Genomic DNA, 57,313 nt, shown 5'->3' on the forward strand with positions numbered 1-57,313 from the left:
AGGTAAAATTTATTCGTTTTAGCTAAATCATAAGCTTTTTTAAATACTTTTCCATCTTCTACCCGCCACCTGCACTACTATACCATTATGGAAGATAAAGGTACAGCTCTCATAGATATTTACTCGATTTATTTTAATTTCATCCGATACTTTACGACGAAAAAATTTCAAAATTTAGCTTTAAATTTATCGTCATTTTGCTATGATTAGCGAAAAATAACGAAAGCGTAAATCCATAAATGATAATCTCTGCCGGACGAAATGAAATTTTTGATTTTGCCCTGCCTATGGGTGTAGGGCTAGTGGATATGAGTATAAATTTGACTAAATTTTTATGCGAAAATAGGCAAAGCTTGCCGAGTGAAATCATTTTCGTGGGTTCTGCAGGGCTATATAAAGAAGGTAAAATTCTAAAAATTTATGAAAGCAGATCGGCTGCAAACTGTGAGATATCGGCGCTTTATGAGCTTTCATACTCTCCAATTAACTATGAAATTCTAGCTAGGAATTCTGCCAATGTTTCATATGAAACAATAACTAATAGCTCAAATTTTATCACGACCGATAAAAAATCCGCGTTAAAATTCTTTGAGCGAGGTTATTTTTTAGAAAATATGGAATTTTTTGCGGTTCTCAAGGTAGCACAAAAATTTGAAATTCCCGCTTACGGAATTTTTTGTGCGACGAATTTCTGCAATTCAAATGCTCACACGGATTTTTTAAAAAATCACGCCGCTGCAAAAGAAAATTTAACTAAATATCTAAAAACTAAGGCATTAATTTGAAAAATATCTTTGATTTTACGATGAAAGAGCTTGAAAATTTCGTCGAACCAAAATTTAGAGCCAAGCAAATTTACGAATGGATTTACAAAAAGAATGTGGATGACTTCACACAAATGCTAAATCTACCAAAAGAGATCCGTCAAAGTTTAGCTCAAAATTTTTATTTAGATCCGCTTGAATGCGTCAGATCCGAAACAAGTAGCGATGGCAGTATCAAATATCTTTTCGCTCTCAAAGACGGCAAGACGATAGAAAGTGTCCTGCTACCGATGAAGGATGAGCTGCGAGATGAACACGAAAAAGTTGTAAGACATGCGCGCTACTCAATCTGCGTAAGTTCGCAAGTGGGTTGCAAAATTGGCTGTAGCTTCTGCTTGACAGCAAAAGGTGGCTTCGTACGGAATTTAACTCCAGGCGAGATCGTGGCTCAAATTTGGCTCATCAAGAAAATGAACGCGATCCCGTACGAGCGGCGCGTCAATGTCGTATATATGGGGATGGGCGAACCGCTTAATAACCTAGACAACGTTGCCAAAGCCGTGCAAATTTTAAAAGAAAACGACGGACTCGCAATAGCGCCGCGTCGCCAAACGATAAGTACAAGCGGACTTTCTACGCAGATAAAAAAGCTTGGCGAAATGGATCTTGGCGTGCTACTCGCGATCTCACTGCATGCAGTGGATGACGAACTGCGTGAAAAACTAATGCCGATAAATCGTGCCTACAATATTGCATCGATCATGCAGGCGGTGCGCGAGTTCCCAATCGATCTGCGAAAACGCGTGATGTTTGAATATCTAATGATCGATGGGATAAATGACCGCTCAAGCGATGCCAAAACGTTAGTGAAGCTTCTGCACGGCATTCGCGCAAAAGTAAATCTGATCTATTTTAATCCGCACGAAGGCTCGAGCTTTGGCAGACCAAGCCCCGAAAATATGGTGAAATTCCAAGACTATCTCTGCGCGCACGGCATTACTTGCACGATCCGCCAGAGCAAGGGGCTAGATATCAGTGCAGCGTGCGGACAACTCAAACAAAGAAACGAGCAGGGTAAAATTTTAGATCAAAATGGCGTCAATATGGATAAAATTTAAAAAGATAGAAAAAATTCGGCTAATATTTCCAGATCATAAGGCAGATCAGTAAAAAATTTATAACGGAGTAGCAATGGACGCGCAAAAAATAATGGATGAGAACAGCATCTTCTTAGACAGATCGCTGCTTAAAAAATCCAAGATTACAAACGCTGAAATCATCCGCGAATTCCTTCTTATCTACCCTTAACATTTCGAATTTTCATAGAAATTAACAATTACAATCCAAGTCTCATGCCAATATCTTGCGATATTTCTATTGTTTGTTTTTGTTCTATGCTACGGTCTATGCCCAAACCAAGTACCCTCTTGCAATATTCCCCAAAAGAAGCAACTACCGTTTTGCTCCCCATACTTGCTATCAATGCCGAGCTTTCTAAATTAACAGAGCTTCCCGCCCCGCCCTTTTGCTTAAATAGAAAATTAGCGTATTCGTCAAATTCTCTTTTAAATATTCCATGTTCTTGATTGTATTTTTTAAAAGAATCAACATCGGGTTTAAAATCTTTTATACTACCACCTAACTTATCTTGAAGCATCCAATATTTATGCGCTCTAAGCTCAAATTTATCGTCATCTTCGCTACCGAAAATAAATATATGAAACCCACCGTCTAGCCAAGCTGAATTATATGCTTTTATAGCCATAGCGCTTTGTCCCCAATCTGCATATTTTTTCTTTTCTGAGGATAAATTCTCGAATGCCCTTTTAAACTCTATAAGTAAAAACTTCCCATTGTTGTGTGTTAAGGCATCACCTATTTTTTCTACATCACCATCAAGTGGAGCTATATCGATTCCAACAAACACTGCTTTACAAAATAATACTCCACTGTTTTTTCCCACCACAACATTTTCATCCTTTATTCAAAATTACTAATATTCTAATTATGAATTATAGCTATCGCAAAATAAAATCGTCTTAAAATTTTCAAATAACTACAGATGAGAAATTAATAAATTAATGCCATTGTAAGCACAAAATTTTATAAAAACCAGCAAAAACAAAATCCTAGTCATCAAAATAATCGCCGCCGCTTTAAAATTTTATTAAGTTGCTTGAATTTTACCGATTTTCGCGAGATTATAAAACTCTCTTGCGGCGTCAAATTCGCTTTTTATCTCGTATCGTTCGCCGCCTAGTTCGAAGCAAATTGTATTCGCGTGTAGCAACAATCTCGGCGCCCCTGTCGTTCTGATCCGCTCCGTCTCATCCATCTTTTTATCCAATATCCGCTCCGCTTGCTCTCGCGAAAGCCCATACAGCGGTTCTCCCAATATCGGCGTATCCGCGGCAAATAGATGCAGCCTGATCTGATGCTGCCTACCCGTCAGTGGATAGCACTCAATCAGGCTAGCGTCCATGTCCTCAAAATATCGCAGCGAGCGTATCAGCGTGATTGCCTCCTTGCCATCGCGCGATATTTTCATACGAATTTTAAGATCGGCAAACTCGTCGCTAGGGGCGATCGGAGCATCAATCACAAACCCCTCAAAATCCTTTAAAAATTTCAGTTTTTCGCTAAATTTTGCGTATTTTGCAGGCTCAAATTTTTTAAAATTTACGTAGCCCGTAGAAGTAGCCGGCATAGATTTGACCGCAGATAAGGCGCAAGGTTTATGCCCGTTATCCGCGCTACTCATCGCGATAGCGGATTTAAGCTTATCACTCACGCCGCAGGATAAGGCATCAAATTCAGATCCGCTACCAACATCGCCAGTAGGAGCGCCGGAATTAAATTTAACCTGCGCGCCGCCAGATAGAATGCTGCGCCATAATCCCCTACTCACATTACCAGACAAGGTATTAAATCCAAATTTATCGCCTACTCCTTTTAGAGCTAGTGTATCGCGCAGATCCGATATGCTACTTGGCAAACTCACAGCATCGCCCGCAAATTTTGATCCGCAAATTTCATCAAAGCCTAGAGCATAGCAACTCTCTATCTCTCCATTGCAAGCAGCACTTTGCAAATCACCTCGCAAGCCCTCCCTCAAATCTCCTTGCACGAGCGCTAGATAGCTTTTCATCACTCTACGCTGTTCGAAGCACTCTTTGAGCTCGCGCGCCGCGTCTTTATCTTTAGCGACGATCAAAACGCCGCTGGTTTCGAGATCGAGCCTGTGCGCCACGCACGCGTCCTGCCCGTATAGCGACCAGATCTCGTCATACATATTATAAGGCGAGTTGCGCCCGCTCGGATGGCTAAGAATTCCGCTTGGTTTGTCAAATGCCGCAAACGCATCGCACTCAAAGATCGGCTTCAGTCCGCGCGGCTTGCATTTGTAATCGATCAAAAAAATTTCTCCGTGCGCGACAGAGTTTTTATGTAAATTTTGATCCTCCGCATCGGTTACGCGATGCTTGTCACAGATGCGCTGCGCGGATTTCATATCGTATCCGAGGCTAAGCAGAATTTCGTAAATTTTGCGTCCCTCAAAGCTTCCCAAGCTTCTTTTCTCATAACCCATATTAAACTTTCAGCCCCATTTTTATATAATTATTGCCATCATTATACAAGAAATTCTAACCGAAAGGCTACTAAAATGGTCGAAAGATACGCAAGAAAAGAGATGTCTGAAAAATGGAGCTTGCAAGCCAAATACGACGCGTGGCTAAAAGTCGAGCTCGCAGCAGTTAAGGCGTGGAATAAACTAGGTCTAATAAGCGACTGCGATAAAGATAAAATTCTACAAAACGCAAGCTTTAGGATCGAGCGGATAGATGAGATCGAAAAGACCACCAAGCACGACGTGATTGCATTTCTAACGAGCGTGAGTGAGAGCCTTGGGCAGGAGAGCCGCTTCGTGCATTACGGCATGACTAGCAGCGATTGCATCGATACCGCCGTCGCGCTACAAATCAAAGAAAGCATGGAGCTTATCATTGAGGATGTGCAAAATTTAAAAGCCGCGATAAAATCTCAAGCCATGAAGCATAAAATGACACTGATGGTCGGGCGCAGCCACGGTATCCACGGCGAGCCGATCACTTTCGGACTCGTGCTTGCGGTCTGGTATGATGAGATAAATCGCGCGCTAGAGCTTTTGCAACACGCAAAAAGCGTTATCAGCTACGGCAAAATAAGCGGTGCGATGGGGAATTTCGCCCACGCTCCACTAGAGCTGGAAGAGCTAGTGTGCGAATATCTGGGGCTAAAGCCCGCTCCCGCATCCAATCAAGTCATCCAGCGCGATCGCTACGCGCAGGTAATGAGCGCACTTGCGATCCTGGCTTCCAGCTGCGAAAAGATCGCTATCGCAATCCGCCACTATCAACGCACCGAGGTTTATGAGGCAGAGGAATTTTTTAGCCCAGGTCAAAAGGGCAGCTCCGCGATGCCGCACAAACGAAATCCTGTGCTTAGCGAAAACGTAACTGGACTATGTCGTATGATTCGTAGCTTCGCAATACCCGCGATGGAGGACGTAGCGCTATGGCACGAACGCGACATCAGCCATAGCTCGGTCGAGCGATTTATCCTCCCCGACGGCTTTATAACTGCTGATTTTATGTTAAATCGCTTGACAAGCTTGATCGAAAAACTGCTCGTATATCCTGAAAATATGATGAGAAATCTAAATTTAACCGGTGGGCTCGTGTTTTCGCAGCGCGTGCTGCTAGAGCTGCCTAAACGAGGAGTTAGCAGAGAGGATGCCTATAAAATCGTGCAGCGTAATGCGATGAAGGTCTGGGCGGATCTGCAAGAGGGCAAAAAAGCTATAGATGAGCAAGGGCTTAGCTTGTTTTTACAAAATCTGCTCGCAGATACAAAGCTACGAGAAAAACTAAGCGAAAGCGAGATTAAAGAGTGCTTCGACTACGGATATTACACCAAAAACGTAGACGCGATTTTCGATAGGGTTTTTGGCAAATAGCAAGTACGGTAGCCTTGATATTTTAAAGCTCCGAGCAAGCCTATAAAATATAGCGAAGCGGCTAGAAATTTATGTTTGCGCCGAAGTACTTTAAAAAGAGCGATTGAAATTTTAAAATTTTTACAAAGATAAAATTTTAGTAAAAGCGTAGCGCTTGCGGATAAATCTGGCATCTAAATCCGCACGACAGGCATCTACCGCTTTTACCGCGAATTTATAAAGGTAAAATTCTGTGCTTTCGACCAACCTTAAAATCGTAAAATTTAATGCTTTAAAACGGTAAAATTCTAAAATTCTTAGACGCAGTAGTTTTAGAATTCTACCGCAAAATTTAGCGCTAATCTCAAAAAAGTTATAAATGCGAGATTTCCATAAAGCAAACAGGCGAATCCATCTCTAGATCGGCCAGCATTAAGACGCAATCCTTTTACGTGCTCGCTTAGAATTTTGCCTATGGCAACCAACCAAATTTTAATGATTTTATGGCATTTCTGCGTCGGACTCAAGCTAGGAGTCGTGAGATATACGAAGCAATTATGAAACAAATTTAAAATGGCAAATGGAGACATTGATAAAATTCCGCTTTTTCAACTTGAAATTATAACGATTCTTAGAAAAAAGCGGATTGAGTAAAATTTCATAAATTCCATCAATTTAAGCGCTTAACAGATAACACTAAAAATAGGAAATTAAGCTTGCGTAATAATATTTTTAAAAATTTTAAATTTTATACGCGTAAGCGGGTAAAATTTGATGTCTAGTACCGGCAGCACCCTTGATTATCATATAATTACGTCTGAATTGCTAGCAAATTTCGGATTAAACAATCCTGCGATTTGACGTCTAATAATTATTTGGAATTTAAAACGGATGGGGCGGGAGTTCGTTCGCCCCATCCTGCGCTAGTACGTTAGAATTTTTAAAATTTAAAGTTATACCCTAGATAGAGCCCATGGTTGGTCTCATATACCTTGTCTACCCCTTCTCCAAGCTTACTAGCCTTGTATCTAGTGTAGTCCGCCTTGTAGCCAAACTCGATCTCGTTATGCTCGTCAAAGCTATATAGCCCGCCCAGTCTTGCGCCGATTACCCAGCCAGGCAGAGTCTTTGAGAGCGAATCGCTGCTTCCGTCAGATTCGTCATATGAATAAATTTTATATTTCAAAAATGAAACTCCTGTATATGCGCCCGCTACGAGTTTAAAGCCGTTTGTAATCTCAGGCGTAAAATCCCCGCCTACGAGCAAGCTATGCTTATTCCACTCGTGTTTAAATATGATGTCCTCCTCGTCAGTGCCAGTTTTCGAAGCTTTGAAATCATACAAGTACTCGCCGTACGCCCTAGCTATACCAAAATCATAGCCGCCTTTAAAGCCGAGAGCAGCCTGCCCCTTATTATCTTTATTCGTGCCAGAATCTTCCTCATCAGACCATTTAGTAGTGATGCTGGATTTAAAAGAATAATCTCCCTCGATACCTAAAAATATCCCCTCGCCGAAGCTTGAGCTCGCGCACACCGCAGCGGTAAACGCCGCGATTAAAATTTTATTTTTCACATTTTCTCCTTACAATTTATAATTTCGGGCTTCCGCCGCCGCCGCTTTGCCATTTTACCGCTTGCTATCTTTAAGCGCCTTCCGCCAAGCTCGCTCATAAGCGCGTTTAAAATTTGTTGATTATAATATCCTTTTTTTGAAATTTTGATGAATTTCGCGACAAGACTTGGAATTTTATCTCACTCGCCTTGGATAAAATTCTATCTCGATTGCCAGCACGGAATTCGACGAAATTCTACGTCGCCGCCCCGTGAGCAGTTAGCAAATTTAAATGCCGGGTGTCATTAAAAAATAATCTGTGATGAAATTTAAAGCGCTTATTTAGTTGTTCGTTTTTATGTATAATTTAAAATTTACACACGAGATAAGTGCCGTGTTACCGATAGTAACTGCACTTTTAAAAATTTAAGACGATTTGATTTGGAATTTATAAAATTCCCGCCTCATTTTTGTATCATAAGCCAAATCCAAAAAAGGAGTATCTATGGAAGAACACAAAGTGGAATTACGCAACTCCCGCTTACAAGGACCACTGGACTCAGACGTAGACGAGCTGGGTTTAGACAGGCTCACCGACACCGTGCCGTTTCCTAAGCGCGGCGTCATCATTATGGCGATTGCCGCTGCTGTGGGCTTTGCGCTATATGCCGCGTTACCGTTTGAGCCCAATGTCAAAAAAGGCCTTGCACTGCTTGCTTTCATCGCGATTATGTGGCTTACAGAGGCCGTGCATATCACGGTAACCGCGCTTATGGTGCCGGTGCTTGCGGTAGCTATCGGACTTGGCAAATTCGCTAAAGATGGCACTTTCACAGCTGCCACCATCAAAAGTACGCTTGCAAATTTTGCAAACCCTACGATCTTTACCTTTTTCGGCGGTTTTGCTCTGGCAACGGCTCTGCATATGCAAAAGCTCGATAAAAAGATCGCGATGTGGCTAATCGCCCGCGCAGGCGGTCGCTTGGGTGTAGCTGCGATTTTAATCTGCCTTGCTACGGCGATCCTTTCGATGTGGGTTTCAAACACCGCAACTGCTGCGATGATGCTTCCGATCGCGCTTGGAATTTGCGCCAACATGGACGAGAGCAAAGATCGCGGCACGCTCGTGTTTTTGCTTTTAGGCATCGCGTATTCTGCAAGCATCGGAGGTTTGGGCACGCTCGTGGGATCTCCGCCAAATTTAATCGTGGCTCAAGCCTTGCACTACAGCTTCGCGGACTGGATGAAGGTAGGTTTGCCGCTAATGTGCGTGATGCTACCGATAATGCTTGTGGTGCTTTATATAATTTTCAAGCCGAATTTAAGTCATAAAATAGAGATGGATCTGGAGCATATCCCTTGGACGCGCGAGCGCATTATTACTATCGTCGTATTTGCTCTAACAGCGCTTGGCTGGATATTTTCAAAGCAAATTTCAGCCCTTGTGGGCTTTAAAGTGGATGATGCTTACGTCGCTATCTGCTCGGCAGTCGTAATCGTCGTGCTAGGGCTTGCCAAATGGCACGACATCGCCGAAAACACCGAGTGGGGCGTGCTGTTGCTTTTCGGCGGCGGACTTACGCTAAGTGCGGTTTTAGGCGATTCCGGAGCTTCTAAGGTGCTTGGCGATCTAGTCGCGCATACTTTCGGCGGAGCGCCTACTTACATCGTACTTTTAGTAACCGCAGTTTTTATCATCTGCCTTACGGAATTTACGAGCAATACCGCCTCGGCGGCGCTTTTAGTACCAGTATTTGCGGGAGTAGCAGCGCAAATGGGGCTGCCAAAAGAAACTCTTACTATAGTAATCGGTGTGGGCGCAAGCTGCGCTTTCATAATGCCGGTAGCGACGCCGCCGAATGCTTTGGTTTTCGGCACGGGACGCATTCGCCAGGCGGAAATGGTACGAAGTGGCGGAATTCTAGCGATATTCTCCGCGTTTTTGGTTTCGGGATACGCGTATATTTTTTACTCGTAAAATTCCGTCAAAATTCTATAGTCCGGGTATCTGCTCGGACTAAATATATTTATAAGATATATTTTTAAACTCCTAAATTTTCGGAATTTTTATAAAAAGATTCTAATTTAATACTATTTTAATCAGTTATTTGTATAATACGCATATTTTATGGAAAGAAGAATTTATGGATTTTGATTTTATAGCTAAATTTAGCCCTATGTTCGTAAAGGCGGGAATTTTAACGCTAAAGCTCGCATTTTACGGGATTTTACTATCCATCATCATCGGCTTTATCTGCACGCTAATAAAATATAAAAGAGTACCTCTGCTAAGTCCGCTTGTAAACGCATATATCGAGCTATCTCGCAATACCCCGCTTTTAATTCAGCTATTTTTTCTATACTACGGCCTGCCGAAGCTAGGCGTTCAAATTTCGGGCTTTACCTGCGCGATCGTAGGTCTTGCATTTTTAGGCGGAAGCTATATGAGCGAGAGCTTTAGGCTCGGTTTTGAGGCGATAAAAAAATCCCAGATTGAAAGCGCGATGAGCCTGGGGCTAAGCGAAGCACAGATAGTGTTTTACGTCGTGCTGCCGCGCGCTTTTGCGATCGCCCTGCCCTCCATCAGCGCAAACATAATCTTTCTGCTTAAAGAAACTTCGATCGTTAGCATCGTAGCACTCGCCGATCTCGTTTATGCCGCAAAGGATGTGATCGGGCTGTATTACAAGACGAACGAGGCGCTGTTTATGTTAAGCGTTTCGTATCTGATCATAATCCTGCCGCTTTCACTAGCGCTTACGCTGCTTGAAAAGCGCCTTGCGTATATGAGAGGCTAGCGATGGAACTCTTAAGCGGCGAAAATTTAATCAGGCTTCTTGGCGGGCTTGGGGTCACGCTGCAAATCGCGCTCATCTCGATCGCGGTTTCGCTCGCTCTAGGCTTAGTGCTTGGAATTTTAATGGCCTCCGGGCGCAGAGCCTTATACATCCCGCTTAAAATTTGCCTGGAGATTGTGCGCATAATGCCGCCTATCGTTTGGCTATTTATCGTATATTTCGGCGCGAGTAAGGCATTTGGCATCCACATCTCAAATATCGCGGCTTCGATCATCGTCTTTAGCATCTGGGGCGTTTTTGAGATGATGGATCTGGTGCGCGGCGCCGTGCTTAGCATACCCAAGCATCAGTTCGAAAGCGCCGAAGCGCTCGCATTTAGCAGATCTCAAATTTATCTCTATGTCATCCTGCCGCTTGCGATGAGGCGCCTAGTGCCCGCGACGATAAATTTATTCAGCAGGATGATAAAAACAACCTCGATCGCCGTGCTAATCGGCGTTATCGAGCTCGTCAAGGTCGGACAGCAGATCATCGAGGTGAACGTCTTTCGCGATAATTATGCGCCGTTAATCATCTATGGAGCGATATTCTTCGTATATTTTTTGATCTGCTATCCGATCTCGGCGCTTTCGAAAAAATTAGAAAACAGGTGGAGCTGATGGAAATTTTAAAAATCGATAAAGTCAATAAATTTTATGGCGAGCTGCACGCACTAAAGGACGTCAGTCTTAGTGTCGCGCAGGGCGAGGTCGTGGTGATCCTGGGTCCTAGCGGCTGTGGCAAAAGCACCCTGCTTCGCACGATCAACGGGTTAGAGCCGGTACAAAGCGGAAATTTTATAATCGAAGGCGAGCGGATCGATCAAAATTTCACAGACTGGCGCAGGATCAGACAAAAGATCGGCATGGTCTTTCAAAGCTACGAGCTCTTCGATCACTTAAATGTATTAAATAACATCATCCTAGGTCCCGTGAAAGTTCAAGGCGTATCGCGCGAGCAAGCTGTAGAGCTAGCCAGGCATTGGCTCAAAGTCGTAGGACTAGAAAATAAAGAGCGGGCCTACCCCAAAGAGCTTAGCGGCGGGCAGAAGCAGCGCATCGCGATCGTACGAAGCCTTGTGATGAAGCCCAAGATCATGCTTTTTGACGAGGTTACCGCGGCGCTTGATCCCGAGATCGTGCGCGAGGTGCTAGACGTAATGCTAAATCTCGCCAAAGAGGGGCAGACGATGCTAATCGTAACGCATGAGATGGGCTTTGCGCGCGCCGTAGCCGATCGCATAGTTTTTATGGATGAGGGAAGCATCGTGGAGATTAACGAACCGGAGGCGTTCTTTACTGCTCCGAAGAGCGAGCGCGCGAAGAAATTCTTAAATATGTTCGAATTTAAAAAATAAATTTTAATAAAGGAGAAAAGATGAAAAAAACACTAAGCACGCTTTTTATCTTAGGTGCGTTATTTTTCGCAGGTTGCAACGACGAGGGCAAAGGCTCCTCAAATTCCGCGCAAGGTTCCGCCGCGCCGCAAAGCTATATAGACGGAGTTAAAAAGCGCGGCGTAGTAAGGATCGCGGTTTTCGGCGACAAGCCGCCGTTTGGTTATATCGACGAGACGGGTAAAAACGCAGGATATGACGTGTATTTTGCAAAACGTATCGCAAAGGAGCTTTTAGGCGATGAGAGCAAGGTTCAGTTCGTGCTCGTAGAGGCCGCCAATCGCGCGGAATTTTTGGCGTCGGATAAGGTCGATATCACGCTTGCAAATTTTACCGTCACACCGGAGCGCAAAGAGGTCGTGGATTTCGCGCTGCCGTATATGAAGGTAGCCCTCGGCGTCGCAAGCAAGGACGGCGATATCACCGACGTTTCGCAGCTTAAGGACAAAACGCTTTTAATCAACAAAGGCACGACCGCGGATCTGTATTTTACGAAAAACCATCCCGAGATCAAGCTTTTAAAATTTGACCAAAATACCGAGACTTTTGGTGCGATGCTGGATGGCAGGGGCGACGCAATCGCGCATGATAATACGCTTTTGTTTGCGTGGACGAAGTCAAACCCTGGCTTTAAGGTAGGTATCCGCTCGCTCGGCGATCAGGACGTCATCGCACCTGCGGTCAAAAAGGGCAACGACGAGCTTCGCAAATGGCTTGACGATCTAATCGTAAAGCTCGCGGACGAGAAATTTTTCCACGCCGACTACGATGCGACGCTAGCGCCGGTATACGGCGACGACATCAAAGCTGACGACGTCGTAATCGAGGGCGGGAAGCTATAAATTTAGATTTGCCGTCTAGTTTAGCAGGGCAATTGAGCCCTGCGACTTTGCAGCGACTAGCCGCCGTATCTTCACTGAACGGCGGCTGTAAACGCCCATAGGCGACGAGCGCTTTTATAAGATAACTAAATTTATCGATCTTACGGTAGAGTTTTGCTTCCGCACGGCAAATTTGCCGCCGAGTAAATTTTAGCTGAACCGAAACGCAGCCTAGCGCGGATCGTCGCGGCAAAATTTAAGTCGCGCGCGGCGGCGTAAAATTTCAAGCGATAGTAGAATTCTAATGCAAACTGCTCGCGCGATAAAAATTTATGCCGCACAAGCAGTAATAAATCGCAAGTGCTCGATTGTTAAACGGAGCGAGGATTTATAAAATTTATCGGCTCAAAGTAGCTTGCAAAGTCTTATACGAACACTGCCGCGCGTGCGCTCCATCTTTCGATCGGCTCGCGCGAAGGAGCGATCACATGTCCGCCCAAGCGCATAAGCCGCGCAACGCATCCATTTCCATGTTCAGTTACACGGCATATCTGTGCCGCTGCCACCAAAGCCTGCAATCCCGCGCGCTATGTCTTATCTGTGCGCCGTCGCGGCTGTATGTAGCTTGCCGCCCCTGCCATACTCTACTGCGCCGCCGCTCACCTCATTCGCTCCAAATTTTGCGGTTCAAATTTAGCTCACTCACGATACCCACAAGCGCGCCGATCTCATCTACGTAGAGCGCTATCGTGGCGTCCTGCTTTAGCGAGCAGTCGATTCTAGGCTCGAAATTATCGCGCCAGGTCTCGATCGCCACGTAAATTTTGTCCTCCCTTAGCACCGCGTTTATCTGCGAGCCCAGCCTTAGATAAACCTCAGTCAGTCGCTGCATCAAAAGCGGCGTCAGAGCGTATCTGGCGCCCACCTGATCGGTCGTATAGACGTCAAAAAACTCCTCAAATTTCATGTCATCCATATTCGCTCGCTGTCCGCATCTGCGCAGATTTCGCGAGTTTTTGTGACATACCCGCACCTCGCAGTTAAGCCTTTTGTGAAAGTCCGCGACGAAAAGCACTCCTTGAAATTTTACATCGGTGCGAGTGCCGTTTTTGGTGCGCACCTTTTCGGCGGCGTAAAAGTCGCTAAATCTCACGCGCACGCCCTGCACCTCCCCGCTCATCATATCCTCGCTCGATTGCTCGTTTATGTAGCAGTCGTAAATTTCAAAAAACTCATCTGCTGTAAGCCCGCCGCTTTCATCGTAGCTAAGCCCGAAGCTTTTTGCGATGCTCGAGACGATCCTGCTTTTAAAATTTGATCTGAAATTCCGTCTTTTGCTCGCCGTCAAAAGAGCGCCTACTATGCCGTAAACGGAGATGCCGAAAAATACGCCGGGCGCCACTTCGTCCCAAAAATGCGCCACGAGCACGCCCACGCAGGTCCCTACGACAGCGGCGATGAGACTAGCCTTTTTCACCGCTTTTTGCAGCGCCGCGCGCTCATCCTCTAGGCTCTGTAGATCCGCTAGAAAGTTAAATTTTGACTGGGTTGCGCCGTCTTTCTCGCCCCTGCCTTCTCTTTCGGCGGCTTTGGGCTCAAACCTTCCGTAAGTAGCGCTCATGCGGCTATCGCTGCTTTCAGAGCTATCGCCCTCGCCTATTTCAGCTTTTAATACCCGCCCCTCTTTCGCATCGGCGCTTAAAATTTGCCCATCTTGCGCCGCGCCCTGCCCTAGCGCGCCTGTATTTTGCGCCGTGTCGAAGTCGTTAAATTTATCAAAATTTGCGCGGTGCGTGCCGCCGTTTTTGCCAAAGTTTAAGCTGTAAAATAGGCGGTAGAGCAGTCCGTTTAAGAGGGGGAAGATGATGAAAAGCGCGATTATAAGCCAGTTTGTATCAAACGAGACGGGCTCCGCCCCGGTATTCAAAAACAGGTAAAGTCCGAGCAGCAGCAGGGTTATCAAAAATGAGACGAGCTTGCTAATGCGCGCGAGCTTTTCGCGCCGTTTTTCAAGCAGGTAAAGCTCCTCTAAATCGCCGTTTCTATCCATAATCCGCCTTTTGTAGCGCATTTAAGCGCTAGTTTTTGCCGCGCGTAAATTTAAACGTTCGCGTACCGCAAGTTTGATCGCCGCTAAATTTAGCGCAAAGCCGTGCCCTACTGCGATAAATTTTAAAATTTGCTCCGCCGCTTTAAATTTAGCCGTTATAAAATTTTAAATTTCGTCTTTGTTGCGCCGCAGTTCGTTTAATGCGGGCAAATCTTTAGCGCCTCTTTCAGCCGCCCTAGCCCGTCTTTTAGCAGCGCTCTAGATGTCGCGATATTTAGGCGCAAAAATTTCTCGCCGCCCTTGCCGTATTGCGCGCCGCAGGAGAGATACAGCCCCGTTTTTTCGCGGATGAAGCGCGCAAGCTCCGCGCTATCCTGCGTATAAGCGCCCGCATCGAGCCACATCAGATAGGTCGCGTCTTGCGGCACAACATGCACCTGCGGAAGCTCACGCGCGATAAATTCCGCCGCGAATTTGCGATTCTCGCTGAGGTATTCACGCAGCGCGTCCAGCCACGGCGCACCCTTCGTAAATGCGGCAATCGCCCCTTGGACACCGAAAAAATTCGGCTCGGCGATGTCGTCGGAATTTAATGCCTTTGAAATTTTATGACGCAAGCGTTTATCCGCGGCAAAGACCGCCGCACTTTGCAGCCCTGCGATGTTAAACGCCTTCGTAGGAGCGATTATGGAGGCTGAAATTTTCTCGCACGTCTCGCTCGCGGCAGCAAATGGCACGTAGCGCACGCCCGGCTCGGTCAGATCGCAATGCACTTCGTCGCTAAGCACCGTCACACCGTGCTTCTCGCACAGCTCACCGATACGGGCAAGGTCATCCCTGCTAAAGGTGCGGCCGACCGGATTGTGCGGGTTGCAAAGGATAAAAAGCGTCGTTTGCGGATCGGCGAGCTTAGCCTGTAGATCCTCCCAATTGATGCTATAATCGCCGTTAGCGTAGGCAAGCTCATTCTCCACAGGCACGCGGGCGGCGTTTTTGATGCAGTAGTAGAAGCAGTTGTAAACGGGGCTCATCAGCAGCACGTTTTCGGCGGGCGAGGTGAGCTTACGGATGATCGAATCGATCGCAGGCAGCGTGCCATTTGCGTAGATCAGCCACTCCTTTTGGATTTTATAATCGTGGCGCGCGAGCCACCAGCCTTGATACGCGCTGCGCCACTCATCATCTACAAGCGAATAGCCTAAAACTCGCTCGTTCAGCCGCTTTTGCAGAGCCTCGATGATCTCGGGCGCTACGGCAAAGTCCATATCGGCAACCCACATCGGAAGCTCATTCTCGCCTACGTCCCATTTAAGCGACTTCGTGCCGCGTCGGTTCGGCAGAGTGTCGAAGTCGTATTTCTCCTTGCCGAAGGTAAAATCAAAAAGTCCCATCTTACGCCCTTAACTCAGTGATGATCTCTATTTTAGACGCGTCGGTCGAGCCGTCTAGAATCAGCTCGCCGATGCTTTCTGCGCGAATTAGCCCGCTGCTTGGATTTTTGACGCTATCGATCGCGCCTTTTACCTCGGCATGCACGTCGCTGTATTCAAACGCTAGCGTCGTATTTATGAGCTCACAATCTTGCAAGCGTAAATTTTGCATATAGCAAAAGCCCTGCAGGCTCTCGATCTTACAATTTTTAAGCGTTACGTTTCTAGAATTCCAGCCGAAGTACTCGCCCGCGATGAAGCAGTCCTCGATGAGGATATTTTCGCAGTTCCAAAACGCGTCCTTGGAGAGGAGTTTGGAATTTTTGATCGTTACGTTTTTGCAACCGTCAAAGCAGTAATCCCCGAAGAGCGATAGATTTTCGATGCTTAAGCTTTCGCAATCAAGCCCGAAATACGCGCCCTTTGCGGTGACGTTTTTTAGCGTGACATCGCTGCAGTGCCACAAGGTCTCCTGCGCGTCGTGGAATTCTACGTTTTGCAGCGCGGCGTCTTTTACGCGGCGAAGCCCCTTGGGCGCGCCGTAGAGGCAGTCTTTTAGCACCACGCCGCGGCTATACCAGATCCCTGCGCGCGCAATCTCGTCGAAGAAGCAGTCCTGCACGCGGATATTTTCGGCGTACCAAAACGGATATTTCCACTCAAATTTACAGTTTTGCACGACGATATTTGTGCTGTGCTTTAGCGGCGACTCGCCCTCGCCAAAGACGGAATTTTCGATCCGCAGATCCTTTGCGCCGAACAGCGCGCGCTCGCCGCTAAAGTGCTTTTGTCTTAATATTTGCATGGCTTTCCTTAGATTTAAAATTTGCTTCAGATTATACAAGGAATTTTAAAATTCCGCGTAGCTTGGGCGTATGAAACGCAAGCGAATCTTAAAAATTTTAAAATTTAAAGGCGGCGAGGAGCTAAATTTGACGCGCCTCGGTAGCGGTTACGAAACACATACAGCGAACGCGCGAAAAATCGCCGCACGCTTATAATGACGCGTTTGCAAACGCCTATGAAGCGCGCTTCGGTCGCTACGGCGAGCCGCGCAGGCGCCCATATCCGCTCGCGACGTGCGCCGCTCGAAAGATACATAAAAATTTATCGCAAGCGGCACCTTATAAAATTTGTAAAATTTTCTACAATCAACGTGCAAGTTTCCCTAAAGCGTCGTGTCTGAAAAAGCGCAAATTTTACCCCGCACACAAACTGGGCGCGTCTAATGCTCGTGGTGATGCAAGTGGATGTCTTCGCCGCGGTCTCGATCTGTAGCGCGCTTTCGCAGATCAAAATACACAAAAAGCCCACTAGGCTCGCCATCCTCGTAAATTTCAAGCTTGTAGCGCATTACGGCGTGCGTGCATACTGCAACGTCAAGCGTCGCTTCATAGCCGTCTGCGCTGCGCTTTAGCGGGAATTCCGCATTGCCCATATTCATACTCACGCCCGAAATTTTAACGCTCGGATTTTTCAGCTCACGCGAAATTCCGCTTATTTTTAGCTCATTTGCTCCCGCTTCGATCGGATGGCGCGCTACGCTAAAGAGCGCCTTCTGCCCGCCCGCGTTAGTCTCGCAGTCCTGTGCGGCTAGATTGCAGCCCAGACGCGTCCTTATATCCTTAAATAATGCATCGCTCTCATCCGCGCCAAATCCTAAAGTAGCGGCGAGAATCAAGCTAAAACGTAGAGCCTTTATCATTATGATCCTTTGTAAATGAAATTTGTGCGCAATTTTAGCAGAAAATTCCGCGCCTATTAAAAATATTTATTAAAATTTTAGCTAAAATAACGATATCTTTTACGAAAGGATGAAAAATGGCTGAGTTTTTAATCAAAGACGCCAAGGACGGCTGCAAATTCGATCTACTTTATGACGGGCACGTACTGTGCACCTCCGAGGTTTACACGAGCAAGGCCGCTTGCAAAAACGGCATCGAAAGCGTCGCAAAAAACGCCGCACTAAATAAGATCGAGGATCAAATCGCGAGCGGAGAAAAGCTAAACAATCCGAAATTTGAGCTTTACACCGATAAAGCAGGCAAGGTTCGCTTCCGCTTAACGGCTAGTAACGGACAGATCATCGCCGTCAGCAAGGATTTTGAAGCCAAAGCGGACGCTCTAAAAGTAATAGAACTTATTGTAAAACAGGCTCCGAAAGCCAAGATCAAGGAGGCATAAATGGACATAAATGGACTTGTAAATATGGTCTCTGCGCTCAAAAGCGACGATAAAAATTTAAGAGAATTTCAAAGCGGTCCGGTCGCTTTTATCGAAAAATTTCTAGGCGTGGACCTGCCCGACGATCAGATAAATGCGATAATTGCGGGCATCAGCTCAAATTTTTTAAGCAAAAACGAAAGCGGCAGATCTAGCTCGCTAGGCTCGATGCTGGGTGGACTTTTGGGCGGCGGCGAGGACGTGCAAGCAAACGCCGTCGATAGCAAAGGTGTGGATTTTAGTGCGCTGATCGGCAAAATCGCAAGCGCCAAGCTCGACCTCAACGGCGACGGCAAAATCGATATCAACGACGCAAGTAGCTTTTTGGGCGATCTCTTAGGAGGAGGCGCAAACGGCGAAGATAAGGGGTTAAATTTAGGCGGCCTGCTAAAAACGTTTAAAATTTAAACGAGGCTAAATTTCAAACGCAGGTCGGATTTTGCGCGACGATGTTTAAATTTGCGCGCGCTATTTTAATCCGCGCCTGCGTCGTTTAACGCTCGCGTGAAGGGTTAAATTTACGCTGCATTGCGCGCGAGCCCTTGAGTTTAAGCAAAACGAGCTTAAATTTAAACGCCGTCTTGCTCTAGATTTAAGCTCGTTTTTTGCGGCGTCTTATTTATACTGCCTCGGCAGAGCGCCCTGCTCCGCTCTTTTGATCGTCCATATTGAGCCAAAATAACCACACACTCTGCTTTAAATTTTATCTTTGCTCTTTAATGTCCGCTTTAAATTTAATCACTCTTTGGCTCGATTTTATTTCGCTACCCATTCAAATTCCCGCGCAGCGCGTCAAAGCATATAGTCAAATTTCATCAAAATTTTAAAAACGGCTATAAATTAAGCGTGAAAGAGTTCGCCTAAAAAGGATATATTTTATTTCTATTTACTGTTTAGGTAGTATAATCGTTCTTGTCCGACAAGATAAAACCTCCTTTTTGTATGAAGCCCGAGTTTAAAAGCTCGGGCTTTTTTTATGCCCGAAATTCTGCTATAATCCCGCCAAAAAATGCAAGGAATTTTATGCTTACACATATAGACGAAAACAATATGCCGCGCATGGTAGATGTCGGCGCCAAGGACGAGAGCGAGCGTGTAGCCACCGCTAGCGGCATCATCCGCATGAGCGCGGAGGCGTTTGCCGCCGTTAAGCAAAACACGGCCAAAAAAGGCCCCGTGCTTCAAACTGCCGTAGTTGCCGCGATAATGGGCGCTAAAAAGACGAGTGAGCTAATACCCATGACTCATCCGCTTACGATTACTTCGATTAAAACCGATATTGAGGAGCTTACGAGCGAGTGCGCGTTTAAGCTTTTTGTAACTGTAAAAATCACGGGCAAAACGGGCGTTGAGATGGAGGCGCTAACGGGCGTAAGCGTGGGGCTGCTGACGATTTACGATATGCTAAAAGCGATAAATAAATCGATGCAGATTACCGACATCGTGCTGCAACGCAAAGAGGGGGGCAAGAGTGGCGTGTATATTAGGGGCTGAAAAGCCAAAAATCGACTATCCGCTCTTTTGGGAATACAAAATCATCCTAGACGCAAGCACCCAAAAGCGCGAGCAGATCGATGAAATTTTAAAGGGCGAAAATTACAAAATAGACTTTTCACGCTTTTCAAACGGCGGCAAATACATGAGCTTCAACGCAAGCGTCTTCGTAAATAGCGATACGCACAGAAATGAAATTTTCGAGCGATTAAAGGCTCATTTTAAATACATACTGTAGGAGAGGTTATGAAAGAAAAACTGATAGAAAAATTCGGCGCCGATCTCGCGCAAATTTCACAAGCCGAGCTAGCCTCATATGTGCAAGAGCTCGCCTTGCAAAAAGCCACGAAGGCTTTGTGTGAGCTTGACGACGAGAGTAAAAGCGCCAAAAGCACGCAATTAATCCTAGACTTCGCAGCCGAGTTAAAAGACGCGGGCGCGCTTAGCGATGAGACGGCAGAAGCCCTACTTAACGGCGTTAAAAAGGCGCTGTGCGACGAGGACGAGCAGGCTCTTTACAAACTCATCTACGATTACGACGATCTGCGCAAAAAGATCGCTTGTAAACAAAAGGCGATTAAAACCCTAGTTCTGCGCAGCTACGACGATCTGGATACCGCGCTGCAAAACGCAAGCGAAACAGAAGCAAAAGAGCGCATAGGCGCGGCGCTACAGCGAGCGATTGCGAGTAAACTTCCGCTTGCGGACGTGCTGAAAGAAGCGAGCGAACTGGCTTTCATAAGCGTGCTCGAAAGCGGCACCGACATCGAGGATACCGCGCACGAGACGGCGAAAAACATCGCATTTTCGGCTATAGGCGACGGGGAATTTACGAAATTCCGTACAAAAGAAATTTCAAAAATCATCATAAACCGCGCGATTTTCGTTGCAAACGAGAGTAAAAATACAGCCTCTGCGCTGATTAGAGGCGCGATTTTAGGCTGCTACGACGGCATAAATAAAGCCGCCGAGAGATACCGCGACGAGCTAAGTTTCTCGCCAGCAAGCGACGCACAGAGCTTAGAGAACGAAAGGCTTCAAATTTCGCAGATGAGCGAGCTATTTAGCGCGGTTTTAAGCGATGCGGTCGCAAGCTCGGAGGAGCCCGCTAAAAGCGAAATCGCCAAGATCGCCGATGAAGAATTCGGAGGCTATTTGGCTAAATTTAGAAAAATTTCAAGCGATCTTGCCGAGCAACTAAGCTCTAAAATCGGCGAGATCGAGCTTGGCGAACGCGCGAAAAAGGCAAGCGCCAAGGCACGCGAAATCACTCAAGAGCTAAGCCAAAAAAGCGCCAAAATCATCGAAAACCTCGATCTGGACGAGAAGCTGGACGCAATCAAAAAAGAGCTTAGCGAGTTTGAAAAGAAGATGAGCCAAAAATTTGCCGAGCTAAAAAGCTCCGAAGTCGCCAAAAACGTAAGCGAAAGGGCGCGCGAGATGAGCGCTAAGGCTTACGAGGCCGCAAAAGAAACGATCGCCAAGCTAAAGTCCAAAAAGGACTAAATGGGCGCCGCGGGCGCGAAATCCTAGCATCAAGTATGGCGCCCACGGCTTTACGTTGCATAATTTACTCGCTTGCCTTAAAGTCCGCACGCTCCAAATAATGGAGCTTTCGTTAGAGTTTGCGAGGCCTGCGCAGAATTCTTTATGCGCTTTAACGGCGCTGTAAAATTCCATGCTGATAAAGAATTTTAGGAATTTTGCATAGCTAAATTTAGATGCGCGCTGCAAAATTCCGTGCCGCCAAAAATCCTACGGCGATGCGAGACCCCGGTCCAACCAAATCTTGCTGCAGCGATAAAATTCTAAGTGTAAAATTTTATAGCTGACGCGGCACATATAAAATTCCAAAGCCGGCGCGGATTTTTAAGCTTAAAATTTCATCGCATAGATTTGCGTAGCAAAATTTTAAAATTCTAAACGCGTAAAATTCTAAAATTCTACCCAAAATGATACGGTACGGCTTTCAGTTTAAAATTTTATCCCGACGCGTGCAAATGAAATTTCGCGAGATAAATTCTATGAAAAGGCGTCTGTGGTGTTTGGCATTTCTGCGATCATTTTCACTGCAGCGTAAGATGCGGCGCATTGGCTTTTACCAAATTAGTAATTAAAAATTCATGTACCACAAAAGATTAGTGCGACTCACCTCAAATCATAGCGACATCCGAGCCCATTTTATCGCACGATTTGATCGCATAAATTTTAAACCGATCTTGCTGCGCCCGGGTCGAGCGCCTGGTGTAAATAAAATTCTACCGGATTTATCGTTGCGTAAATTTAAAACCGCACCCCGCTCTATTTAGACGTAGAGGCACCTTGTTTATGCAACGCCGCGTTTAGATAAAATCACTGCTTTCACACAGCAATGCCTCGTTTACGCCACGATAAAATTCTGCGAAATCACCGCTAAATTTTATCGTTAAATTACAAAGCCCAATCCTATTTTAAAGGCGACGGGTGTTCTTAAATTTCACGACAAATTACAAATAGATCGCGCCTGCAAAATACAGCAATTCAAAATAAAATTCTAAAAATTTAATCAAATTTCGCTAAAATCGCCGCAAAATTTTAAGGAGAAAAGATGAAAAAAATAGCTCTTTTAATATCCTTTGCTGCGATGATGATTTTTACCGGCTGCGCGAGCACCACGCAAGGCGGCGCCGTAGGCATCGACCGCTCGCAATTCATCACCGTAAGCGAAGCTGAAATGGATCAAAGTGCCGCGCTTGCCTACAAGCAGATTACCGCCCAAGCAAACGCCAAACATGTCCTAAATACTGATAAAAAGCTAACTGATCGCGTTAGAGGCATCTCGAAGCGCCTAATCGCTCAAGTCGGCGCATTTCGCAAAGACGCACTGAAATGGAACTGGCAGGTAAACGTCATCAACGACCCTACGATCAATGCTTGGTGTATGCCTGGCGGCCGTATCGTCGTATATACTGGCATCATCGAAAAACTAAAGCTTACCGATGCCGAGCTGGCTGCTATTTTGGGGCACGAGATGTCTCACGCACTGCGCGAACACAGCCGCGAGCGAGCCTCGACTGAACAGATGAAAGATGTCGGTATCGCCGTAGCAAGCTCCGCAGCAGGGCTTGGAGATCTGGGCTCAGCGGCTTTGAATATGGCGGCGCAGTACACATTCACGCTGCCGTTTTCGCGCACGCATGAAACGGAAGCCGATCTGATGGGCGTTGAGCTGATGGCGCGCGCAGGATACGATCCGAGGGCGGCGATAAACGTCTGGGAGAAGATGAATAAGCTAAATGAGAGCCATCCGCTTAAATTTATGTCCACGCACCCTTCAAACGACGATCGCATCGCCGATCTAAAAGAGGTGATGCCAAAAGTCTTGCCTCTTTACGAGGCTGCCACAAGAAATAGATAGTCTTGCGATTTAAAATTTCGCAAGAGTTTGCGCGCTGAGGTTTTTTTAAGTAGCGGGTTTTATCGTAGCATTTAAATTTCTTAATGGACTTGCGCGCGGCGCTAGGATTATCCGCCGCGCTAGAGCTCTATCGCGATAAAATCTCGCCGCGACAAAGGCCTGCCGCAGCGCGAAATTTTAAATTACCGCAAAATTCCATTAACACGCGCGATAAACATAATCCGCGCCGAGACAAAATTTCATTTTAAAATGCAAGTGCTGGGCGAAATTCCGTCGCATAGAAAGCCGAAACGTCCGTCGCTACAGAATTCTACGGCGCGAAATTTTACGATTTTAAGCGCGACGAAATTTGGAGTAAAATTTTGCCCCTTCGGGCGCAGATGGAATTTCGCTACGGCCGTATACAAATGAAATTTTGCAGCCGCAGCCCAGTATGAAAATAAAATTTATTCGGCTGGGTAGCAGAATTTAGCGCTATTTTGCGCGGCGACAAGTCTCGCGTGGGCAGATGAAATTTCGCGCGATAAAAGAAGCAAAATTTCAACTCCGTAAAATTCTACGCACGGGCGCGAGGCATTTTCCACGCCTTTTGGATTTTAAAGCGTTTTTAGATATAATCATAAATATTTATTTTTAAATTTCAAAGGATAAGAAATTTGGACACGGACAGTTCGGTTTTAATGTTAGTTTTAGCTTTTGTATTCATCTTTATGAATGCTTTTTTCGTTCTTTCGGAATTCTCAATCGTCAAAGTAAGAAAGTCTCGCCTCGAAGAGCTTATCAAGGATAAAATTCCAAACGCAAAGCTCGCTTTTAAAATTTCAAACTCCCTAGACACCTACCTCAGCGCCACTCAGCTAGGCATTACGATAAGTTCGCTAGCCCTCGGCTGGATCGGTGAGCCCGCGGTATCGAGACTGATCGAGCTGCCGCTAAGATCCATCGGCATAGGCGGCGGAGCGGCGGCACATACGATCGCCTTCGTCATATCTTTTACGCTCGTTACGCTATTTCACGTCGTGCTCGGCGAGCTGGTGCCAAAATCCATCGCTATTGCCAAAACCGAGAAGATCGTACTTTTCATCTCTAGACCGCTTCATATTTTTTGGATTATGTTTTTTCCGATCATAAAGGCATTTGACTTCATCGCTGCCGTATCGCTTAAAATCATCGGCGTAAAGCCCGCCAAAGAGAGCGAGCTTGCGCTTTCGGACGAAGAGATCAAAATCATCGCGAGCGAGAGCCTAAAGGGCGGTGTGCTCGATAGCCTAGAGACCGAGATCATCAAAAATGCCGTCGATTTTAGCGACACGGTCGCTAAAGAGATAATGACGCCGAGGCGCGATCTAGTTTGCCTAAATAAGCAAAAAAGTTACGACGAAAACTATGCAACCGTCTTGCAGTCGAAATTTACGCGCTTCCCATATATCGACGGCAGCAAGGATAACGTCCTAGGCCTCATCCACATCCGCGACATCATCCAGCAAAAGGGAGATAAAAGCTTCGATAAAATCGTGCGCAAGCTCATCATCGTGCCTGAAAACAGCCCGATCTCTAAAATTTTACCGATGATGAATAAGCAGCGCATTTTTGCCGCGCTCGTCATCGACGAATACGGCGGCACGGCGGGATTTTTGACGATGGAAGATATAATAGAAGAAATTTTTGGCGACATCAACGACGAGCACGACGCGAATGCACAAAATTTTAAATGTATCGACGAGAACACCTTTGAGTTTAGAGGCCGCTTCGAGATCGAAGGCGTCGAGGAGGTGATGGGCATCGACTTCGACGAGGAGACCGAGCAGCTAACGATCGGCGGCTACGTCTTTAACCTCTTCGGCAGCCTACCTGAAATCGGCGATAAAATAAGCGATGAAAACTGCGACTATGAAGTGCTGCGAATGGATGGCACAAGAGTTTCGCTCGTAAAAGCGATCAAAAAAGCAGTCGCGCAGCCGCAAGAAAATGAAGAAGCGGAGAAAAATAACTAAGCCAAAGTGTGAGTTAATAAAATTCGCTCTGTGATGCTGCGTGCCGGAAATTTCAAGCACGCTGCCACTTGCGACGCTCTCAATCCCCATCCCCATATAGGGCAAAAATTTATTCGCTGCTCCCGCATAGATGCCCTAATAGCGGGCACAGGAATGCCACTCGCCTTGTAGAGCGCCATAAAAGTGCTATTTATAAGTCCTCTTCATATTACAAACAAAAGGCGAAATTCTACCGCGAAAATTCTGCCAGAGCGACGCTAGATAAAATTTCTTGATAAGCCTGTTTTCAAATTTTGCGAGATCGTAAATTTTAAAATTTCGCAGAATTTTAAAATTCTAATTGATCTAAATTTCTCGCCTAATTTAAATAGCAAGCCACACTACAAGCCCAGGCCAAGCGAATTTTAAATCCAAAGCCTAAGCGTAAAATTCTAAAATTATTAAAGATAAAATTTTGCCGCGCAATATCGCAGAATTAACTCTATCGATTTTGATCATAAAATTTCGCCAATCTTGCTTTAAAACTTCGCAATTTTAAATTCTAAAAATTTCTAAGTAATCAAATCGGCACGCCTTAAAATTCCGCATAAATAAATCTTAAATTCCTTTTTGCTACCATAACGAAAATTTTTTGCACGGATGGCTTTATGACAAAACACAAATTCTCATCGCGCTGGGCTTTTATCATCGCTTGCGTGGGCTCCGCCGTAGGTATGGCAAATGTCTGGGGCTTCCCTTATAAACTCGGCACGAACGGCGGCGGCGCATTTTTGCTAATTTACGTTTTTTTCGTAGCGCTGTTTTCATACATAGGCCTAAGCGCCGAATACGCGATCGGTCGCCGCGCCAAAACAGGCACGCTAGGCTCATACGAATACGCGTGGAAAAGCCGCGGACTGGGCGCTATCGGTAAGGTTATCGGCTGGCTACCGCTTGCCGGTTCGATGTGTATCGCAGTGGGCTATGCCGTCATCATCGCCTACGTTCTAAAAGCGCTAGTCCAAGCCATAGACGGCTCGCTAATGAGTGAAAATACCGATACGTGGTTCAACTCTTTTGCCCTGATGCCCTACTCCGTGGTACCTTATCACTGTATAATCGTCGCAGGCACGTTGTTGACGCTGTTTTTCGGCGCCAAAAGCATCGAAAAAACGAATAAAATTATGATGCCGCTATTTTTCGTGCTATTTGCAATTTTGGCAATTAGGGTTGCGACACTGCAAGGCGCTGCGGGCGGATATGCGTTTCTTTTCGGCGCCGATTTTACTAAGCTAGCAGATCCGATGGTTTGGATTTCTGCGATGGGACAGGCATTTTTCTCGCTATCGATTACGGGCTCAGGGATGATCGTCTATGGCGCGTATCTATCCAAGGACGAAGACATCGTATCTGCGGCGAAAAATACCGCGCTATTTGACACGCTAGCCGCGATGGTAGCTGCGCTAGTGATGATCCCTGCAGTATTTGCTTACGGAATGGATCCTGCGGCGGGGCCTAAGCTACTTTTCGTAACTCTGCCTAAAATTTTGCAAGATATGGCAGGCGGTAGAATTTTTGCAGTGATTTTATTTACCGCCGTGATTTTTGGTGGAATTTCATCGCTTCAAAATATGTTCGAAGTAGTTGCCGAATCGCTAATGCATAAGTTTCCAAGGCTAAGCCGCGCATTCACGCTTGCGCTATTGTGCGCGATTTGCCTGGGCGCAGGCCTTGGTATGGAAGCCATAAGCTCATGGGGTCCGTGGATGGATTTCGTATCGATTTATATCATTCCGATCGGAGCGGTAATCGGCGCGATATCGTGGTTTTGGGTGATTAAGCGGAATGAAATTTTAGATGAGATCAATCTAGGCGCAGATATGGCTCGCGGCAAGCTCTGGTATGATATCGGGCGCTTTGTCTATGTCCCACTGGCGCTACTTTTATGCATAATCGCGCTTAGTATGCATATTTCGTTTTGAATTAAAATCTTGCTAGATTTAGAATTAATAGTGTTCTCTAGTAATGGAATTTTAGCAAAGCACATTTATAAATCATTGCATTATCCATATAAATAATGTATAATGCAATCAAAAAGGAGACAATATGACGCGATCTATAAACGTAAATTTTAGAATGGATGCCGAGCTTAAAAAAGGGTTGGAGGAAGTATGCTCTGAAATGGGGCTAAATTTAACTACTGCTTTTACAATATTTGCTAAAAAAGTATTGCAAGAACGCAAAATTCCTTTCGAGCTGACGGCAGATCCCTTTTACAGCCACGAAAATTTATCTCATCTTAAGCGCTCTTTTGACGAATTAAAGGAAAATAGCGGGATTGAGCACGATTTGTTAGAAGCGGATCAATGAAAAAAATCTGGTCGCAAGAAGCTTGGAAAGATTATCTGTATTGGCAGGAAAATGATAAAAATATCCTAAAGCGCATAAATAAGTTAATCCTAGATATAGAGCGTAACGGCTACGATTGTATAGGCAAACCCGAAGCGCTAAAGGGCAATTTATCGGGGCTTTATAGTGTTAGAATAGATGGAAAAAATCGGCTCGTATTTAGAATATCTAATGGCGCCATAGAAATAGCTCAGTGTAAAACTCACTATGGAGATAAGTAAAATACGCACAAAAGCATCAATATCAAAGCGGTAGTATTTGTCCCAAAATAAAAACTTTCACACCCAAAAAAGGCGTAGAATTTTAAAATTTTATCTTATTTTATGGCTTAAAATTTTGAAATTCAGTGCAGATTTAAAGTAGTAAATTTCAAAATTTTACCTTGGCTGCTAAAAAGAAATTTCGTCGTCAAATTTAACAACAGAAATTTCTTTTTAGTAAATGCGGTGTCTGCAAAAGAGTATCATGAGCTGCTGCAATATTTCAAGGCGCTAAACGTAAAAATAGAAGATCGGACCGACTTTATACCGCAGGCTCAAAACAACGACTATTTCACCGATAAAAACGAAATTTACAGCGACGATTTTAGCGATACGCAAATTCCGAAGAAAAATTTTAAATGGAAGCTTAGGCGGTTTTTTAGTTTGGATTGAAATTTTAGTCCAAACGGTAAGTTCTTAAATTTAGCGAGAATTTCACGAGCAAATAGAGGGTAGGACGGCGAGGCAAATACTCGCTCGCCGCTCCTCTAGCTTGCCACATTCACAAACCTATGGCAGGTAAAATTCACTCAGCCCGTCGCCGCAGCAAATCCTCGACGATCCAGGGATAGAGCCTCGCCCCAAAACCCCAGACCGCTCCTAATCCTTACTTCGCCCCTTTAGGCGGCATAAACGCGGTTAGCTTGATATCCTCGCCCGCCTTGTGTTTATAAAGCTCGATATTTACTAACGCCGTGTGGGAGATGTTGCCGTTGGCAAGCTCGCTCGTAGGCAGGTCAATCGTAAGCACGTTCGGATTTCCGTTTTTGCAAAGCCCATCGGCGTTAGGATCGTACCACGCGCCTTCAAAGATCTGCACCACGCCGCGCATTATGTCGCTGCTTACGTTGGCTCCCGCCAAAATTTCGCCGCGAGCGTTAAACACGCGCACCAGATCGCCCTGCTTAATGCCGAGCTCCTTAGCGTCCTCGGTATTGATCAGCACCGGCTCGCGATCCGCGACGGCGTATCTCTTGCGATTTGAGGTGTTGCTCTGCTGTGAATGCAAGCGGTCATACGGATGAATGCTAAGCAGATGAAATTTCGCGGGCTTATCCTTCATCCCGAGCCATTCGACGGGCTCGAACCACATCGGATGCGCGCCGCAGTCTTTGTAATTCATAGCGGCGATCGTATCGGAGTAAATTTCGATCAGCCCGCTAGGCGTTCCCAAAGCCTCCAAAACAGGATCATTTCTAAAATCTTCAAACGTCACGTACACAGCACTCTCTGGCGTCTCGTAAAATTCCGTCGGCTCGTTTTTCTCCCACCACTGCTCGAAGCTAGGCATCTGAATGCCTAAAGCGGTGTTTGCGTTCACAGCGCCAGCCGCCCCTTCGTAAAATTCCTTGATCCAGTCCATCTCTGTTTTGCCGCCGTCTGTATAAACCTCGGCAAGCCCGTCTGCGTAAGCCTTGCAAAGGTCGGTAAAAATTTGATAATCGTCCTTCGCGCCGTACTGCTTGGCGACGACCTGCTTCATCGGGATTATATGCATATTGGAGTAGTCTCCGCTCATCGTGATGTCGTTGCGCTCATACTCCGTCGTGGTCGGGAACACGATGTCCGCCATCTTCGCAGTCGGCGTCCAGTAAATTTCATTCACTACGATGGTGCGCGGCTTGCGCCAAGCCTTTATGTTGGTGTTGGTGTCTTGATGGTGCACGATCGGATTTCCGCCGACCCAGTAGATAAAATCGATCTTCGGATAGGTGATCTTTGCGCCATTCGCGTCGATCGTCTTTCCCGGATTTAGCAGCACGTCCGCGATACGAGCTAAAGGAAAGGCAACCTTCGCCGTATTTACCAGCCACGCTTGAGTGGCTTCGCCGCCTTGCTTCTGATCCTGCGCAAGCCCTAGGAATTTGCCGTCCTTAACGACGCCGACGCTTGCGGCGTTCATTCCGCCGATCACGCCGCCCGCGCAGGTAGGCGCGCCGCCGTTAGCGTAGTGGTAGCTAAAGCCAAAGCCCCCTCCTGCAAGTCCGATCTGCCCCAGCATCGCGCACAAAGTCACGATCATCCAGTGCGCCTGCTCGCCGTGATGAGCGCGCTGGATACCCCAGCCGGCCATTATCATCGTGCGGTTTTCGTAAAATTTTATCGCAAGCTCTTTGATCACGTCTGCGCTAATGCCGCAAATTTCGCTAGCCCACTCCGGCGTCTTGGCTACGCCGTCGCTCTGCCCCGTAAGGTACGGGACGAATTTTTCAAAGCCCACGGTGTAGTTTTGTAAAAATTCCTTATCGTACTTGCCCTGCGAGTAGAGGTGCTGCGCCATGCCTAGCATCATCGCTACGTCGGTGTTCGGGCGAGGGGTGATCCATCGCGCCTTGCCCTCGAAATACTTGCCGCTTACGGTCTTGATCGGATCGATGATAATGATCTCTTTATCGCTATTTTTTAGCTGCTCAAAATACTTAAATCCCTGCTCGTCCGAGCTTGTCCACGCCACGCGAAGCGTGGAGATCGGATTGAGCCCCCAAAAGACCACGACTTTGGAATTTTCAAGTACCACGGGCCACGAGGTTTGCTGCTCATAGACCTGATTTGAGCCCGTTACGTGCGGCATTATGACCTGCGCCGCGCCCGTGGAGTAATCGCCCGTGACGCCCGTAAAGCCGCCGGTTAAATTCATAAATCTATGAAGCAGCGTCCTTGAGACATGCACGTTGCCCGTGCTCTGCCAGCCGTAGCTGCCCGCAAACACCGAGCTCGCACCCTTTTGCTCGCGCGTCTTTTTAAGCTCGCGTGCGACGAGTTTGATCGCGTCCTCATATTTTACCTCGACCCATTCGTCAAGCCCGCGAAGCTCAGGCTTTGGATTATCGGGATCGGCGAGGTATGATTTTCGCACCATCGGCGCCTTGATACGCGTATTATAAACGAGATCCGCCATCGTATTTTGAAGAGTATTTGGAATTTTAGAGGTGATCTTCCACGGCGCTGATTTTACGATCTTGCCGTTTTTAACGCTCGCTTTTAAAATTCCCCATCGCGCCGCAGTTAAAATTTCGCCGTTTTTCTTAAGCGCTGTAAGTTTATCCGCCGCGAGCATCGAGCTTGGGATGAGCGGAAGCGCCGAAACCGCCGCGCCGAGCTTTAAAAAATTTCGTCTTTTCATTTCATATCCTTTAAATTTACGTCCTTGGAGTGCTTTTGCAGATACTGCACCACCGTCCAGCTCTCATCCTTGCTAATAGGCGTGCGCGAAAGCATCGATTTGATGTAGCCCGGCCATCTGTTGGCTTCGTAGCTGACGGGTTGGTGCAGAGCGTGACAGACGCTACACGAGGCTTCAAATTTCTCCTTAGCGCCAGCGAAAATTTTATCCACGTCGCCGCTTAGCGCGCTCTCGTCGGTGTAGGCGGTTATTTTAACCTTATTAAAGCCGTCCTCTTCGCCTAAGCTCTCGCTTTGAAATTTAGCCTGCTTCGAAAACGCCACTGCGATTATGCGCGCTTTAGGCGTGAAATAAATAACATTGGGCGCCTTTGGATTTTGATAGCCGATGAGCGAAAATTTCACCGCTCCGTCCTTGACCTCCAAGACCTCTATGGCATTCGTAGGCAGCAGCCTGCCGTCCTTGTGCGATAAATCGCCGCTTACGCTTACCTGCTTTAGCACCGTGCCGTAAAGCGTCTCGCCCGCCTTAACCTCGGCGTTTGCACAGCTTGCGATCACAGCCGCAAGAGCCGCCGCAGCCGCAATAGAATTTAAAAACTTCATGCTTATCCTTTCTTAAAATTTTAAAAACTTCTCGTAAATCTGCCGTATAAAAAACTCGCAAATATCACGGTCAAAACAGCCGCGAATGCCGCAAACGCTATCTGCGCGCACTGCGCCGCGTCTGCAAATTTAATGCTCGGCACCAGATAAAATCCCTCGCCGTAAAATCCGCCGAAAAAACTCTGCACTTCGCTAAGTGCGGTGCCTGCGGGGAAGGACGGGGTGCCCGTGCAGCTTGCGGGGCGAAATAGCTCCGGTAGCAGGCTATCAAGCGGCGCTGCGAAAGGGAAAGCGGGTGCCGCGAGGCAATTTGCGGTATCTGCGACAGGGCTCGGCGCGGAGCTTTGTAAATAGCCGTATATCGCGCCCGCAAATCCGAGCGCGTAAGCAATGAGCCTTGTTATGAAGCCAAACGGCAGCAGCAAGCCGATGAGCGCGCCCACGCCCGCCACGGCAAAGCCCAAACGCACGAGGGCGCCCATCTGCGTAGGCGACATAAAAAGGTAGCGCTGAAAGAAAAAATACGATACCGCAAGATAGCCTGCGCTTATCACAAAGAGCCAAAACCACGGCGTAGCGGTATTTTGCCACGCGTAAATCTTCAAAATCAATCTATTCAAGATCTCCTCCGTCTTATAAAATTCTTAAGAATACTTTTTAATCTTAAGATTTAAATTTATAAGGGAATTATAGCAATAAAAGATAAAAATTCGAGTCTGCATTGCCCTAAATATCGGAGTTTTATAAGCTTTAAGCTTAACGTATAAAATTTCAATTTTAAAATTTGTCGCTCCTTGCGCGGCGGCAAAACGTTTTTGAGATATGAAATTAAAATGATAGATTTTATAAAATTTTATCTTTGTCAGAGCCTGCTTTGAGGAAAAATATACCGATTTTAAAACCCCAGGCAACTCCGACGCTCAATAAATATTATGAAGATGATATAATGAGCCAAAATTTTGAATAACATCACTTTATAATTTAAGGACGAGGTGCCGTGTGAAATTTAACATAAATGCCGTTATCGGCGGGGCGGATGATGTGCCGATCTATATACCGGATATTATAAGAGCGGCAAGAAAAGAGATTAAAAGGATTTTTAGCGATTTTGAAATGCGCTCGCTGCAAAAGATCGATATTTGCCTTTGTTTGAGCGGGGAAGTATCGAGATATTTTCCGAAATCGGGAATTTACCAGCCGAAATATTATCTTAAAAGCAAAAAAATTATCGCGTATATTCATTTTAGCTCAGATGAGTGGGGCTCCGATAAAAGGGCGAACGTAGATAAATTTTTAGAAAAGTTCAAGCAGTATCTTATGGAGCTTGGAGATATTACCGGACGGAAAATTACGAATAATAATTTAGAATTTGACGATAAGCAGTACAAAGATAATATAGACCTAGTTTTTGAAAATTTAGTAGTAGATTGTTGAAATAAAATTTGAAAAGAATATCTATCTGAAGCGGCAAAATTCCGCTTCAGATAAGGCAGACGCTAGCCCGGGCTAGTGAAATTCCAAACGCCTTTAAGACGCAAATAGCGATGAGGCGAGTTTGGAATTTTATCATCAACGATAATTTAAAATTTTGCCCGAAAGCTTATTGGCGAGCTTAAAGCGCCTTGGTTGGCGCCCCGTAGAATTTCAACGCGCCGTTAAGCAAGCGATGAGCGAGCAGAGCAAGGCGAGTCTTGCGTGAGCGCATAGGGGTGCGCGCAGTGTTATTTCGCAGTAGAATTTTACGGATTTGATCTCGCGCGTAAAGGGCGAGATCAAGCCTAAATGCCCGCGCAAGGGCAAATTTTACGCAAGCCGCGCAAAACAAGCCTTGCGCTAGCGCTAAATCGCGGCTTTTAGCGCTTCAAATTTCGCGTCTTGCTCGGCTAGAAGCTGTCCTTTCTCATCGCGCGAGACGTAAATTTTAAAGATATTCTCGCCCGCCTTGTCGTAAAAGCCCACGAATTTCGAGAGCATCCCCATGAAAGTCTGCGTCACGAGGATGATCTTATCGATCTCATCCGTCTTTAGATGACCCGCCAAAATGCCCAGCCCGTGCGCCTCATCGCCGTTTGCGCCCATGCCGAAATTATAATATCCGCGCGCGCTCTTGCCGCTTGGGATCTTGGTTTTAAACTCGATGATGAAGCTCGGCGTATTTTTTACGAAAAGAACCTCGCCCCAGCTCTCAAGCTCCCTAATGACCTCGCCGAATTTATCGCCGCCCGCACTCTTTCCGAAGCGCTCGGGCAGGTTTAGCAGCACGTCGATCTCCTTGGCGCCGAGCTCTTTGCAGATCTGCGCGATCGAAATTTTAGGGTTTTGCGCGAACAGCGCCTCGATTCTCTCTTTCATTTTCATCCTTTCTAAAATAAAATTTTAAGCGCCATTATAATATAAAAATTCTAAGTTACAGATAATGGCAATCAATTAAAGAGGATTTGAAAAGCTTATTCTAAGAAAAATTTAGCGCTACAAAGTGCTTATGCATAGAATTTTAAGTGATAATACAAAGAATTTTATCTGCACAGAATTTTATAATTCTAAAATTCCGCAAATCTTTAGAGCTTTATCATAGCGGATCGTATCCGAAGCGATTGGACCCGCTATCGCCGCGCTGCACGAAAAACACAAGCAGCACTATCCAACCCACAAATGATACCAAAAGCCCGATATCGCCGAAAAAAGCACCCACGATCGGCGTTAAAATAAGCAGAAAAAACCAGCCGCTTCTATCGGTGTCATGTAGTCGCCTGACCGATACGGCAATGGCTGGCACGAGCATAGCTAGCTGAAAAAGCGCATCTATAATGCCGATTTCTTGATGGACGATTTTGCCGGCTATTATTTGATTATATCCTATCGTAGTGCCTAAAACGCCATCTATCAAACTCAAAACAATCCCGCCAAGCACGGTAAATAGAAAAAACCACCAGTACTCCGACCTTGATGCTCGCCCGCTAAATGCGGCGTATTTTTGCTTGACGCAAGTTTGCACGGACTCCATAAAAGTCATTTTAAACTCCTTTTTTAAAATAATATAGGATTATACTAATCGCCCTTAAATACCTAAAACTCCCGCCCGTTCATCTGCCTTATGTGATACGCCAGATGCACTAGGCCGTAGCCGCCTTTTGAAGCGGTAACCTCCCTAGTACCATAAACCGCCGAAACATTTAAAACTACCGAAGCTAACCACCCTATGGCAAATACTAAAGCGAAAAGCTGCGAGTCAAGCGCTATCAAGACTAGAGTTACTATCTCCGTAGCTGCAATAACATAAAACGCTCTTAGATAGTTTTTCTCTCCGCTGCAATCGTAAAGCTCTTTACTAACTAGCAGCTGATAGATCAGATATACCGCTGTGCATACGCAATAAATGCTTATCATAAAAACCGATGGTTTAAACAATTCAAATCCTACAAATATAGTGCTTACTGCGCTTATAGCCGAGGAAACCCCGACTAACACGGCGTTTGATAGCAGATCGGTGCTGCGTATTGCCCGCGCTAAAAAATATAGCCCCACAGCTAGGCATATCATCGATATAAGTCCGACGCCTTCCAACGCACCCACTTTATCTACATTCTTGATATATCTGCCTACCGCATTTAACGCCTCAAGCCCAAACGCTATGTAAAGGGTAGTTTTGGCAGTAGATAGATTTTCGCTCTGCTCTTTAGCGTCATCCGTATAAACATACAGGATTGCTCCCGCGCCTACGGATACATTTAGCTTTCGCACCATATCAGGCAACCTAAAAAAGTCGCTAATAAGCCAGATTAAAAATAAAACATTAGGCACCGAGAAAATAACCATAAAATGAAAAAAGCCCTGTTCTATATCCTTTAGGTCTGATGCTTGCACGCCTAAATCCGGACGAGATGAGTTTACAAGCGCCAACAGCTCGTTACCTTCTATACTCGTCCACATGACAGCAACCACTACTAAAAAAAGCCAGATGAGAAATGGCAGCCCGCCTAAAAGCTGAAAAATCGCAGAGATTATACGCCCAAGATAAAATCTATGCGCGCCGAAAGGTCCGAGAAACATATAAAATACGTAGGCTTTATTTAAATCATAAGCCTTAGCCGCTGAGATCTGCCTTGCTGAGCTTTGTGTAGAGCTAATTCTATCGGAATTTGAGGAAGCTGAATTTTGCCAAGTGGAATTCTGCTCTACAAAATTCTGCGAGTTCGTAGCATCTTCGGTAGAATTCAAACTTTTAGCGTTAGAATCTTGCTCGCTAGAGCCTGTCGCGGCAGAATCTCGTAAAATAGAATTTTCTTCATCCGAGCCTTGAGCTGCAAAAGCTAAATTTTGCTCTATAGAATTCTGGGCCGCGAAATTTTGCTCGCTAGTATCATCCGCCGCAAGAGCTTCTTGCGCTAAATCTAAATTCTCAGATTGCTCCTGTGGTTTCTCGTCCAGGGGCTTTTTCTCTTCGCCACTTTTACGTCTTATACTGGTTAGCGATGCAGGATTACTGCTGCCGCCCCAAATATCTTCGCCCATCTGCTCTCCTTGATTTTTAAAGCAATTTTACCTGAAATTTAAGGAATTTTTGTATATTCGCCGCTACAAATTCAAAACAAAGGACAAAAATGTCAAAAGTAACATTTCAAGGAAAGCCTGTAGAGCTAAGCGGGCAAGAGATAAATCTAGGCGATCGCGCGCCGCAAGTGCGCTTAGTAGCTCAAGATCTAAGCGAAATTGAGATCGCTAGCGGCAAGCACGTGCAAATCATCGTCGCTGTGCCATCGCTAGATACGCCCGTCTGCGCGACGGAGGCACGTAAGTTCAACGAGCGCGCCGCATCGCTTCCTAACACTGAAGTAATCGTCGTTTCGATGGATTTACCGTTTGCGATGGGGAGGTTTTGTACGACTGAGGGGATCAAAAATCTACGCGTTGCAAGCGATTTCCGCGATAAGGAATTTTGCCGCCGCTACGGCACTCTCATCGCCAGCGGCGCATTAGCAGGTCTCAGCGCCAGAGCAATCTTCGTCATAGATACCGCAGGCGTTGTGGTTTATAAAGAGCTCGTAAGCGACATAGCCTCTGAGCCCGACTACGACGCAGCGCTGGATTTTGCAGAGCTCGTCGCTCGCAACAGCTGCTCTAACTGAGCAAGATAATAGATCCAAGGTTTGGATAATTTTCGCCTTGCTTTAGTTCACTACTTTAAGCAAATTCGCCCTACTGCAAGTAAAAAACGAAGTAGGGCGCTTAAAATTCTACTTCAATTTTAAATTTTGATTTTACGCTTTGATTTGCGCTTCGGTGCACGCAAAGCTATTAACGCACTGCGATAGTAAGCAGATGAGAACAAAATTTATAGGATCGCCTGCTGCTAAATTTTAAATTTAGCCATAGCGGGAGTTGAAATTTTAAATTTGCCCGCTTAGCCACTCCGCGCGATAAACTCGCTAAAAGAGATCTCCTGTGCGTAAAATTTAACTCCGAGCGAGGCGAGTTTGTCTTGCAGCGGTAGTGCCAGCTCCTCTATGCCGCTAAATACGCAAAGCGGCAAATTTTGCGCCCTCTCTTTAGTCGCCGCAAAGCTCTCGTCATCAAAAATTTTCTTTAAAAACACGAGCGTTTTTACCTTGTCCGTGCCCAGATCCTCGATAAAAACGCTGAAATATTTATATCCCAGCTCCTCGCGCGCTTCATCTTTCATTGCGTAGTCGTCTGCTAGTTCGCGGTAAAATTCGTTGTTTAAATCCGCAAACGGCGCGATCGCTTCAAGCGAGCAAGGCGCCTCAAGTGCGGCAAGTGCGGTTAAAATTTCTTCAAATTTAACGATGTCGTCCGCGACTTTAATCGGCTCCCAAGAGCCGGCGCCGTGATAGGCAAAATACACGGGCGAGGCGTCCCCGAGGGCAAAATCGACGAAAAACGGATCGTCCATGCCGTTACGCGCGATGACCCGCCAGCTCTTGCGCCACTGGCCCGGTGCGTCGTCTGCTAGCTCCTCGCCAGTTTTGCGGCTAGCGAGCCTATATCCCTCCTGAAAGCTCTCAAACTCGCCCTCATCAGGATAGAAAAAAGGTAGCAAAACAGACTCTGAAACGATACGTTTGCGGATAAAATTTCGGATCAAACTTGAGATTTGCACGGCGCGGCCTTTGGGTTAAATTTGAGCGAATTCTAGCAGAGTTTTTAGTTCGCGCAAAATTTACGCCCAAATTCAACAAATTGCAAATTTAAGCGCGAAAAGACAAGCGGAAGTATCGCGAGATGATTTTGAGAGTTGTGCAGAAATTTTAAGTTAAGGCTAGACAAGTAGTCTGCCGCAGTCCAAAATTTTCAAACTCATTTAAAGACGCTCGCGAGACGATGCGCCGCCAAAAAGACAAGCGGAAGTATTTTACAGAAACATTTTGCTTTGCAAAAACGCTACGCTTGTTTTGAGATGATTTTTGTGGTTGCGACGTAAAATTTCGGCGTAGATAGAACGTATAGTTCATCGAGCCGAAATTTTACTAGCTCCGCAAAAAGCACTCACGAGACAACGCGCTACAAAGATTGTAAGATTTTAGGTTTACTAAACGCCTGTATCGGCTTAATCTCTCCCTTAAATTTCTCAATTTGAGCAAGCACGGTGTGAGCCGAGTTGCTTTGCGCAAGACTTGACGTGCCTTTATCGAACGTAAGCACGTTTACGCAGCCGTGCTGGCAGAGGCTCTTTTCGCCCCAAACCTCGGGATCGTACCACGCGCCCTCGCAAATCGCTGCGACGCGCTCAGGCACGATGTCGGTAACGAGCACGCCTGCCAAAATTTCGCCGCGATCGTTGAAAACGCGCACGATGTCGCCGTTCGCAAGCCCGCGAGCTTCGGCGTCTTTTGGATTCATTAACACCGGCTCTCTGCCGCTAACCTCGGCAAAATTCCTGATGATCGAGTTGTTTAGCTGGCTGTGCAGGCGGTAGCGAGAGTGCGGACTTACGACGTGGATCGGATACTTCGCCGTCTTTTTCGCATCGCCTAGCCACTCTTTTGGCTCGATCCAAGTAGGCATCGGCGGGCAGTCGGCATAGCCCATCTTAGCGATTACGGGTGAGTAAAGCTCGATCTTACCCGACGGCGTGCCGAGGCGGTTTTTGGCGGGATTTTCGCGGAATGCCGCAAGGCGCGTATATAGCGCGCTGCTCTCGTCGTCCTTTTCAAAGCGCACGAAGCCTTTGTCGTAAAATTCCTCAAAGCTAGGCATCGTTATATTTAGGCCTTTGGCTTGCTCTACGGCATCGGCGTAGAATTCTTTCATCCAGCCTAGCTCGTCCTTGCCCTCGCTAAAGACCTCGCCATATCCCCAGCGCTTGCAGATCTGCTCGCAGATCCAAAAGTCGCTCTTACTCTCGCCCATCGGCTCGATTGCAGGTCTGTAAGCGACTATATATTCGCCCGTAGCGCCCGTTTGGTTGATGTCGTTGCGCTCGACCTCGATCGCGACGGGAAGCACGATGTCGCTAAGCTTCGCCGTGCTCGTCCAGTAAGGCTCGGCGGTGATGACGGTATCAAATTTACGCCACTGCCTCACAATATTATTCACGTCTTGATGGCGCGTAAACATCGATCCACACGCCATATAAGCGACTCTCATATGCGGCAGCTTGATCTTAGTGCCGTCGTAGTCGATCTGCTTGCCCGGATGCTCCAGCGCCTCAATGCTGCGAGAAGACGGGATGGTAATGTTTTTCGCACTTTTCCAAGGCGCAGAGCCCGTGTTTTCGTATTTTTCATCTATACGAGTGCTAAGCCCCTTTAAAATCGGAGCCACTTTATTCGTAGCGCCCGCAGAGCCGTAGCCTAGGCTAAATTCAAAGCCGAGCCCCTCCTTGCCGATATGCCCTAGCATCGCATTAAGCGCCACTAGCGCCCAGAAAGGCTGCTCGCCGTGATCTGCGCGCTGCAAACCGCGACCGATCAGGATCGTGCTCGGCTCCTTTGCAAGCGCCGTAGCAAATTTCGCAATAGCCTCCTCGCTAAGCCCGCAAATTTTGCTCGCCCAAGCTGCGTCCTTTACGATTTTATCGCTCTCGCCTAGAAAATACGCTTTAAATTTATTAAATCCGACGGTGTATTTTTTGATAAATTCCTCGTCGTAAAGGTTGTTCGTAAACAGATAGTGGCACATGCCGATGATGAGCGCGGTGTCGGTATTCGGGCGCACGATGATATCTTCGCTGCCGAAGTAGCGCGCGGTGTCGTTTCTCATCACGTTTACGCTGTAGGTTTTGATGCCTGATTTTTTAAGCTCTTGCATGCCGATGTAGCCGTCATGCGTAGGCGGAATGGATGAAATTTGATTGGTTACTGCAGGATCAGTCGCCCAAAATACGACGTTTTTAGCGTTTTTGACGATCGCTTTCCACGTAGTAGGCGCGTCGTAAACGGCGCTTGAGCCCAGCACGTGAGGCATGATAACGAGCCCCGCGCCGGTCGAATAATCACCGCTTTCCTCTACGTAGCCGCCTAAAATTTTAAGCATTCGGTGCGCTACGGTGCGTCCCCAGCCGATCTTACCGCTGCCGCCCCACCAGTAGCACTCGCCGTAGATCGCCTCGGCGCCGTATTTGTCGAAATTTTCTTTCAAAGCCTTCGCCGCTAGATCAAGGGCCGTGTCCCAGCTAACGCGCACGAACTCCTCTTTGCCGCGTAGTTCGCTCTTTGCCGCGCCTTTTGCCTTCAGATAGCTTTTGCGTACCATCGGATAGAGCACGCGGTTTTCGTTTTGAATATTATCGGGCAAGCTATAATTCATCGTATTTGGAAATTTATCGCCTTCGAAATCGCTTACCGAAACGATCTGCGATGAGTTTAAATTTAGCCAAAAAGTGCCGAATCTATTCGCGCCGAATACCTTTTTGTTATCAAAAATCGTCTGCGTAACACCCTCGATCCTGCTAGCGCTTGCCGCGCTTGCGCCTAAAATCCCTGCCTTTAAAAAGTCTCGCCTTTTCATCTGATCTCCTTTATCATTCAGGTTTTTTTGCGTTGTGTTGTAGATATTTTACGATCAAATTTAAATCATCGCCCTCAAGCGCTACGTAGTTTGCGTTGATCATCTCTTGCAGATTCGCAGGCCATTGATTTGCCGTGAAGCTCTTTGGCTCATGCAAGCGGTGACACGCCGAGCAGATCTGCTCGTAGTTCGTCTTTGCCTCCGCATAAAGCGCCTTAGCGTCCTTAGCTACGGCATCCGAACTGATCTCGTAAATCCCCTCCGCCTCATACCAAATCTCGCCGTAATCGTCCTCGAGCTTTTTGCCCTTTTTAAAATTTGCTTCGGCTTCGTTCGTAAAAATCGCGTAAATTTCAGCCTCTTTCATATTTTTTTGGATTTGAAGCTGATAGTTTTCGCTCACGACGCCTTTAATTTTAATCTTGGTAACGCCGCCATCGCTGGATATCACCTCGATCGGCGTTAAAATTTGAACCTCGCCGATAGTTTTTCCCTCCTGCGAGATCGCCGTGGTTTTGGAGATCACCTCGCCGCCAAAAAGCGAACACGCACAGATAAATGAGATAAAAATTTTCCTCATAAAGTATCCTTTCTAGGTTGTCTTTAACGCGAATTATAAATCAAAGATAAATTTAAATTTGTCGCGATTGCGACGAATTTATCCTTTTTATGTAAAATTTACGTGAAATTTTATGCAAAGAGCTGCTATGATAGATAGACTAAATAACGATTACAGCGAGAAATTCGACTTTTTAAGCAGGGAGCAGATTGCTAAATTTAGGCGCGAAAGCTACGCTCGCGGCGACGTGATCTACGCGCAGAAGTTTAAATTTATCATTCTGCTGCGTGGCAGGGCGAAGCTAAACTGCTACGAAAACGGCAAGGAATTTATCTTTAGCTTCGTAAAAAGCGGCGCCTACGTCTGCTTGGATAAAAACACGAGCCTTGAAATTTTAAGCGACTGCGAGACGCTGCAGATCAATATCTCGGAGCTTTTCGAGCTACTCGGAGACGAGTTTGCAAGCTCGATCATAAACGCGCTTATCAAAAATATCTACTCACAACGGATTTTAATTAAAGAGATCGTCTTTGCGAAAATCCAGACGCGGATTTTAAATTTTCTAAATCGCATCGCAAACGCCGATAAGATCGTGGAGCTTCCCTTTAATATAATGACGCTGGCAAGCCTGCTCGGAGCGCCTCGCCAAAACGTCTCCTCGGCGATTACGAGGCTCGTAAACGACAAAAAAATAGTGAAATTAAAGGGCAATAGGATTAAAATTTTATAGTCTGAATCTGCGCAGGGGATCTAAATTTAGACGAAAAGGATTATTTTAAGCGAAACCGCCTCATAAGACAAAGGGCTAAAACCAAAATGGGATTAGCCCTAAATTTAGCTTATTTGCAAAGCTTATGTGTGCTACAAAGCTACGTTTAAAAAATCGAGCCTCTGCTTGCGGGTCGCAACGGATCGTCTCCAAAGCGGTTGCCTCCGTTAGTGCCTTGCTGGATAAAAAATACGATCAATACTATCGAGCCTATTATCGGGACAAAAATTAACAGATAAAACCAGCTGCTTCTATCGGTATCGTGCAGACGCCTTACCGCTACGGCAATAGAAGGTAAAAGTATTGCCAATAAAAAGATTGAGTTAATGAAACCGATCATTCTACCGGAACTCGTAACGGCATAGGTGCCTAAAAAGCCATCCAATACTAACGTTATAATTCCTAAAAGTGCCGCAAATAATGCAAACCACCAGTACTCTGAACGTGGTGCACGCCCCTCAAAGTTGCAATAATTCTCTTTGAGACAAGTGCGAACAGACTCTATAAAAGTCATCTCAAACTCCTTTTTAAAAATAAGATAAATTATATAACAATGGCACTTAAATTTATCCTTTATATTGATTAAATTTTAAAATTTACCTTCGCCGCCACGCTGTCTGGCAAATACATTAAAATTTATCTCGAATGAACTTAATAGCGAGCTGTTTGATAAGTGAAGTAGGGTAGGTTGGCGGAACAAATTTTGCTTTTTCGCTCGCGTTAAATGACAAAGTAGGGCGGCTGCGACTAGCACAATTATAATAGCGATTTTATCTGCTTTGCCATGCCATAGCCGTATGAATTTTAAAATTTAGCCCTTTTGACGGCTTAAAATTTTAGAAATTTTTGCGGCGTCGTAAGTTTTCGCCTGCGCTTTTAGAAACTCGCAAAGCTCTTTCTGCTTACAAAGACCGTGAGCGAGCAAAAACTCCGCCGTCATCTCGTCATCCAGCACCACAGCTACTTTGATAAGCGTTTCGATCTCCTTTTTATCGATGCTCGCAAAGCTTTGAAATTTTAAAATTTCGTCCAAATAGCATAATCTCCCATCGCGGAATTCTTTAAATTTGGCGCCCGCGGCAAACTCCCTCGCGGCAAGCGGCAGCGCCTCCTTATATCCGAGAATGGAAACGTTGTTGTCGCTTAGAAATATTAATTCGCTGCCCGCAACCGAGCCGACCACATCTTTCGTATCTCGCGCGCCGTTTGCAATCAAAAACTTAAATGCCTCGAAATTATCGTTTGCCGCGGCATCTCGCAGCAGCCCGCTAGCCTTGACGTCCGCGCCGTTTCGTACCAAAAGCTCTAAAAGCCGCATCGCATCGGCTTTATCAAAATGGTAAAGCTTCGCTATCTCACCGCTAAATTTTGAGCCGAAAAAGATCGCGAGCTTTAGCGGCGAGAAATAACCGCCGTCTCCGCCGTAATTGAGATTTGGTTTGAATTTAAGGATTTTTTCTATCCGCTCGAAGTCAAATTTTGAATTTCGCAGCACCTTTGGATTAAAAATGAAAGCGGTGAAAATTCTATCTTTAAACTCCCCGAAATCCTCGTCGATCCTGCCCCTGTTTTGCGCCGCGAAGGCTAAAAGTGCGTCCAAGCCCGCATCTATCTGCGCATCGCTAGCATTTTCATCGTAAAAAATTTCAAAATTTGGCTGCGATAAATTTGACTCTGCTTGCTGTGAAGCAGAAACTCTCGCGTCATCCTTAGCGGCGCCGAAAGCGCAACTCGCAAGCAAAAGCCACAAAAAGATAAAATTTTTCATATCGTCCTCGCTTAAATTTTGCCCGATTATATCAAATCTAAGGCTAAATTTAACGGCATCTTGAAATTTCATAAAAAGCAAACGGCAAATAAATTTAGCCCAAAAAAGCGCCTTTTGATTTTAATTTCGCTAGAATTAGCCGTAAATAACCTAAACAAAGGAGCGGCAAATGAAACTACTTTTTACTTTGATCTTGCTTTGTGCAGGGCTTTTTGCAAACACGCTGCAAGAGATTAGAAATAGCGGCGTCATCAGAGTCGGCGTCAGAGATGGCAGACCGCCTTTTAGCGAGATTAGCGGTGGTAAATTTGAAGGCTTTGAGATCGAGCTTGCCAATGCGATCGCAAAGGCGATTTTTGGCGCCAAACAAGGCGAAGTGCAGTTTGTCTCTCTAAGCGCCGCCGATCGCGTCTCGTATCTAGTCAATAATAAAGTCGATATAGTTGCAGCTACCTTCGTCATCGATTCGGCGCGCAAAAATCATGTAGACTTCTCGATGCCGTATTTTTCGACCAATCTCGGCGTACTAACTCGCAAAGCGGACGCCATCAAAGATATATCGCGTTTGCGCGATATGAGGCTCATAACCGAAGAGGGCACGACCGTAGACAATTACCTCAAAAAAGAGAAATTTAGCAACGTAAGCTACTGCAAAAACACAAGCGAATGCTACGCGATGATCCGAGACGGCAAAGCCGACGGATACGTCAATCTAAATATCACGGTGCTAGCCTACGCCGTCGTGGACGATACGCTCGAAGTGCCGTTTCAAAACTTCGGCAAGCCCGATTTCATCGGTATTGGCGTGCAAAAGGGCAACAAAGAGCTGCTTGATTTCATCAACGCAGAGCTTGTCAAGCTAAGCAAAGAGGGCTTTTTCAAAAAGGCTTATCAGGACACCTTTGAGCCTTTTTACCGCGGCACGGCGGATAAAAAATACTTCCTGCTAGATGGAATTTATGATTTGCTATAAAAGCGTAGAGCTAGGAATTAAAATATAAAATTTATCGAAGGTAGTTTGCATAACTAATAAATCTTGGGATTTAAAATTTTTCAAATTCATTAAATTTTAAATCCCCACTTCGCCCCTAAATTTCAAACTTGCATACGCGCGGTGATTGAATTTTAAACCGCTTGCATTTATTTTCTCTAAAATATATAGTGCTATAATTAGTTCAAAACTAAAAAGTAGGGGGCTTTTTATGAGATTACTTTTTATTTTAGCCTTATTTTGCGCTAGCATTTTTGCAAATACACTAGATGAAATCAGGCAGGCAGGTGTTATCAGAGTGGGCGTGCGCGAAGGTCGTCCGCCGCTAAGCGAGTCTAATAACGGCAAGTTTGAGGGCTTTGAAATCGAGCTTGCTAGCTCAATCGCCAAAGATATTTTCGGCGATAAAAAGGGCGAAGTGCAGTTCGTAGCCGTAACCGCAGGCGAGAGAATCCCGTTTTTGAAAAATAACAAGGTCGATATGGTTATCGGCACCTTTATGATTACGCAAGAGCGTAAGAAGCAGGTGGATTTCTCACTGCCGTATTTATCGGTAAATTTTGGCATTGTAACGCGTAAAGAGGATCAAGTGAAGGACTTCGCACAGGTTCGTGATATGAGAATTTCAATCGAAAAGAACCCAAACGGCTCGATGACCGAGCGATATCTGCGAAAAGAGAAATTTAGCAATTTAGTTTACTGCAAAAATACCTCCGAGTGCTATGCGATGATGAAGGACGGCAGAGCCGACGGCTACGCCAATGACAACATCATCGTCCTAGCCTACGCCGTAGTAGACGATACGCTCGAAGTGCCGTTTAAAAACCTAGGCGCGGCGGAATTCTTAGGCGTCGGCGTGCAAAAAGGCAATCAAAGCTTGCTTGATTTCATCAATGCCGATCTAATCAAACTAAGCAAAGAGGGCTTTTTTAAAAAGGCTTATGAGGACACTTTCGAGCCGTTTTACCGCGGCACTGCGGATAAAAAATACTTCCTGCTAGACGGAATTTATAATATGCTTTAGACCTTAGAATTCTAAGGCGCGGGGTTTTAAAATTTTAAAATTCCGCCGCGCGCGAGGCGAGTGGAATTTTACGATATGCAAATTTTGAAATTTTTGTAGCTGCAAAATTTCGTAAAATTCTAAAATTTAAAATTTTATCTCACGCCCGCTCGGTTTTAAAATATCTATTCCATTTAAAGCAAAATTCTACGCTACGAACAGAATTTTACCCGCACTGCGAATTTCAAAATCCGTACTGCAACAAAATCCCCCCAGATAAGCGCGATAAAATTTAAAAGGATAAAATTCTGCGTGAGCTAAATTCTGACTCACGGCAAAAGCGCAGTCGCCGCAGATGCTATCGTTTAAGCTTTGTGGTCGCAGAAATTTACTCAAACGCCTTGTAGTGCGCCTCGTCTGCGAATTCTAACATCTCGCGATCGCCCCTGCTGTCGCCGTAAGCGATGATGCGATCGAAAGCCTGCACGTCGTATGCTGCGCGCACGCGAGCGACCTTTTGCGCGCCGTAGCAGTTCTGCCCCTCGATCTCGCCCGTGATGATGCCGCCTTTGCGCCGTATTTTAGTGCCTAAGAGCTCCAAGCCCTGCGCTTCGCACCACGGGCGCAGCCAGTCTTCGAGGGAGGCGGTGACGATGACGACCCTATCGCCCGCGGCTTTGTAGCTTGCGATCTTGTCCATCGCGCTTTGTTTTAGGATATCTTCGATGTGGGTGGTGGAGTATTTTTTGCAAATTTTATCGAATTTATCGGCGCTCATGCCCGCAAAAAAGTAGCCCAGAAGCTTTCTGCGCGTAAAATTATTGCTCGCAAGACCTAGCTTATACGCCGCCAAAATCGGCGATAGCACCAAAATCCCGCGAAAAAATTTCTTAAATCCGACTACGTAGGCGACGAACTCGAGCAGCGAATCATCGCGCGTGATCGTGCCGTCAAAGTCGAATAAAACAAGATTCATTGCCTCTCCTAGCAAAATTTTAGCAGCGTAAATTTTAAAATTTGCCTATAAAAAAGGCGTGAAATTTAAAAGCTAAATTTCACGCCAAATTTTAAAATTTCATTTTGAAATTCTATTTTTTCGCCATTCGTCTGCGCGTCGTAGGATCAAGGTATCGCTTGCGCACGCGGATATTTACGGGCGTAACCTCCACGAGCTCGTCCTCCTCGATCCACTCCAGCGCGCGCTCTAAATTTAGCGCACGCGGCGGCACGAGCTTGATCGCGTCGTCGCTGCCGCTGGCGCGGACGTTGGTTAAATTTTTACCCTTGATCGGATTGACGTCCAGATCGTTCGGACGGCTGTGCTCGCCGATGATCATACCTAGATAGACCTTCGCCTGCGGAGCGATAAAAAGCACGCCGCGATCTTGCAGGTTCCACAGGCTGTATCCTAGCGCCACTCCGTTTTCCATACTCACGAGCGCGCCGTTTTGTCGCTTCTCGACCGCGCCGATAAATGGGCGAAATTCCAAAAAGCTATGGTTCATCACACCTTCGCCGCGAGTATCAGTCAAAAACTGCGAGCGAAAGCCGATAAGACCGCGCGCCGGGATCTCAAACTCCATACGCGTCTGCCCGTCGCCGGTAGGATTCATCACCTTCATCTCGGCCTTTTTGCGGCCGAGCTTTTCTATGACGGTGCCGGTGCAATCATCGGGTGCGTCGATAACTAAGTGCTCGAAAGGCTCACATTTGATGCCGTCGATCTCTTTGATGATAACTTCCGGGCGTCCGAGGCAAAACTCAAAGCCCTCGCGGCGCATATTCTCAGCCAAAATCGTGATCTGTAGCTCACCGCGACCGCTTACTTTAAATTTGCCCTCGCCCGCGTTTTCATAGCGCATCGCGATGTTAGTTTTCATCTCCGCTTCCAAGCGCTCGTCGATCTTGTTTGAGGTTACGAATTTTCCCTCCGTGCCCGCCAGCGGTCCGTCATTTACGCTGAAAATTACGCTAAGGGTCGGCTCTTCGATATGCAGCGCATCAAGCGGGATCGGATTATTGGGATCGACGATGCTGTCGCCTACGTCAAGCGCGTCAAAGCCCGCAATCGCCACGATGTCGCCCGTGCCCGCCGCGTCGATGTCGGTGCGCTCAAGCCCGCTAAAGCCGATGAGCTTTGAAATTCTACCGTTGATGTGCGTGCCGTCGGCTTTGGCTAACATAACACTTTGGTTTTTATTTATAGTGCCGTTGAAAATCCTAGCGATGCCAATCTTGCCTACGTAGTTATCGTAATCGAGCGTGAAAACCTGCAGCTGCAAAGGATTGTCATCGCTACCGCTAGGGGTCGGAACGTGAGAGATGATCGTCTCAAAAAGCGGCTTCATATCGGTGCTTTCGTCGTTTAGATCGTATTTTGCATAGCCGTTTTTAGCCGCGGCATAGATAACTGGAAACTCCAGCTGCTCGTCGTTTGCATCAAGCGCTACGAAAAGATCGAAAATTTCATTTACCACGCGGTCCGGATCGGCTGCGGGCTTATCGATTTTATTTACGACTACTATCGGCCTAAGCCCCAAAGATAGCGCCTTTTTTACGACAAATTTCGTCTGCGGCATGACGCCTTCTTGCGCGTCGACGAGCAAAAGCACGCCGTCTACCATCTTTAGCACGCGCTCGACCTCGCCGCCGAAATCGGCGTGGCCCGGAGTGTCAATGATGTTGATTTTAACGCCGCCGTAGTGGATGGCGGTGTTTTTGGATAGGATCGTAATACCGCGCTCGCGCTCGATATCGTTGCTGTCCATCACGCGCTCGCCGACTTCTTGGTGATTACCAAAGGTGCCGGATTGTTTTAAAAGCTCATCTACGATAGTGGTCTTGCCGTGATCGACGTGCGCGATAACCGCGATATTTCTGATATTTTCCAAAATTTTCTCCGTTTGCTATTTTAAAGGCTGACGATTATACTAAAAAAATTCTTAAGATAAAAATTTACGAGTACTCTTTGACTTCGCAGACAAAAAACTCATAAACGCGTTGTTGGATCAGCGCATCCTCGTCATCGTCGCCGATCAGACGGCGTAGATGCGAAAAATCGATCTTTTTGATATATTTTTTGTTATTTTTAATATCTCTGTCTATCTCTTTTAAAAGCGAGTCTAAATTTAGGCCTTTATAGGTCTTTGCCTTTAAGATATACTCTTTTACGATGGATACCAGTACGCCGATGCGTTGCTCGTCGCCCGGATAAATTTCGCCCGCTATATCTTTGATCACATCGTAATCCTCGTCGGTCTGCTTTTTTTTGGCAAGCAGCATTGCGGCAAAAATTTTGGCTCTAAACTCAATAGAGCGATGGTGAGGGATAAAAACCTCGCGAAATACGGATAAAAGATGATTTTTAAAATTCATTTATAACCTTACTTTAAGAAACATTTCCATATAATCCCGATTGCCCTTTCTTAGACCTGTGCAATGCTTTTTTTAGGCACCGCTTCAGGGTAGGAATACAGCAGAGCACTTAGATCTCGCATGTGCCGCAGCCATCTGGGAAGGGGTTTTATAAATCGATCCTATTAAGCCCGAAATGCTCTTTGAAATCCTCGCAAACACTCTGAAAATCAACGCCTTCGATTTTCGGCTTGGCTTTGAAAAACTCTAGCATCGAATTATACCCGCTAAGCAATTCCTTGCTTTTCACGCCGTAGCTAATCGAAATTCCAGCCTCAAAAAACGCCGCGAGTTTGTCGCAATACTTAAGCGCCTTGCCGTCGATTGCGCGAAATTTATCTTCGTTAAACATCTTTAGGCTGCCTTCTGCAAATTTAGGCTCCTTGCCTAGCTCGAAGGTGCGGTTTTCAAACTCATCTTTTATAAATTTACCGCTCTCTTTGCGGATACCCAAAATATAGCTGAAATCATCTCTCATATGCTCCGGCACGAAAGGCAAAATTTTATCGTCTATTAGTCGCATCTCATATTCGCTAATGATGTCGCTAAGGCCTTTGACGCCGTATTTTACGGGGCTAATGATGTCGCGAGTGAGGCTTTCAGGCAAATCGTGAAATAACGCGCAGAAAAAATTATACGCCGTGCGCGAGCGGCACGCATCCACTTCAAGCGAAAAAAAGTAGCTTAAAATCGCAACTACCAGCATGTGTCCAAGCACCGATGTCTCAGGAATTCGCGGCGTCTGCGCCCAGCGCTTTTGAAAACGAAGTCTGCCGCTAAGATCGACTATGCGGGCGAGCTTTTTATTCATCACGATCTTTCGCACGCCGATAAGCTCGTAATAATCCTCGAGCTCCTCCTCCACCTTGGCTTTTAGCTCCTCGATGTCGTTTAGAAACTGACTCGTCTGATAGACGATGTTAAATTCCCACCGCGTAGAGAGGTAGCTTGCCGCCTTTAAGATCACGGCTTCTTTCTTATGATCTTTGGAATTTAGATATTTTTTAAATCGCTCGAAAAAAGCGCCGTTTTGAATAGGCAAAAGATCGCTTTCGAGGACGCTTAAAACCCATTCGTTGATCTTTTTTTTCTTGGTTTTTTGGATCTGATGAAAGACGTCCGGACGGATGTCGGTTACTACGATACGCGCTAAAAACTCGAAAATCCCTGCTTCGATGACGTAGTTGATATCCACGTCGCGCTCAAAGCTAGCGATAAAATAAGCGATAATAAATTTATGCGCCTGCTTGTCGAGCTCGACTAAACTCACCATCTTTGGGTAATCATTCCAGCGACTAATGCTTGCGGATTTAAAAATTTGTTCGACTAAATTTGAGCTTATCATCGATAAATTTGATCCGAATTTATTTCGATTACCGTGTGGACGTTGCCGCGCGGATTAAAATCGCCCGTGATTTTCATAAATTTAGGCTTTAGCTTACTTTGAAGCGCGCCGTAAATTTCATTTATACTATCCTCGTGGCTGATATAGCGGTTCATAAAGGAATTTATGTAAAGTTTGATCGCCTTAAGCTCCACTACGAGCTTATCGGGGATATATTCCAAATAGATCGTCGCAAAGTCCGGATATCCCGAGCGCGGGCAGCGGCAGCAAAACTCGGGCAGGGTAATTTTTATCAGATAATCACGCTCCTGTTTATTGGGCCAAACTTCTAAATTTTCGATGTCAAATTTCTCAATTTCCTCTTCGCCGTATCTCACTATGATCTCCTTAAATTCGATATATCATTCGGTTTTTCGACGCAAAATCCCTGAATATAATCGATACCCATTTTATAAAGTTTCATTTGAAATTCCTGCTTATCTACAAAGCGCATTATGGTTTTGACGTCCGATTTTGCGCAGGCTTCGTTGATGCCTATAAAAATATTTTTTATCTTTTCATCGTCTAAATTTTTATTAAATTCTATGTCATAAACGATAAAATCGACGTTTAGAAATTTTAAATACTCAAAGCTCGCGTTTGAGCCGCCGAACTGCGACAGCGCGAAGCTAAATCCAAGTTCGCGAAATCTAATTAAAATTTCATCAAAGCGCTTGATCTCAGAATAGATAAGCTTTTCGTTAAACTCAAACACGATCTTTTTCGGATCGATTAGGTTATTATCGATGAGCTTTAAAATTTCATTGCGAAACTCATTATTTCGCAGCGTTTGAGGCATAATCTCGATAAAAATTTTAGCGTCGATATCCTTAAAATAGATGATTCTAGAAATCTGCCTCATCATCGAAATATCGTATTTAATATCGTAATGATTTAGAAGCAAAATATCTAAAATTCTACTTTTTGTGATCTTTTCGCCGCTTCTTAGATCAAGCTTCGGAATCAAATTTATATGAGATTTTACCCCGTTTTTATCCGCAACGCGCTGATATTTAAAACTGAAATTTTCACTATCTATCGCCTCCATCACGTCGGCGGAAAATACGTCTATTAATACTTTCTCTACGTCAATAGCCTTCTCGCCGTGCTCTTCGTCGTCCAGGTGATTTATCTTATAAAATAGCGCATTTACGATATTATGCAGATTGCGATCATAGGAGCTTGGAAGCATCGTAAATTCGCTTTTAATCTCTACATTTTTGATCGTCTGACTTGAAATTTTATGCTCAAACATCCTCAAAATATGGCTTAAATTTGTAGCTTTTGATTCTACACCGAATACGAAGTAGCCGTTTATAAAGCGACCGATCGGAAGGTCCTTAAAACCCTGCTCCGCCATAAAATTTGAAAGTTCCTTACAATACTCGTATAAAATTTCATCGCCGTTTTTATAACCGTATCGATCGTTTATGTCGATGATATTTTTAATTCGCAAAAGCACAATATTTATTTGACGATTTTTAGCTAGATCATTGCTTAAAATTTTCTCGATCTCCTCGCGCACGAATACATGCGTAACGGGATCAATCAGCGTCTTTTGAAAACCGAAATAAATTTGATAGATAACGTAATAAACATAGCAGATTAAAAGTATCAAAAATAAAATTACGTCGTCAAATTTAAACTCTCCGTTTCGGAACAAAATAATTCCGAAAACAATTAAAACGCAGGTAAACGGCACCGAAATTTTAAGTGCCGTTATAAAACGATTTTCGCGCTCTTTGGTCTCACTAAATAACATCTAAACATCCAAATGTTTTACATCTTTTGCATGATCTTGGATGTAGTTTCGGCGCGGCTCAACCTCGTCACCCATAAAAAGATTAAAGGTATCGCTCGCACTTTGTGCGTCTGCAATGCTGATTTTTAAAAGCCTTCTATTTTCAGGGCTCATAGTGGTTTCCCAAAGCTGCTCCGGATTCATCTCACCAAGACCTTTGTAACGCTGAATATAAGCGCCTTTTTTCGAGCTTTTTTCGATTTCGTCTAAAATTTCAATAAAATCCTTGCCAAAATTTACATCCCGATCTTTGATCTTTGAATAAATTCTAATCGCCTCTTCAAAGATATAATTGCCGAATAAATTCTCATCTATCACAAGCTGTTCTAGGCCGCTTGGCGTCTGAACGTAAATTCTAATCCCTTCATCATTTACATAGGAATTTAAGATATTAAATCCTTCACTCTCTAGGCGCGGTTTTAAAATTTCAAATAGTTCCTCGTAGCCGAGGCTTCGCGCTTCGTCGTTTTCTATTAAAAATCTGATCGCACTAAGCACGCTGAAACGCTTTTTGAGCTCATTTAGAAGCGAGCGATAGTTTGAGACAATTTTTAGATAATCGATCAGATCCTCGTTGCCAATACCTTCAAACTCGCCCATATCGATGCCCGTTTCGATCAAAAACTCGCTAAGCGCCTTTTCGTCTTTCAGATAAATCTCTTTTTTGCCCTTTTTATATCTAAAAAGTGGCGGCTGTGCCAGATAAACATAGCCGTTTTCGACAACAGGGCGCAAAAATCTAAAGAAAAATGTTAGAAGCAGCGTCTGAATGTGGCTACCGTCGACGTCCGCGTCCGTCATAATGATGATTTTGTGATAGCGGAGCTTTTCCTCGTTAAATTCCTCGCCGATACCGCAGCCAAAGGCCGTGATCATATTTTTAATCTCTTCGGATTGCAAAATTCTATCCAGGCGCGCCTTTTCTACGTTTAAAATTTTACCTCTAAGCGGCAGGATCGCTTGAAACACGCGGTCTCTTCCCTGCTTCGCCGAACCGCCCGCACTATCGCCCTCGACTAGATAAATTTCGCTAATGCTTGCATCTTTGCTCTGGCAATCGGCTAACTTTCCGGGAAGGGTGCCAACGGAATTTATATTGTCTTTTTTGCGCGTTAGATCGCGTGCTTTTTTTGCCGCTTCGCGACCGCGCGCGGCTAAAAGAGCCTTATTCATAATGGCGCGCGCTTCGATCGGATTTTCTTCAAAATACTTGCTAAGCACCTCAAACGCCATCTTTTGCACGATCGGCTTAACATAGCTGGAACCCAGCTTGCCTTTAGTCTGCCCTTCAAACTGCGGCTCGGGAACCTTGACGCTAATTACCGCGATGAGCCCCTCGCGAACGTCGTCGCCGGTGATCTTCGTATCCTTTTCACGTGCAGCCGCATTTGCCGCGACGTAATTTGTTATCGCTCGAGTAAGACCCGCTCTAAAACCCGCCTCATGCGTACCGCCGTCCGGAGTTTTGATATTATTTACAAAGCTCAGTAAATTTTCGCTATATGTTTCGTTATACATAAGCGCGAAATCCACCATAACATCTTCCGCGCCGTCGCTAAACGATACGGCTTTGGATATGGCAGGCGCTTTATTCATATCGTTTACGAAGCTTTCTAAACCGCCTTCAAAGTGAAAGTGCTCGTCCCTGCCCGTGCGGTTATCTTTAAAATTTATCGTGATTTTTGGATTTAGATACGCTAGCTCGCGAAATCTTTTCGATAAAATTTCATCGTCAAATTCTAAAATTTCAAAAATTTCGCCGTCGGGCCAAAACTCGATCGTCGTGCCCGTGCGGTTAGTAGTTTTTATCTTTTCAAGCTCTGTAGTAGGAATTCCTTTGGCAAATTCTTGTCTATAAATATTTCCGTCACGTTTGATCGTAGCAACGAGCTTTTTTGAGAGCGCATTTACAACGCTAACGCCCACGCCGTGCAGACCGCCGGAGACTTTATAAGTGTCTTTGTCAAATTTACCGCCTGCGTGAAGCACGGTTAAAACCACCGTCGCGGCAGGAATTTTTTCGGTCGGATGTATATCGACGGGGATTCCGCGACCGTTATCACTAACGATACAACTTCCCTCGCTAGTGATCTCAACATCGATTGTGTCGCAGTAACCTGCCATCGCCTCATCGATCGAATTATCTACAACCTCATAAATCATATGATGAAGTCCACCGATATTGGTGTCTCCGATATACATTCCAGGGCGCTTTCTAACAGCCTCAAGACCTTTTAAAACTTTAATATTACTGGCGCCGTAATTTTGCTTCATAATTTTCCTTTAAATATTATTTATCGGCATGACAACCGTTTTTAGGTCGTCCGCGCTAAGTACGAACGCCGTATCGGAGTTGTTAAAATCAAGCTCAAAAATTTCACTCTCAATATTACTTAAAAAATCAAGCAGAAAGCGATTTTTCACGCCGAAGACTATCTCGCCGTTTATATCGATCGCCGCTTCAATTTCGGTCTTTGCTTCGGAATTATCTTCGTTGATACTTTCAAAAACCATTCCGTCCTTCTTAATGGTAACCTTCATCTCCTCGCACATTGCATTTATCGCTCGCACGCCGCTTACCATCTTATCGCGCGGGATTAAAATTTTATACGCCGTATCGCTTGGGATCACGCGCTCGTAGTTTGGAAATTTGCCGTTTATAAGCTTCGTAAAAAACTCAAAATTTTCGCTCACCGCTAGTAGCACGTTTTCGTCGTAGTAAATTTTAATTTTATCCGAAAATAGCTTTTGAATTTCGCCTATCGCCTTTTTAGGGATTAAAATTTTAGTATCTAGCTCGCCCGCTTTTGATTGAGTGATCAGCTTATAAACGCTAAGTCGCTTAGTATCGGTTCCGACTAAATTTAAAAATCCCTCTTTTACGTCGATTAAGGCTCCGTTTAGCTCATATTTCGGATTGTTCGTATCAATTGACGGATATATTTTTTTAAGGCTTCTTCCTAAAATTCCAGCATTTACGTCAAAGCTATTTTTGCCCTCTATTGTAGGAAAGCTCGGAAAATCCCTCGTTTCAAACATCGGAAGCTTATACTTAGATTTTTTTTGCTTTACAAATAGCGCTCCATTTACGGTCTCTAAAGTTACGTTATCGTCGCTTAAGCCTTTAATAACGCTAAGAAGTTTGCCTCCATTTGCCGTAGCTTCTCCCTCTGTTTCTATCGAGACATTTTGTAGATTGTAGCTTAAGCCAATTTCATGATCGGTAGCTTTTATACTAAAAATTCCATCTTTAGCGCTCATCAAAAGATGCGAAGTTATTGAGCTTAGATCTTTTTTATCAAGATAGGAACTCGTATTGGAAACTATCTCTTCTAAAAGTTTTTTAGTGATTAACACTTTCATATTTTTATCCTTTTAAATTTTTATCGTTGTTGTAGTTGGTAAGCGGTTTTTGTGAAAAACTCATTTTTAGATCCATTTTTAGGAGGTTTTTATCGTGAGTAAGAGATCTCATTTTATTCACTTTCATTCACGTTTTTTGATCTATTTTCATAAAATACGTTAAATTTCATTCTTTTCCTTCTTGGTTATTTTGTTTTTTAGCTCTTCTATTTTTATCTTTAACATCTCGTCGGTTTGGATGAGTTCGTTGATTTTTTTGATATTTTTGCTGATAGCGCTGTGATCTTTTAGATTAAAGAATGTTGCGATTTTTGGCATTGAGTTTTGAGTTAGCTGTTTGGTTAGATATATGCAAATTTGGCGCGCTTCTACGACGTTTTTACTTCGCGTTTTACTCTTTAGCTCGCTAGGTTTTATGTTTAACTCTTTTGAGACGACCTCAATGACGTGTTCTAGGCTCACGCTTGAATATTTTTGATGGATCTGATCTTGAAGCGTACTTTTGGTAAATTCCAGCGTGATCTTCGTGCGAAGTATCGATGAATAGGCGTTTAGTTTATTTATTGCACCTTCAATTTCGCGGATATTATCGCCCATATTTGCGGCAATATATTCTACGACGTCGTGTGGAATTCTAACGCGATTTTCTTCGCTCTTTTTATTGATAATAGCGATTTTAGTTTCTAGATCCGGCGGGGTTATGTTTGCTATTATGCCGCTTTCAAATCGCGTTGTGAGGCGACTTTCAAAGCCTTTTAAGAATTTCGGCGGCAGGTCGTTGGTTAGCACGATTTGGCAGTTTTTGTCTTTTAGCTCGTTAAATGTGTAAAAAAGCTCCTCCTGAGCCTTATCACGCCCGATTAAAAACTGAATATCGTCGATGAGTAAAACGTCGCAGTTGCGGTATTTTTGTTTAAATTTATCGATTGAGTTGTTTTTGAGATTAAAGACAAAATCATTGGCAAACTGCTCGCTAGTGACGCAGATGACGGTTTTTCCCTTTTTGATGCAGTAATTTCCGATCGATTGAAGTAGGTGAGTTTTGCCAAGCCCACTAGGTCCGTAGATAAAGAGCGGATTAAAGCGGATTCCAGGCTCTTTTGCGACGGTAATTGAACACTCAAAAGCAAATTTATTTGAATCGCCGATTATGAAATTTTCAAAATTATAATTTTCGCTTAAAATCGTACTCTTAGGCTTTTCGGAGATGATTTTTACCTTTTCTTTCGGCGAAATTTTAGATTTTGAGGTAATTTTAACGATTACGTCGTTGAGTCCAAACTGTTTTTTGATAAGCTCTTTTATTTTTTTGCCATATTTTGTCTGGGTATATTTAGCGATAAACTCGTTAGATGCGTTATAGATGAAAAATTCAGACGTCGAGCTTTTATCGTTAAATTTCAAATTTTTGATATATCTAGAGTATTCGGTAGGTAAAATTTCCTTCTCTAGGTTTGACAAAATTTCTTGTGCTTGTGACGTCGCCATTGAATTCCCTTATAAATTAAGATGTCATTTTAGCTAAATTTCACTAAATTTGCGGTAAATTTCAGTTTGTTCACCGGTGATTAAGCCGTGAATAAGCGTGAAAGGTGGCTATGAAAATTTTAGGAATTGATCCGGGAACCAGAAATTTAGGCTATGCGATTTTGGAAAAAGATGTGAATAAGATTAAACTCATTGAGGCGGGATTAGTAAAAATGAAGGCCGAAAACGTGCAATTTCAAATGACGCAGATGAGCGAGGCGATCGATCAAATTTTTAGCGCTCATAAGATCGATGAGGTCGCGATAGAATCGATGTTTTACGCCTACAATCCGCAGTCTGTTTTAAAGCTCGCTCAGTTTCGCGGCGCGCTGGCTCTTAAAATTTTACAAATTTTTGGAAATTTCGCCGAATACACGCCGCTTCAGATAAAAAAATCGGTCACGGGCAAAGCAAAGGCGGCGAAGGAGCAGGTCGCCTTCATGGTAAAGCGGAT

At 45.3% G+C, this 57,313-nt stretch carries 54 protein-coding genes, 1 other RNA gene and 1 pseudogene (1 of these 56 cut by a window edge); 26 read left to right on the plus strand and 30 right to left on the minus strand.

All coding sequences use genetic code 11. The annotated features are described in order from the left end of the window. Positions 1–239: 239 nt before the first annotated feature. On the plus strand, positions 240–785 hold the full coding sequence (locus Q0605_RS01915) for a purine-nucleoside phosphorylase (RefSeq protein WP_298703726.1): 546 nt from the start codon (positions 240–242) through the stop codon (positions 783–785). Beyond that, positions 782–1,882, plus strand: coding sequence for a 23S rRNA (adenine(2503)-C(2))-methyltransferase RlmN (gene rlmN / locus Q0605_RS01920; protein ID WP_298703728.1), 1,101 nt, complete (start codon positions 782–784; stop codon positions 1,880–1,882). Before Q0605_RS01915 ends, rlmN begins: the two co-directional genes overlap by 4 nt. A gap of 218 nt (positions 1,883–2,100) precedes the next feature. Here the strand turns inward: rlmN and Q0605_RS01925 are convergent, their stop codons facing one another. Together Q0605_RS01925 and Q0605_RS01930 are read right to left on the minus strand one after the other, a co-directional pair. After that, positions 2,101–2,727 (minus strand): hypothetical protein, encoded by a 627-nt coding sequence (locus tag Q0605_RS01925; protein ID WP_298703730.1) that lies wholly within the window; start codon positions 2,725–2,727, stop codon positions 2,101–2,103. Between the two features lie 204 nt (positions 2,728–2,931). Further along, entirely contained in the window at positions 2,932–4,353 is a 1,422-nt protein-coding gene (locus Q0605_RS01930; RefSeq protein WP_298703732.1) for a pseudouridine synthase, read from the minus strand. Between the two features lie 75 nt (positions 4,354–4,428). Here Q0605_RS01930 and purB point away from each other — a divergent pair, with 75 nt between their 5' ends. After that, positions 4,429–5,760 carry an adenylosuccinate lyase gene (gene purB / locus Q0605_RS01935; RefSeq protein ID WP_298703734.1) on the plus strand — a complete coding sequence of 444 codons (1,332 nt, stop codon included), beginning with the start codon at positions 4,429–4,431 and terminating at the stop codon, positions 5,758–5,760. 919 nt (positions 5,761–6,679) lie between these two features. Here purB and Q0605_RS01940 read toward each other — a convergent pair. Continuing rightward, on the minus strand, positions 6,680–7,315 hold the full coding sequence (locus tag Q0605_RS01940; RefSeq protein WP_298703736.1) for a hypothetical protein: 636 nt from the start codon (positions 7,313–7,315) through the stop codon (positions 6,680–6,682). A 610-nt stretch (positions 7,316–7,925) separates the two neighbouring features. Here Q0605_RS01940 and Q0605_RS01945 point away from each other — a divergent pair. From Q0605_RS01945 to Q0605_RS01965, 5 genes are all read left to right on the plus strand, one after another. Then, positions 7,926–9,272, plus strand: a complete 1,347-nt coding sequence (locus Q0605_RS01945; protein WP_298703834.1) for a DASS family sodium-coupled anion symporter — start codon at positions 7,926–7,928, stop codon at positions 9,270–9,272. Positions 9,273–9,438: 166 nt separating this feature from the next. Continuing rightward, on the plus strand, positions 9,439–10,092 hold the full coding sequence (locus tag Q0605_RS01950) for an amino acid ABC transporter permease (RefSeq protein WP_298042910.1): 654 nt from the start codon (positions 9,439–9,441) through the stop codon (positions 10,090–10,092). Between the two features lie 2 nt (positions 10,093–10,094). Continuing rightward, complete coding sequence (locus tag Q0605_RS01955; protein WP_297881208.1) at positions 10,095–10,751, plus strand: amino acid ABC transporter permease; 657 nt, start codon at positions 10,095–10,097, stop codon at positions 10,749–10,751. Next, on the plus strand, positions 10,751–11,488 hold the full coding sequence (locus Q0605_RS01960; RefSeq protein ID WP_298703739.1) for an amino acid ABC transporter ATP-binding protein: 738 nt from the start codon (positions 10,751–10,753) through the stop codon (positions 11,486–11,488). The genes Q0605_RS01955 and Q0605_RS01960 overlap by 1 nt, the downstream gene beginning before the upstream one ends. Before the next feature lie 20 nt (positions 11,489–11,508). Then, a complete protein-coding gene (locus Q0605_RS01965; protein ID WP_298703741.1) occupies positions 11,509–12,369 on the plus strand; it encodes a cysteine ABC transporter substrate-binding protein in 861 nt (286 codons plus the stop codon). A gap of 643 nt (positions 12,370–13,012) precedes the next feature. Here the strand turns inward: Q0605_RS01965 and Q0605_RS01970 are convergent. The 4 genes from Q0605_RS01970 to Q0605_RS01985 form a co-directional block, all read right to left on the minus strand. Then, positions 13,013–14,398, minus strand: coding sequence for a DUF3137 domain-containing protein (locus Q0605_RS01970; RefSeq protein ID WP_298703743.1), 1,386 nt, complete (start codon positions 14,396–14,398; stop codon positions 13,013–13,015). 197 nt (positions 14,399–14,595) lie between these two features. Next, a complete protein-coding gene (locus tag Q0605_RS01975; protein ID WP_298703745.1) occupies positions 14,596–15,789 on the minus strand; it encodes a MalY/PatB family protein in 1,194 nt (397 codons plus the stop codon). Position 15,790: 1 nt separating this feature from the next. Beyond that, positions 15,791–16,633 (minus strand): DUF3737 family protein, encoded by an 843-nt coding sequence (locus tag Q0605_RS01980; RefSeq protein WP_298703747.1) that lies wholly within the window; start codon positions 16,631–16,633, stop codon positions 15,791–15,793. A 420-nt stretch (positions 16,634–17,053) separates the two neighbouring features. Further along, positions 17,054–17,533 carry a hypothetical protein gene (locus tag Q0605_RS01985; protein ID WP_297917811.1) on the minus strand — a complete coding sequence of 160 codons (480 nt, stop codon included), beginning with the start codon at positions 17,531–17,533 and terminating at the stop codon, positions 17,054–17,056. Between the two features lie 116 nt (positions 17,534–17,649). On the opposite strand from Q0605_RS01985, the gene Q0605_RS01990 reads away from it, so the two are divergent. From Q0605_RS01990 to Q0605_RS02010, 5 genes are all read left to right on the plus strand, one after another. After that, a complete protein-coding gene (locus tag Q0605_RS01990; RefSeq protein ID WP_298703749.1) occupies positions 17,650–18,012 on the plus strand; it encodes a DUF1508 domain-containing protein in 363 nt (120 codons plus the stop codon). After that, positions 18,013–18,459 carry a hypothetical protein gene (locus tag Q0605_RS01995; RefSeq protein ID WP_298703750.1) on the plus strand — a complete coding sequence of 149 codons (447 nt, stop codon included), beginning with the start codon at positions 18,013–18,015 and terminating at the stop codon, positions 18,457–18,459. It abuts the gene before it with no gap. A 615-nt stretch (positions 18,460–19,074) separates the two neighbouring features. After that, positions 19,075–19,545 carry a cyclic pyranopterin monophosphate synthase MoaC gene (moaC, locus tag Q0605_RS02000; RefSeq protein WP_298703751.1) on the plus strand — a complete coding sequence of 157 codons (471 nt, stop codon included), beginning with the start codon at positions 19,075–19,077 and terminating at the stop codon, positions 19,543–19,545. After that, the gene (locus Q0605_RS02005) at positions 19,523–19,783 is read left to right on the plus strand and encodes a DUF493 domain-containing protein (RefSeq protein WP_297917799.1); all 261 of its coding nucleotides are present in this window, start codon (positions 19,523–19,525) and stop codon (positions 19,781–19,783) included. The genes moaC and Q0605_RS02005 overlap by 23 nt, the downstream gene beginning before the upstream one ends. Before the next feature lie 8 nt (positions 19,784–19,791). Further along, the gene (locus tag Q0605_RS02010) at positions 19,792–21,051 is read left to right on the plus strand and encodes a hypothetical protein (protein ID WP_298703753.1); all 1,260 of its coding nucleotides are present in this window, start codon (positions 19,792–19,794) and stop codon (positions 21,049–21,051) included. A 316-nt stretch (positions 21,052–21,367) separates the two neighbouring features. Here Q0605_RS02010 and Q0605_RS02015 read toward each other — a convergent pair whose 3' ends face one another. Continuing rightward, a complete protein-coding gene (locus Q0605_RS02015; protein ID WP_298703755.1) occupies positions 21,368–21,496 on the minus strand; it encodes a hypothetical protein in 129 nt (42 codons plus the stop codon). A gap of 636 nt (positions 21,497–22,132) precedes the next feature. Here Q0605_RS02015 and Q0605_RS02020 point away from each other — a divergent pair. Then, positions 22,133–22,942 (plus strand): M48 family metallopeptidase, encoded by an 810-nt coding sequence (locus Q0605_RS02020; protein ID WP_297945685.1) that lies wholly within the window; start codon positions 22,133–22,135, stop codon positions 22,940–22,942. 239 nt (positions 22,943–23,181) lie between these two features. On the opposite strand, the gene Q0605_RS02025 is transcribed toward Q0605_RS02020, so the two are convergent. Then, entirely contained in the window at positions 23,182–23,349 is a 168-nt protein-coding gene (locus tag Q0605_RS02025) for a hypothetical protein (protein ID WP_298703757.1), read from the minus strand. Between the two features lie 273 nt (positions 23,350–23,622). On the opposite strand from Q0605_RS02025, the gene Q0605_RS02030 reads away from it, so the two are divergent. From Q0605_RS02030 to Q0605_RS02050, 5 genes are all read left to right on the plus strand, one after another. After that, on the plus strand, positions 23,623–24,936 hold the full coding sequence (locus Q0605_RS02030; protein WP_297921872.1) for a hemolysin family protein: 1,314 nt from the start codon (positions 23,623–23,625) through the stop codon (positions 24,934–24,936). Between the two features lie 647 nt (positions 24,937–25,583). Continuing rightward, positions 25,584–26,897, plus strand: coding sequence for a sodium-dependent transporter (locus Q0605_RS02035; protein ID WP_298703759.1), 1,314 nt, complete (start codon positions 25,584–25,586; stop codon positions 26,895–26,897). A gap of 124 nt (positions 26,898–27,021) precedes the next feature. Beyond that, a complete protein-coding gene (locus tag Q0605_RS02040) occupies positions 27,022–27,285 on the plus strand; it encodes a type II toxin-antitoxin system RelB/DinJ family antitoxin (protein WP_295152683.1) in 264 nt (87 codons plus the stop codon). Then, complete coding sequence (locus Q0605_RS02045; protein ID WP_291938836.1) at positions 27,282–27,545, plus strand: Txe/YoeB family addiction module toxin; 264 nt, start codon at positions 27,282–27,284, stop codon at positions 27,543–27,545. Before Q0605_RS02040 ends, Q0605_RS02045 begins: the two co-directional genes overlap by 4 nt. 225 nt (positions 27,546–27,770) lie before the next feature. After that, positions 27,771–27,977, plus strand: a complete 207-nt coding sequence (locus tag Q0605_RS02050; protein WP_298703760.1) for a hypothetical protein — start codon at positions 27,771–27,773, stop codon at positions 27,975–27,977. Positions 27,978–28,191: 214 nt separating this feature from the next. Here Q0605_RS02050 and Q0605_RS02055 read toward each other — a convergent pair whose 3' ends face one another. Genes Q0605_RS02055 through Q0605_RS02065 form a run of 3 tightly spaced genes read right to left on the minus strand, consistent with a single transcriptional unit; the run spans position 28,192 to position 31,933 of the window. Continuing rightward, on the minus strand, positions 28,192–30,708 hold the full coding sequence (locus Q0605_RS02055; RefSeq protein ID WP_298703761.1) for a molybdopterin guanine dinucleotide-containing S/N-oxide reductase: 2,517 nt from the start codon (positions 30,706–30,708) through the stop codon (positions 28,192–28,194). Next, the gene (locus Q0605_RS02060; RefSeq protein WP_298703763.1) at positions 30,705–31,313 is read right to left on the minus strand and encodes a cytochrome C; all 609 of its coding nucleotides are present in this window, start codon (positions 31,311–31,313) and stop codon (positions 30,705–30,707) included. Before Q0605_RS02060 ends, Q0605_RS02055 begins: the two co-directional genes overlap by 4 nt. Before the next feature lie 20 nt (positions 31,314–31,333). Beyond that, a complete protein-coding gene (locus tag Q0605_RS02065; protein ID WP_298703764.1) occupies positions 31,334–31,933 on the minus strand; it encodes a disulfide bond formation protein B in 600 nt (199 codons plus the stop codon). Positions 31,934–32,312: 379 nt separating this feature from the next. On the opposite strand from Q0605_RS02065, the gene Q0605_RS02070 reads away from it, so the two are divergent. Next, the gene (locus Q0605_RS02070; RefSeq protein ID WP_298703766.1) at positions 32,313–32,747 is read left to right on the plus strand and encodes an Imm12 family immunity protein; all 435 of its coding nucleotides are present in this window, start codon (positions 32,313–32,315) and stop codon (positions 32,745–32,747) included. 405 nt (positions 32,748–33,152) lie between these two features. Here Q0605_RS02070 and hutX read toward each other — a convergent pair whose 3' ends face one another. The 3 genes from hutX to Q0605_RS02085 form a co-directional block, all read right to left on the minus strand. Beyond that, a complete protein-coding gene (hutX, locus tag Q0605_RS02075) occupies positions 33,153–33,665 on the minus strand; it encodes a heme utilization cystosolic carrier protein HutX (RefSeq protein WP_298703768.1) in 513 nt (170 codons plus the stop codon). Positions 33,666–33,882: 217 nt separating this feature from the next. Continuing rightward, on the minus strand, positions 33,883–34,326 hold the full coding sequence (locus tag Q0605_RS02080; RefSeq protein WP_005872982.1) for a DUF805 domain-containing protein: 444 nt from the start codon (positions 34,324–34,326) through the stop codon (positions 33,883–33,885). Between the two features lie 53 nt (positions 34,327–34,379). Next, positions 34,380–35,825, minus strand: coding sequence for a TM2 domain-containing protein (locus tag Q0605_RS02085; protein ID WP_298703770.1), 1,446 nt, complete (start codon positions 35,823–35,825; stop codon positions 34,380–34,382). 89 nt (positions 35,826–35,914) lie between these two features. Here Q0605_RS02085 and tpx point away from each other — a divergent pair, with 89 nt between their 5' ends. Further along, positions 35,915–36,439, plus strand: coding sequence for a thiol peroxidase (gene tpx / locus Q0605_RS02090; protein WP_297881845.1), 525 nt, complete (start codon positions 35,915–35,917; stop codon positions 36,437–36,439). A 275-nt stretch (positions 36,440–36,714) separates the two neighbouring features. Here the strand turns inward: tpx and Q0605_RS02095 are convergent, their stop codons facing one another. The 3 genes from Q0605_RS02095 to Q0605_RS02105 form a co-directional block, all read right to left on the minus strand. Continuing rightward, positions 36,715–37,431, minus strand: coding sequence for a hypothetical protein (locus Q0605_RS02095; RefSeq protein WP_297881847.1), 717 nt, complete (start codon positions 37,429–37,431; stop codon positions 36,715–36,717). Positions 37,432–37,832: 401 nt separating this feature from the next. Beyond that, positions 37,833–40,280: a molybdopterin-dependent oxidoreductase gene (locus tag Q0605_RS02100; RefSeq protein WP_298703772.1), complete on the minus strand. Its 2,448-nt coding sequence runs from the start codon at positions 40,278–40,280 to the stop codon at positions 37,833–37,835. Between the two features lie 13 nt (positions 40,281–40,293). After that, positions 40,294–40,860, minus strand: coding sequence for a hypothetical protein (locus Q0605_RS02105; RefSeq protein ID WP_298703774.1), 567 nt, complete (start codon positions 40,858–40,860; stop codon positions 40,294–40,296). A 127-nt stretch (positions 40,861–40,987) separates the two neighbouring features. On the opposite strand from Q0605_RS02105, the gene Q0605_RS02110 reads away from it, so the two are divergent. Further along, entirely contained in the window at positions 40,988–41,569 is a 582-nt protein-coding gene (locus tag Q0605_RS02110) for a Crp/Fnr family transcriptional regulator (RefSeq protein WP_298703776.1), read from the plus strand. A gap of 145 nt (positions 41,570–41,714) precedes the next feature. Here the strand turns inward: Q0605_RS02110 and Q0605_RS02115 are convergent, their stop codons facing one another. Further along, entirely contained in the window at positions 41,715–42,122 is a 408-nt protein-coding gene (locus Q0605_RS02115; RefSeq protein ID WP_298703778.1) for a DUF805 domain-containing protein, read from the minus strand. A gap of 297 nt (positions 42,123–42,419) precedes the next feature. Then, entirely contained in the window at positions 42,420–43,448 is a 1,029-nt protein-coding gene (locus Q0605_RS02120) for a hypothetical protein (protein ID WP_298703780.1), read from the minus strand. A gap of 97 nt (positions 43,449–43,545) precedes the next feature. Between Q0605_RS02120 and Q0605_RS02125 the strand changes: the two genes are divergently transcribed. Together Q0605_RS02125 and Q0605_RS02130 are read left to right on the plus strand one after the other, a co-directional pair. Beyond that, the gene (locus Q0605_RS02125) at positions 43,546–44,349 is read left to right on the plus strand and encodes a transporter substrate-binding domain-containing protein (RefSeq protein WP_291938864.1); all 804 of its coding nucleotides are present in this window, start codon (positions 43,546–43,548) and stop codon (positions 44,347–44,349) included. 229 nt (positions 44,350–44,578) lie between these two features. After that, positions 44,579–45,391 (plus strand): transporter substrate-binding domain-containing protein, encoded by an 813-nt coding sequence (locus tag Q0605_RS02130; protein ID WP_297987633.1) that lies wholly within the window; start codon positions 44,579–44,581, stop codon positions 45,389–45,391. Between the two features lie 186 nt (positions 45,392–45,577). On the opposite strand, the gene Q0605_RS02135 is transcribed toward Q0605_RS02130, so the two are convergent. The 4 genes from Q0605_RS02135 to Q0605_RS02150 all read right to left on the minus strand — a co-directional run bounded on the left by Q0605_RS02135 (position 45,578) and on the right by Q0605_RS02150 (position 48,745). Continuing rightward, positions 45,578–45,766, minus strand: coding sequence for a hypothetical protein (locus Q0605_RS02135; RefSeq protein WP_298703781.1), 189 nt, complete (start codon positions 45,764–45,766; stop codon positions 45,578–45,580). Beyond that, positions 45,759–46,346: an HAD-IB family hydrolase gene (locus Q0605_RS02140; RefSeq protein WP_177386920.1), complete on the minus strand. Its 588-nt coding sequence runs from the start codon at positions 46,344–46,346 to the stop codon at positions 45,759–45,761. Before Q0605_RS02140 ends, Q0605_RS02135 begins: the two co-directional genes overlap by 8 nt. A gap of 112 nt (positions 46,347–46,458) precedes the next feature. Then, positions 46,459–48,261, minus strand: coding sequence for a translational GTPase TypA (typA, locus tag Q0605_RS02145; protein ID WP_298703783.1), 1,803 nt, complete (start codon positions 48,259–48,261; stop codon positions 46,459–46,461). A 64-nt stretch (positions 48,262–48,325) separates the two neighbouring features. Continuing rightward, complete coding sequence (locus tag Q0605_RS02150; protein ID WP_297896890.1) at positions 48,326–48,745, minus strand: hypothetical protein; 420 nt, start codon at positions 48,743–48,745, stop codon at positions 48,326–48,328. A 47-nt stretch (positions 48,746–48,792) separates the two neighbouring features. On the opposite strand from Q0605_RS02150, the gene ffs reads away from it, so the two are divergent. Continuing rightward, positions 48,793–48,890, plus strand: an RNA gene (gene ffs, locus Q0605_RS02155) — signal recognition particle sRNA small type. Positions 48,891–48,893: 3 nt separating this feature from the next. Here the strand turns inward: ffs and Q0605_RS02160 are convergent. The 6 genes and pseudogenes from Q0605_RS02160 to dnaA all read right to left on the minus strand — a co-directional run bounded on the left by Q0605_RS02160 (position 48,894) and on the right by dnaA (position 56,820). Continuing rightward, positions 48,894–50,129, minus strand: a complete 1,236-nt coding sequence (locus Q0605_RS02160; protein WP_298703785.1) for an HD domain-containing protein — start codon at positions 50,127–50,129, stop codon at positions 48,894–48,896. After that, positions 50,129–50,527: pseudogene (gene queF / locus Q0605_RS02165) on the minus strand (preQ(1) synthase); the annotation flags it as partial. The gene Q0605_RS02160 and the pseudogene queF, both read right to left, overlap by 1 nt. Beyond that, positions 50,506–51,930: an EAL domain-containing protein gene (locus Q0605_RS02170; RefSeq protein WP_298703787.1), complete on the minus strand. Its 1,425-nt coding sequence runs from the start codon at positions 51,928–51,930 to the stop codon at positions 50,506–50,508. The pseudogene queF and the gene Q0605_RS02170, both read right to left, overlap by 22 nt. Beyond that, complete coding sequence (gyrB, locus tag Q0605_RS02175; protein ID WP_298703789.1) at positions 51,931–54,243, minus strand: DNA topoisomerase (ATP-hydrolyzing) subunit B; 2,313 nt, start codon at positions 54,241–54,243, stop codon at positions 51,931–51,933. A 9-nt stretch (positions 54,244–54,252) separates the two neighbouring features. Then, positions 54,253–55,332 carry a DNA polymerase III subunit beta gene (gene dnaN / locus Q0605_RS02180; protein ID WP_298703791.1) on the minus strand — a complete coding sequence of 360 codons (1,080 nt, stop codon included), beginning with the start codon at positions 55,330–55,332 and terminating at the stop codon, positions 54,253–54,255. A gap of 159 nt (positions 55,333–55,491) precedes the next feature. Beyond that, positions 55,492–56,820 carry a chromosomal replication initiator protein DnaA gene (gene dnaA, locus Q0605_RS02185; protein WP_298703794.1) on the minus strand — a complete coding sequence of 443 codons (1,329 nt, stop codon included), beginning with the start codon at positions 56,818–56,820 and terminating at the stop codon, positions 55,492–55,494. A 110-nt stretch (positions 56,821–56,930) separates the two neighbouring features. Here dnaA and ruvC point away from each other — a divergent pair, with 110 nt between their 5' ends. Next, on the plus strand, positions 56,931–57,313 hold the 5' portion of the coding sequence (gene ruvC, locus Q0605_RS02190) for a crossover junction endodeoxyribonuclease RuvC (protein WP_298703796.1). 97 nt of this gene lie beyond the right edge of the window; 383 of the gene's 480 nt are visible here — the first part of the coding sequence; its start codon is at positions 56,931–56,933; its stop codon lies beyond the right edge, outside the window.

Origin of the sequence: uncultured Campylobacter sp. (genome assembly GCF_938017705.1) — a bacterium.
Classification (GTDB): Bacteria; Campylobacterota; Campylobacteria; order Campylobacterales; family Campylobacteraceae; genus Campylobacter_B.

Excerpts from the sequence above, each read along its gene's own strand:
- Q0605_RS01915 (WP_298703726.1), top strand. The coding sequence starts at position 240 with ATGATAATCTCTGCCGGACGAAATGAAATTTTTGATTTTGCCCTGCCT.
- Q0605_RS01930 (WP_298703732.1), bottom strand. The coding sequence starts at position 4,353 with ATGGGTTATGAGAAAAGAAGCTTGGGAAGCTTTGAGGGACGCAAAATT.
- purB (WP_298703734.1), top strand. The coding sequence starts at position 4,429 with ATGGTCGAAAGATACGCAAGAAAAGAGATGTCTGAAAAATGGAGCTTG.
- Q0605_RS01945 (WP_298703834.1), top strand. The coding sequence starts at position 7,926 with ATGGCGATTGCCGCTGCTGTGGGCTTTGCGCTATATGCCGCGTTACCG.
- Q0605_RS01950 (WP_298042910.1), top strand. The coding sequence starts at position 9,439 with ATGGATTTTGATTTTATAGCTAAATTTAGCCCTATGTTCGTAAAGGCG.
- Q0605_RS01955 (WP_297881208.1), top strand. The coding sequence starts at position 10,095 with ATGGAACTCTTAAGCGGCGAAAATTTAATCAGGCTTCTTGGCGGGCTT.
- Q0605_RS01960 (WP_298703739.1), top strand. The coding sequence starts at position 10,751 with ATGGAAATTTTAAAAATCGATAAAGTCAATAAATTTTATGGCGAGCTG.
- Q0605_RS01965 (WP_298703741.1), top strand. The coding sequence starts at position 11,509 with ATGAAAAAAACACTAAGCACGCTTTTTATCTTAGGTGCGTTATTTTTC.
- Q0605_RS01970 (WP_298703743.1), bottom strand. The coding sequence starts at position 14,398 with ATGGATAGAAACGGCGATTTAGAGGAGCTTTACCTGCTTGAAAAACGG.
- Q0605_RS01975 (WP_298703745.1), bottom strand. The coding sequence starts at position 15,789 with ATGGGACTTTTTGATTTTACCTTCGGCAAGGAGAAATACGACTTCGAC.
- Q0605_RS01980 (WP_298703747.1), bottom strand. The coding sequence starts at position 16,633 with ATGCAAATATTAAGACAAAAGCACTTTAGCGGCGAGCGCGCGCTGTTC.
- Q0605_RS01985 (WP_297917811.1), bottom strand. The coding sequence starts at position 17,533 with ATGATAAAGGCTCTACGTTTTAGCTTGATTCTCGCCGCTACTTTAGGA.
- Q0605_RS01990 (WP_298703749.1), top strand. The coding sequence starts at position 17,650 with ATGGCTGAGTTTTTAATCAAAGACGCCAAGGACGGCTGCAAATTCGAT.
- Q0605_RS01995 (WP_298703750.1), top strand. The coding sequence starts at position 18,013 with ATGGACATAAATGGACTTGTAAATATGGTCTCTGCGCTCAAAAGCGAC.
- moaC (WP_298703751.1), top strand. The coding sequence starts at position 19,075 with ATGCTTACACATATAGACGAAAACAATATGCCGCGCATGGTAGATGTC.
- Q0605_RS02010 (WP_298703753.1), top strand. The coding sequence starts at position 19,792 with ATGAAAGAAAAACTGATAGAAAAATTCGGCGCCGATCTCGCGCAAATT.
- Q0605_RS02020 (WP_297945685.1), top strand. The coding sequence starts at position 22,133 with ATGAAAAAAATAGCTCTTTTAATATCCTTTGCTGCGATGATGATTTTT.
- Q0605_RS02030 (WP_297921872.1), top strand. The coding sequence starts at position 23,623 with ATGTTAGTTTTAGCTTTTGTATTCATCTTTATGAATGCTTTTTTCGTT.
- Q0605_RS02035 (WP_298703759.1), top strand. The coding sequence starts at position 25,584 with ATGACAAAACACAAATTCTCATCGCGCTGGGCTTTTATCATCGCTTGC.
- Q0605_RS02040 (WP_295152683.1), top strand. The coding sequence starts at position 27,022 with ATGACGCGATCTATAAACGTAAATTTTAGAATGGATGCCGAGCTTAAA.
- Q0605_RS02045 (WP_291938836.1), top strand. The coding sequence starts at position 27,282 with ATGAAAAAAATCTGGTCGCAAGAAGCTTGGAAAGATTATCTGTATTGG.
- Q0605_RS02055 (WP_298703761.1), bottom strand. The coding sequence starts at position 30,708 with ATGAAAAGACGAAATTTTTTAAAGCTCGGCGCGGCGGTTTCGGCGCTT.
- Q0605_RS02060 (WP_298703763.1), bottom strand. The coding sequence starts at position 31,313 with ATGAAGTTTTTAAATTCTATTGCGGCTGCGGCGGCTCTTGCGGCTGTG.
- hutX (WP_298703768.1), bottom strand. The coding sequence starts at position 33,665 with ATGAAAGAGAGAATCGAGGCGCTGTTCGCGCAAAACCCTAAAATTTCG.
- Q0605_RS02080 (WP_005872982.1), bottom strand. The coding sequence starts at position 34,326 with ATGACTTTTATGGAGTCCGTGCAAACTTGCGTCAAGCAAAAATACGCC.
- Q0605_RS02085 (WP_298703770.1), bottom strand. The coding sequence starts at position 35,825 with ATGGGCGAAGATATTTGGGGCGGCAGCAGTAATCCTGCATCGCTAACC.
- tpx (WP_297881845.1), top strand. The coding sequence starts at position 35,915 with ATGTCAAAAGTAACATTTCAAGGAAAGCCTGTAGAGCTAAGCGGGCAA.
- Q0605_RS02100 (WP_298703772.1), bottom strand. The coding sequence starts at position 40,280 with ATGAAAAGGCGAGACTTTTTAAAGGCAGGGATTTTAGGCGCAAGCGCG.
- Q0605_RS02105 (WP_298703774.1), bottom strand. The coding sequence starts at position 40,860 with ATGAGGAAAATTTTTATCTCATTTATCTGTGCGTGTTCGCTTTTTGGC.
- Q0605_RS02110 (WP_298703776.1), top strand. The coding sequence starts at position 40,988 with ATGATAGATAGACTAAATAACGATTACAGCGAGAAATTCGACTTTTTA.
- Q0605_RS02115 (WP_298703778.1), bottom strand. The coding sequence starts at position 42,122 with ATGACTTTTATAGAGTCTGTTCGCACTTGTCTCAAAGAGAATTATTGC.
- Q0605_RS02120 (WP_298703780.1), bottom strand. The coding sequence starts at position 43,448 with ATGAAATTTCAAGATGCCGTTAAATTTAGCCTTAGATTTGATATAATC.
- Q0605_RS02125 (WP_291938864.1), top strand. The coding sequence starts at position 43,546 with ATGAAACTACTTTTTACTTTGATCTTGCTTTGTGCAGGGCTTTTTGCA.
- Q0605_RS02130 (WP_297987633.1), top strand. The coding sequence starts at position 44,579 with ATGAGATTACTTTTTATTTTAGCCTTATTTTGCGCTAGCATTTTTGCA.
- Q0605_RS02140 (WP_177386920.1), bottom strand. The coding sequence starts at position 46,346 with ATGAATCTTGTTTTATTCGACTTTGACGGCACGATCACGCGCGATGAT.
- Q0605_RS02150 (WP_297896890.1), bottom strand. The coding sequence starts at position 48,745 with ATGAATTTTAAAAATCATCTTTTATCCGTATTTCGCGAGGTTTTTATC.
- Q0605_RS02160 (WP_298703785.1), bottom strand. The coding sequence starts at position 50,129 with ATGATAAGCTCAAATTTAGTCGAACAAATTTTTAAATCCGCAAGCATT.
- Q0605_RS02170 (WP_298703787.1), bottom strand. The coding sequence starts at position 51,930 with ATGTTATTTAGTGAGACCAAAGAGCGCGAAAATCGTTTTATAACGGCA.
- gyrB (WP_298703789.1), bottom strand. The coding sequence starts at position 54,243 with ATGAAGCAAAATTACGGCGCCAGTAATATTAAAGTTTTAAAAGGTCTT.
- dnaN (WP_298703791.1), bottom strand. The coding sequence starts at position 55,332 with ATGAAAGTGTTAATCACTAAAAAACTTTTAGAAGAGATAGTTTCCAAT.
- dnaA (WP_298703794.1), bottom strand. The coding sequence starts at position 56,820 with ATGGCGACGTCACAAGCACAAGAAATTTTGTCAAACCTAGAGAAGGAA.